Annotated in this window: 51 protein-coding genes, 4 pseudogenes and 1 riboswitch; of the genes and pseudogenes, 30 read left to right on the forward strand and 25 right to left on the reverse strand. The window is 58.3% G+C overall.

Translation table 11 applies throughout. From position 1 onward, the window contains the following. Window positions 1-315: 315 nt before the first annotated feature. The 4 genes from MF268_RS23460 to MF268_RS23475 form a co-directional block, all read right to left on the reverse strand. A complete protein-coding gene (locus MF268_RS23460; protein ID WP_238373154.1) occupies window positions 316-834 on the reverse strand; it encodes a helix-turn-helix domain-containing protein in 519 nt (172 codons plus the stop codon). A gap of 923 nt (window positions 835-1,757) precedes the next feature. Further along, window positions 1,758-2,783: a zinc-dependent alcohol dehydrogenase gene (locus MF268_RS23465; protein ID WP_337926832.1), complete on the reverse strand. Its 1,026-nt coding sequence runs from the start codon at window positions 2,781-2,783 to the stop codon at window positions 1,758-1,760. Continuing rightward, window positions 2,780-3,505, reverse strand: a complete 726-nt coding sequence (locus MF268_RS23470) for an SDR family oxidoreductase (RefSeq protein WP_238373156.1) — start codon at window positions 3,503-3,505, stop codon at window positions 2,780-2,782. The genes MF268_RS23465 and MF268_RS23470 overlap by 4 nt, the downstream gene beginning before the upstream one ends. Next, the gene (locus MF268_RS23475; RefSeq protein WP_238373157.1) at window positions 3,502-4,335 is read right to left on the reverse strand and encodes an IclR family transcriptional regulator; all 834 of its coding nucleotides are present in this window, start codon (window positions 4,333-4,335) and stop codon (window positions 3,502-3,504) included. The genes MF268_RS23470 and MF268_RS23475 overlap by 4 nt, the downstream gene beginning before the upstream one ends. Window positions 4,336-4,442: 107 nt before the next feature. Between MF268_RS23475 and MF268_RS23480 the strand changes: the two genes are divergently transcribed. The 6 genes and pseudogenes from MF268_RS23480 to MF268_RS23505 all read left to right on the forward strand — a co-directional run. Beyond that, entirely contained in the window at window positions 4,443-5,261 is an 819-nt protein-coding gene (locus MF268_RS23480) for a hypothetical protein (RefSeq protein WP_238373158.1), read from the forward strand. 1 nt (window position 5,262) lies between these two features. Continuing rightward, a complete protein-coding gene (locus tag MF268_RS23485) occupies window positions 5,263-7,044 on the forward strand; it encodes a thiamine pyrophosphate-binding protein (protein ID WP_238373159.1) in 1,782 nt (593 codons plus the stop codon). 75 nt (window positions 7,045-7,119) lie between these two features. After that, a complete protein-coding gene (locus MF268_RS23490; protein ID WP_238373160.1) occupies window positions 7,120-7,674 on the forward strand; it encodes a TRAP transporter small permease in 555 nt (184 codons plus the stop codon). Then, entirely contained in the window at window positions 7,667-8,974 is a 1,308-nt protein-coding gene (locus tag MF268_RS23495) for a TRAP transporter large permease (RefSeq protein ID WP_238373161.1), read from the forward strand. The genes MF268_RS23490 and MF268_RS23495 overlap by 8 nt, the downstream gene beginning before the upstream one ends. A gap of 55 nt (window positions 8,975-9,029) precedes the next feature. Continuing rightward, a complete protein-coding gene (gene dctP, locus MF268_RS23500; RefSeq protein WP_238373162.1) occupies window positions 9,030-10,061 on the forward strand; it encodes a TRAP transporter substrate-binding protein DctP in 1,032 nt (343 codons plus the stop codon). Between the two features lie 114 nt (window positions 10,062-10,175). Further along, window positions 10,176-10,569, forward strand: a pseudogene (locus tag MF268_RS23505) (IS6 family transposase); the annotation flags it as partial. Window positions 10,570-10,741: 172 nt separating this feature from the next. Here MF268_RS23505 and MF268_RS23510 read toward each other — a convergent pair. Then, the gene (locus MF268_RS23510; protein WP_088635944.1) at window positions 10,742-11,404 is read right to left on the reverse strand and encodes a TetR/AcrR family transcriptional regulator; all 663 of its coding nucleotides are present in this window, start codon (window positions 11,402-11,404) and stop codon (window positions 10,742-10,744) included. Window positions 11,405-11,522: 118 nt separating this feature from the next. Here MF268_RS23510 and MF268_RS23515 point away from each other — a divergent pair, with 118 nt between their 5' ends. From MF268_RS23515 to MF268_RS23545, 7 genes and pseudogenes are all read left to right on the forward strand, one after another. Continuing rightward, a complete protein-coding gene (locus MF268_RS23515) occupies window positions 11,523-12,389 on the forward strand; it encodes a shikimate dehydrogenase (protein WP_238373163.1) in 867 nt (288 codons plus the stop codon). 7 nt (window positions 12,390-12,396) lie between these two features. Then, window positions 12,397-14,280 (forward strand): bifunctional sugar phosphate isomerase/epimerase/4-hydroxyphenylpyruvate dioxygenase family protein, encoded by a 1,884-nt coding sequence (locus MF268_RS23520; RefSeq protein ID WP_238373164.1) that lies wholly within the window; start codon window positions 12,397-12,399, stop codon window positions 14,278-14,280. An 86-nt stretch (window positions 14,281-14,366) separates the two neighbouring features. Next, a complete protein-coding gene (dctP, locus tag MF268_RS23525) occupies window positions 14,367-15,359 on the forward strand; it encodes a TRAP transporter substrate-binding protein DctP (RefSeq protein WP_238373165.1) in 993 nt (330 codons plus the stop codon). Between the two features lie 64 nt (window positions 15,360-15,423). Next, entirely contained in the window at window positions 15,424-15,948 is a 525-nt protein-coding gene (locus tag MF268_RS23530; RefSeq protein ID WP_238373166.1) for a TRAP transporter small permease, read from the forward strand. Further along, complete coding sequence (locus MF268_RS23535; protein ID WP_238373167.1) at window positions 15,945-17,240, forward strand: TRAP transporter large permease; 1,296 nt, start codon at window positions 15,945-15,947, stop codon at window positions 17,238-17,240. Before MF268_RS23530 ends, MF268_RS23535 begins: the two co-directional genes overlap by 4 nt. Before the next feature lie 15 nt (window positions 17,241-17,255). Beyond that, window positions 17,256-17,696 carry a type II 3-dehydroquinate dehydratase gene (locus MF268_RS23540; protein ID WP_238373168.1) on the forward strand — a complete coding sequence of 147 codons (441 nt, stop codon included), beginning with the start codon at window positions 17,256-17,258 and terminating at the stop codon, window positions 17,694-17,696. Between the two features lie 289 nt (window positions 17,697-17,985). Continuing rightward, window positions 17,986-18,467 (forward strand): annotated as a pseudogene (locus MF268_RS23545) (transposase); the annotation flags it as partial. A 1,393-nt stretch (window positions 18,468-19,860) separates the two neighbouring features. Here the strand turns inward: MF268_RS23545 and MF268_RS23550 are convergent. The 12 genes and pseudogenes from MF268_RS23550 to MF268_RS23600 form a co-directional block, all read right to left on the reverse strand. After that, window positions 19,861-20,592 (reverse strand): ABC transporter permease, encoded by a 732-nt coding sequence (locus MF268_RS23550; protein ID WP_238373169.1) that lies wholly within the window; start codon window positions 20,590-20,592, stop codon window positions 19,861-19,863. Beyond that, entirely contained in the window at window positions 20,589-21,314 is a 726-nt protein-coding gene (locus MF268_RS23555; RefSeq protein WP_238373170.1) for an ABC transporter ATP-binding protein, read from the reverse strand. The genes MF268_RS23550 and MF268_RS23555 overlap by 4 nt, the downstream gene beginning before the upstream one ends. Beyond that, the gene (tenA, locus tag MF268_RS23560) at window positions 21,311-21,982 is read right to left on the reverse strand and encodes a thiaminase II (RefSeq protein ID WP_238373171.1); all 672 of its coding nucleotides are present in this window, start codon (window positions 21,980-21,982) and stop codon (window positions 21,311-21,313) included. Before tenA ends, MF268_RS23555 begins: the two co-directional genes overlap by 4 nt. Next, the gene (locus MF268_RS23565) at window positions 21,979-22,914 is read right to left on the reverse strand and encodes an ABC transporter substrate-binding protein (protein WP_238373172.1); all 936 of its coding nucleotides are present in this window, start codon (window positions 22,912-22,914) and stop codon (window positions 21,979-21,981) included. The genes tenA and MF268_RS23565 overlap by 4 nt, the downstream gene beginning before the upstream one ends. Further along, a complete protein-coding gene (locus MF268_RS23570) occupies window positions 22,911-23,894 on the reverse strand; it encodes a HesA/MoeB/ThiF family protein (RefSeq protein ID WP_238373173.1) in 984 nt (327 codons plus the stop codon). Before MF268_RS23570 ends, MF268_RS23565 begins: the two co-directional genes overlap by 4 nt. Beyond that, complete coding sequence (locus MF268_RS23575; protein WP_238373174.1) at window positions 23,891-24,487, reverse strand: thiamine phosphate synthase; 597 nt, start codon at window positions 24,485-24,487, stop codon at window positions 23,891-23,893. Before MF268_RS23575 ends, MF268_RS23570 begins: the two co-directional genes overlap by 4 nt. Then, entirely contained in the window at window positions 24,484-25,254 is a 771-nt protein-coding gene (locus MF268_RS23580) for a thiazole synthase (protein ID WP_238373175.1), read from the reverse strand. Before MF268_RS23580 ends, MF268_RS23575 begins: the two co-directional genes overlap by 4 nt. A gap of 1 nt (window position 25,255) precedes the next feature. Beyond that, a pseudogene (gene thiS / locus MF268_RS23585) lies at window positions 25,256-25,440 on the reverse strand (sulfur carrier protein ThiS). After that, window positions 25,424-26,398, reverse strand: coding sequence for an FAD-dependent oxidoreductase (locus MF268_RS23590; protein WP_238373176.1), 975 nt, complete (start codon window positions 26,396-26,398; stop codon window positions 25,424-25,426). The pseudogene thiS and the gene MF268_RS23590 overlap by 17 nt, the downstream one beginning before the upstream one ends. Continuing rightward, window positions 26,395-26,811 (reverse strand): bifunctional hydroxymethylpyrimidine kinase/phosphomethylpyrimidine kinase, encoded by a 417-nt coding sequence (locus MF268_RS23595; protein WP_238373177.1) that lies wholly within the window; start codon window positions 26,809-26,811, stop codon window positions 26,395-26,397. The genes MF268_RS23590 and MF268_RS23595 overlap by 4 nt, the downstream gene beginning before the upstream one ends. A gap of 57 nt (window positions 26,812-26,868) precedes the next feature. Next, window positions 26,869-26,969: riboswitch (TPP riboswitch) on the reverse strand. A gap of 439 nt (window positions 26,970-27,408) precedes the next feature. Next, the gene (locus MF268_RS25515) at window positions 27,409-27,504 is read right to left on the reverse strand and encodes an FAD-linked oxidase C-terminal domain-containing protein (RefSeq protein WP_420485459.1); all 96 of its coding nucleotides are present in this window, start codon (window positions 27,502-27,504) and stop codon (window positions 27,409-27,411) included. A 97-nt stretch (window positions 27,505-27,601) separates the two neighbouring features. Beyond that, window positions 27,602-29,038, reverse strand: coding sequence for a sulfatase family protein (locus MF268_RS23600; protein WP_238373178.1), 1,437 nt, complete (start codon window positions 29,036-29,038; stop codon window positions 27,602-27,604). Between the two features lie 15 nt (window positions 29,039-29,053). Between MF268_RS23600 and MF268_RS23605 the strand changes: the two genes are divergently transcribed. The 7 genes from MF268_RS23605 (at window position 29,054) to MF268_RS23625 (ending at window position 33,939) form a co-directional block, all read left to right on the forward strand. Next, a complete protein-coding gene (locus MF268_RS23605) occupies window positions 29,054-29,374 on the forward strand; it encodes a hypothetical protein (protein ID WP_238373179.1) in 321 nt (106 codons plus the stop codon). Between the two features lie 54 nt (window positions 29,375-29,428). Beyond that, window positions 29,429-30,121 (forward strand): tripartite tricarboxylate transporter permease, encoded by a 693-nt coding sequence (locus MF268_RS25325; protein ID WP_273545157.1) that lies wholly within the window; start codon window positions 29,429-29,431, stop codon window positions 30,119-30,121. Further along, window positions 30,105-30,761, forward strand: coding sequence for a tripartite tricarboxylate transporter permease (locus MF268_RS25330; RefSeq protein ID WP_273545158.1), 657 nt, complete (start codon window positions 30,105-30,107; stop codon window positions 30,759-30,761). The genes MF268_RS25325 and MF268_RS25330 overlap by 17 nt, the downstream gene beginning before the upstream one ends. Beyond that, on the forward strand, window positions 30,658-30,939 hold the full coding sequence (locus tag MF268_RS25335) for a hypothetical protein (RefSeq protein ID WP_337926833.1): 282 nt from the start codon (window positions 30,658-30,660) through the stop codon (window positions 30,937-30,939). Before MF268_RS25330 ends, MF268_RS25335 begins: the two co-directional genes overlap by 104 nt. Window positions 30,940-31,490: 551 nt before the next feature. Further along, on the forward strand, window positions 31,491-31,973 hold the full coding sequence (locus MF268_RS23615; RefSeq protein WP_238373180.1) for a fasciclin domain-containing protein: 483 nt from the start codon (window positions 31,491-31,493) through the stop codon (window positions 31,971-31,973). A gap of 288 nt (window positions 31,974-32,261) precedes the next feature. Further along, window positions 32,262-32,798 (forward strand): DUF3833 family protein, encoded by a 537-nt coding sequence (locus MF268_RS23620; RefSeq protein ID WP_238373181.1) that lies wholly within the window; start codon window positions 32,262-32,264, stop codon window positions 32,796-32,798. Window positions 32,799-33,201: 403 nt separating this feature from the next. After that, window positions 33,202-33,939, forward strand: a complete 738-nt coding sequence (locus MF268_RS23625; protein WP_238373182.1) for an SDR family NAD(P)-dependent oxidoreductase — start codon at window positions 33,202-33,204, stop codon at window positions 33,937-33,939. On the opposite strand, the gene MF268_RS23630 is transcribed toward MF268_RS23625, so the two are convergent. The 6 genes from MF268_RS23630 to MF268_RS23655 all read right to left on the reverse strand — a co-directional run bounded on the left by MF268_RS23630 (window position 33,936) and on the right by MF268_RS23655 (window position 40,731). After that, the gene (locus MF268_RS23630; protein WP_238373183.1) at window positions 33,936-34,694 is read right to left on the reverse strand and encodes an N-acyl homoserine lactonase family protein; all 759 of its coding nucleotides are present in this window, start codon (window positions 34,692-34,694) and stop codon (window positions 33,936-33,938) included. The genes MF268_RS23625 and MF268_RS23630 overlap by 4 nt on opposite strands. 1,233 nt (window positions 34,695-35,927) lie before the next feature. Next, entirely contained in the window at window positions 35,928-36,683 is a 756-nt protein-coding gene (locus MF268_RS23635) for an SDR family NAD(P)-dependent oxidoreductase (RefSeq protein WP_238373184.1), read from the reverse strand. A 19-nt stretch (window positions 36,684-36,702) separates the two neighbouring features. After that, complete coding sequence (locus tag MF268_RS23640; protein ID WP_238373185.1) at window positions 36,703-37,509, reverse strand: ABC transporter permease; 807 nt, start codon at window positions 37,507-37,509, stop codon at window positions 36,703-36,705. A gap of 7 nt (window positions 37,510-37,516) precedes the next feature. Next, window positions 37,517-38,374 carry an ABC transporter permease gene (locus MF268_RS23645; RefSeq protein WP_420485460.1) on the reverse strand — a complete coding sequence of 286 codons (858 nt, stop codon included), beginning with the start codon at window positions 38,372-38,374 and terminating at the stop codon, window positions 37,517-37,519. Between the two features lie 40 nt (window positions 38,375-38,414). Continuing rightward, window positions 38,415-39,569 (reverse strand): ABC transporter substrate-binding protein, encoded by a 1,155-nt coding sequence (locus MF268_RS23650; protein WP_238373187.1) that lies wholly within the window; start codon window positions 39,567-39,569, stop codon window positions 38,415-38,417. Window positions 39,570-39,600: 31 nt separating this feature from the next. Then, window positions 39,601-40,731 carry an ABC transporter ATP-binding protein gene (locus tag MF268_RS23655; RefSeq protein WP_238373199.1) on the reverse strand — a complete coding sequence of 377 codons (1,131 nt, stop codon included), beginning with the start codon at window positions 40,729-40,731 and terminating at the stop codon, window positions 39,601-39,603. 147 nt (window positions 40,732-40,878) lie between these two features. Between MF268_RS23655 and MF268_RS23660 the strand changes: the two genes are divergently transcribed. Then, on the forward strand, window positions 40,879-41,676 hold the full coding sequence (locus MF268_RS23660) for a helix-turn-helix transcriptional regulator (protein ID WP_238373188.1): 798 nt from the start codon (window positions 40,879-40,881) through the stop codon (window positions 41,674-41,676). An 801-nt stretch (window positions 41,677-42,477) separates the two neighbouring features. Next, window positions 42,478-43,092 (forward strand): OmpW/AlkL family protein, encoded by a 615-nt coding sequence (locus tag MF268_RS23665; protein WP_238373189.1) that lies wholly within the window; start codon window positions 42,478-42,480, stop codon window positions 43,090-43,092. Window positions 43,093-43,479: 387 nt separating this feature from the next. Here MF268_RS23665 and MF268_RS23670 read toward each other — a convergent pair whose 3' ends face one another. Beyond that, window positions 43,480-44,385 (reverse strand): LysR family transcriptional regulator, encoded by a 906-nt coding sequence (locus MF268_RS23670; RefSeq protein ID WP_238373190.1) that lies wholly within the window; start codon window positions 44,383-44,385, stop codon window positions 43,480-43,482. Between the two features lie 92 nt (window positions 44,386-44,477). On the opposite strand from MF268_RS23670, the gene MF268_RS23675 reads away from it, so the two are divergent. The 8 genes from MF268_RS23675 to MF268_RS23710 all read left to right on the forward strand — a co-directional run bounded on the left by MF268_RS23675 (window position 44,478) and on the right by MF268_RS23710 (window position 54,298). Next, window positions 44,478-45,440: a TAXI family TRAP transporter solute-binding subunit gene (locus MF268_RS23675; protein WP_238373191.1), complete on the forward strand. Its 963-nt coding sequence runs from the start codon at window positions 44,478-44,480 to the stop codon at window positions 45,438-45,440. 10 nt (window positions 45,441-45,450) lie between these two features. Next, window positions 45,451-47,310: a TRAP transporter permease gene (locus MF268_RS23680; RefSeq protein WP_238373192.1), complete on the forward strand. Its 1,860-nt coding sequence runs from the start codon at window positions 45,451-45,453 to the stop codon at window positions 47,308-47,310. Continuing rightward, window positions 47,307-48,650 carry an acyclic terpene utilization AtuA family protein gene (locus MF268_RS23685; protein WP_238373193.1) on the forward strand — a complete coding sequence of 448 codons (1,344 nt, stop codon included), beginning with the start codon at window positions 47,307-47,309 and terminating at the stop codon, window positions 48,648-48,650. Before MF268_RS23680 ends, MF268_RS23685 begins: the two co-directional genes overlap by 4 nt. Then, window positions 48,637-48,948 (forward strand): AtuA-related protein, encoded by a 312-nt coding sequence (locus MF268_RS23690; protein ID WP_238373194.1) that lies wholly within the window; start codon window positions 48,637-48,639, stop codon window positions 48,946-48,948. Before MF268_RS23685 ends, MF268_RS23690 begins: the two co-directional genes overlap by 14 nt. A 573-nt stretch (window positions 48,949-49,521) precedes the next feature. Beyond that, window positions 49,522-49,974, forward strand: coding sequence for a hypothetical protein (locus MF268_RS23695; protein WP_238373195.1), 453 nt, complete (start codon window positions 49,522-49,524; stop codon window positions 49,972-49,974). A 102-nt stretch (window positions 49,975-50,076) separates the two neighbouring features. Beyond that, entirely contained in the window at window positions 50,077-50,331 is a 255-nt protein-coding gene (locus MF268_RS23700; RefSeq protein WP_238373196.1) for a hypothetical protein, read from the forward strand. Window positions 50,332-51,168: 837 nt separating this feature from the next. Beyond that, window positions 51,169-51,738 (forward strand): heme oxygenase-like domain-containing protein, encoded by a 570-nt coding sequence (locus tag MF268_RS23705; protein WP_238373197.1) that lies wholly within the window; start codon window positions 51,169-51,171, stop codon window positions 51,736-51,738. Continuing rightward, on the forward strand, window positions 51,731-54,298 hold the full coding sequence (locus tag MF268_RS23710; RefSeq protein WP_238373198.1) for an HWE histidine kinase domain-containing protein: 2,568 nt from the start codon (window positions 51,731-51,733) through the stop codon (window positions 54,296-54,298). The genes MF268_RS23705 and MF268_RS23710 overlap by 8 nt, the downstream gene beginning before the upstream one ends. Before the next feature lie 555 nt (window positions 54,299-54,853). Here MF268_RS23710 and MF268_RS23720 read toward each other — a convergent pair. Beyond that, window positions 54,854-56,044 (reverse strand): annotated as a pseudogene (locus tag MF268_RS23720) (IS3 family transposase). Between the last annotated feature and the right edge of the window lie 100 nt (window positions 56,045-56,144).

Below are 56,144 nucleotides of genomic sequence, written 5' to 3' on the forward strand. Positions count from 1 at the left end.
TTTCAGTCCCATAGTCAGTCTCCTTTGTTGCAGTAAATGCTATCAAAGGAGCGGCATCAAACCGCGACAGGTCCAGTGCGTTTTCGAAGCATTTGGTGTTCAGCTTCAAATGCTTTCTCAAAGTAGCGCCAGGTTCGAAGCTCTGGAGTTCGTCTGGACTTGTCTACCTTCCGGGCAAGCGTCGGGAGGATAATATGTTCGACGCTGTGTCCAGCGGCTACAAAAGCCAACAAGGTTTCTATGTCGTCCTCCAGAAAACGCTGGTTTTCTTCTGTTGCCCAACCGCCCAGCGCATCGAATGCATCTTCGAGAAGGTCACAAGGGCGCGTCGGAGTAAGTAGTATGTTTTTCAGTTGTTTTACTAATTCGGTCAGGTTCTTCCCGGCCCTGATGTCCGGATTGCCTATGGATCTTCGTATCGAAAGCTAGTTGTAGAGCTGTGTACTTGTCTTCTTTGATGGTGGGGCCGAGCTTCGGATGCCCTTTCTGAGGGAGTATGCGACGGTCTGGCCATGCGCAAAGGTGAACAACGCTTGTCATCCGGCCATCGTGCTTTTTGAACCGGCCGATCCGCCGAATAAGGCCCAGTTGCTCAAGGTCATTGAGATGTTTTGCCACGGTTCGCACGCTACAGCCGGTCTCCATGGCGAGGGTTCTTCGACTGCAGAAACTGCAACCAAAATCGTCGGAGTGAGTGGCAAGCGTCACGAGAAGACTTCGCGACTTACCTTTAACCTCGGCAGACGAACGAGCCCAAGCCGTAGCTTTTATGAGAACAAATGTTTTGGCGTGGTTTCCGGGGCGATGCTTGGCTAACTGATAACCGTCCTTCATGCCTGGTCTCCCCCTACCTGCGCAAGGGACGAGACCAAGCAATTTCGAACGACGATGCTCTGCTGTCGCGGCAACCGGCGAGTTGTGGAAGTAAACTCCGAAGATCTTGGGTCAAAGACGACCGCGTGCGTGACTTGTTGGGAGCGCTCGCTAGAGCGTCCCTGTTGGATTGGTGGTAAAGCTTTTTTCCCTAATCCGCGGATATGTTTCATCGGTGTCTCCTGCGATTTCAAACTCAGAGATCAAATTCGAATCTCTCCGTCCGAAAGCTGCACCGGGAGGCGAACCGGAATTTAGGAACAAACCGGAATTTAACTTTAAGGGTAATTCCGGTCTGCTGCTTATTTGGTATGGTTGGTATATCGATATGTGAAGCAAGAGGAGTCCAATTCGACAGTCTTGTTACTGCTGGTATCCAGAAAGAAACAATTAAAACAAGGCCACGAAACTTAGTCGCTACGTGCGCAGGCGTCGCTCAGTGACCAGTTTTTTAATTGTTAAAACAAATAGGTAAATGGTCTTCGGTACACCTTTAGAATAGAGAATCAGCTCCGATTTACATCACGCGAGAAAGTCAACCGGAAGACCGGAACAAACCGGAATTTAGTGCGTTAGGTAATTCCGGTCGCGCTGGTTGAAACAGAAATATTGGTTCTTAAGCGGTGATATTTTGAGCGCTAAAATCATACCAATTTAGCGCTATGAAGTTCGAGCCGTAATTCGGGAACTGATACGACTGGGCGGTTTCAAGGAATTGGGAGCAAGTTTCGCTGTCGACATAAGAACGTCATCGCAACACTGACGGTTTGACTTGTCTGCGGGGAGGCTTCAGGCCGCAGTGCAAACAGCCGGAACTGCGGTCTAAATGTAACTTTTTGCAGCGCCAGTTTCGCTTCGTGGGGGGCATCCGCCTCGTCGGGAGCTTACATTCGCAGAATTACTTTGCCGGAGGCTGATCGCGCCGCTGTGTCGAGCGCTTCGCGGTAATTTTCGAGCGAATAGCTGTGGGTGATCGCTGGGGCGAGGTCCAATCCTTTAGTGAGCGCCTCTTGCAAGTCTGTCCAGCCTTCGTCCAATAAACGACCGTAGACTCCCTCAAGTCGAATCTCGCGCAGCACGATCTGCCCTGCGACATCCACCGGCACGTCAGCGGCAGGAAGTCCTACTGTTACCACACCGCCTCCCGCACAGGGCATAGCGAGCGCGGAAGCAAGCGCGGCTGGAGCGCCCGATGTTTCTATGACGGCATCCGTCTGTCGGGCGGTGCTCGTGTCGGTTTTGGTATTGGGCGCGATAGCATCGTGCGCTCCGCAGGCGAGAGCAAGCGACCTGCGAATCTCTGAGGGTTCGATTGCTAACACACGCGTGGCACCGAGGTGTCGAAGTGCGAGGATCGTGAGCAGCCCGATCGGACCGCAGCCAGAAACGGTCACATTGTTTCCGTAACGCAAAGCGCGCCGGGCGGCTCGAAGCCCGATTCCGGCGGGTTCCATGGAGGCGACCTGTTCGTCTTGAATTCCCGTCGGCGCTCGCCGCAGTAATGCGACCGGAACGGTGGCGTAATCGCCGAACGCACCCAGCCCGAGACTGGTGAAGGTCTTGAGGACCTCGCATGTATGGCCTCGCCCCTGCAGACATTGGGCGCAGGACGCACAGCCAAGGTGGGTTTCGGCGCTCACCCGGTCGCCTGGTGCAAAGCCGAGGCCCGGTGCGATTTCGACAATTTCGGCGCAGAGTTCGTGGCCGAGTGGCAAGGGCGTACGATAGCGTTTTGCCGCCCAGCTATTCCAGCCGATAATGTGCAGATCCGTACCGCAGATCCCCGCGCAGCTTATTCGCAAGAGTGCTTCGTCTGGACCGGGGGATGCGAGGGGGCGATCAACCAGTTTTACGGCTTGTGCTAAGGGGTGGGCCAAGATCAGACTGCGAGTTGTGAGGGGAACGTTCACTGCGCCACACCGCCGATCGTTAATCCGCCACAAACCGGCAACGATTGCCCGGTAACGAAACCCGACGCTTCGGACAGAAAGAAATCGGCTGTCGCCGCCACATCCTCCGGCAGTCCAAGGCGTCCGACCGGAACGCTCGCCACAACCTTCTTTGTCACTTCGCTCTCAGGCGGGTTGGCCGCGCGGTAAAGTTCTGTCTCAATGGGGCCGGGGGCAATTGCGTTCACAGTTATCCCGAATGGAGCAAGCTCTAGCGCCCAGACTTTGGTCTGCGTCGTTAGCGCGCCCTTTGAGCCGCCATAGGCGGTGCGCAGCGCTCGCCCAAAGGCAGAGCGGCTGGTGATGTTCACTACCCGGCCAAAACCACGTCGCTTCATTGCTGGAAGGGAGGCCTTTACAATCATCGCGGGAGCTAACGCGTTGACAACCATTGTCGTGTGGTAGTCTTCTGGGGTGAGTTCTTCAAGGTCAGCGATCCGTGCAATTCCGGCGCAATTGACCACGCGCGTAATGTCATGGGTCGCGGTAATCTTCTGCATGGTGGCCAGCAACCGGTCGGATTTTGACAAATCGCAGAGTTCGGTGGTCCAGTCCACCGTGCCGCTGGGTTTGGCAATATCGAGGCCGATCACGAGTTCGCCCAGCGAGGAACGCGCAGCCGCGATGGCACGTCCTATCCCGGAGGACGCTCCGCTCACAAGAGTGGTCTCGGGAAACGTCATGTCTGCACCTTTCTGAAGGAATGGCGTTTGACCAGTTCCGCGTCGAGCACATCTGACGCGCGGCCGGCCAGTGTTTGCGCCTCTTCGCGCAACATTTGGGAGAGTTCTGTAAGGCGCTCGCCCTCTAGGCGAGAGGAGATTGCGGCAATGCTGAGGGCGGCCACGGCGGTGCCGTCGCGACGCAGAATTGGCGCCCCGAGGCCTGACATGCCTGAGATGAGCTTGCCATCGTTCAGGGAAAACCCACGATCACGTGTCTCTGCGATCTTTTCCTCGAGGTAGGCGGTGTCAAAGCCATAGGTCGCGCGGCGGACCGCGTCTTCCGCTAGAAGCCTTCTGCGGTCGTCCTCAGGCTGGAACGCGAGCAGGGACAAGCTTCCGGCCCCGATGCCGAGAGGGCGGTGATCGCCGAGCGCAAGTGTAAGGGTTTTGATTGGAAAGTTGCCTTCGCGCCGATCCACGCAGACCGCGTCGTTGCCAGAACGGTAGCTGAGGTAGACCGTGTCGGAAGTTGCTGCGCAAAGACGTTCAAGACTTGCATCAGCGTAGGGCGCCAGCCCGTAGCGCGAGAGCGCCGCTGCGGTCCATGACACCATTTTGAGCCCGACGAGATAACGGTTCGTTTCAGGGTCCTGGTCAATGAGCCCATGTTCGATCAGACCGGCCAATAGCCGGTGAACCGTGGAGCCGCCCAGGCCCGAGCGCTCCGTCACGTCTGTCATCCGCAGCCCGTTCGGCCCAGACGCGGCTATTATGTCAATCACCTGGGCTGCGCGCGCCACGTTCTGGTGGTCGCCTTTGCGCCCCGTCGTTTCTTTCGAGTCTGGCATGTTCTCCTCTCAGCTTCTGCAAGGGGGTTGACGGGATCATACTTAACATGTTGTGTTTGGATAAGGCAAAAAAAATTTCCGTTTATCGGAAAACAAAGGAGGACGCCTTGCTATTTGGATCCGTCACCGAGCTGCAGCGCGAGGCGCACAGTGGCGTCCATGCCGTGGTTGGGTCTCATGGTGGCGTAGCAACCGGGCGCCATGCCCTGTCGGTCGAAGTTGCCTCATTAGTGGTGCATGACGCCGGCTTTGGGCTGGACGACGCCGGCATTGCAGCGCTGAAAATCCTTGAGAGCAAAGGTATTCCCGCTGCGGCGGCCGGCCATGACAGCGCGCGGATTGGTGATGCAGAGGACGTACTGGCCAGAGGAATCGTGTCGGCCTGCAATGCACGGTCCCGCAGAGCTGGGGTGGCACCCGGCATGACAGTGGCCGAAGCTCATACGCGGATGGTCTCAGCAGGTTCAGTGAGTGGACGGGGAGACTCTGCCACCGGACCTTCGTTTCACATGGAGGAGCTTCCGAAGGTTCACGAGTGTCGCCTTTGGCTTCTCGATAGCGCTTCGATGATTACGGCCGAAATGGCTGGCGGTATCGCCATCACCGGCTCTCATGGCGGTCTTCCCGGTGGTAGTGCCAAACGTGCTGCAAAGGCCGACGTTAAGTTCTGCGTCTTCAACGATGCCGGAATCGGCCGGGACGAAGCTGGCATATCAAGGCTGTCACCCCTCGATACGCGGAACATCCCGGCGGCTTGCGTCGAGGCCGCGTCCGCACGGATCGGCGAAGCGGCCTCGACCTATGCCACGGGCCGCATATCTCGCGTGAACAACAGCGCGCACCTCCTTGGTGTGCGCTCCGGCCAAAGCGTACAGGCGGCCATAGAGGCGCTGCTCGCCGCCCACTCAGGCGCGTCATCGCACTGACATGAAACAAAATCAGGACAAACTACAAATGAACTCAGCCGATACACATCAGACCAGCAACTCCAAGGTCACCATGACTGGCGCAGAGGCGATCGTCGAAATCCTCGAGCGTGCCGATGTCGGTCCGATGTTCGGCATGGGCGGGTTCCAGCTTCTGCCGTTTTACGAAGCCGTTCGTGGGAAAGGCCTGCAGCACTCACTTATCAACGACGAGCGGGTCGGTTGTTTTGCTACCGATGCATGGGCGCGGATCAGTGGACGGCCGGGTGTCTGCGATGCCACCTTGGGGCCAGGCGCAACCAATCTGGTGACCCCCCTGGTCGAAAGCCTGAACGCGGGCGTCGCCCAAATCGCCTTTATTGGCGACACCCATCGTGACCACTCGTGGAAGAATATGACGCAGGAGTCGCGACAGGCGGAGATTTTGCGGCCGGCCGTCAAGGATGTGATCCGAATTGAGAAGGCAGAACGTGTGCCGGAATTAGTGCGAAGGGCTTATGCCTTGGCCACCTCCGGCCGCCCCGGTCCGGTGGTCGTCGATGTGCCGGAAGATGTTGCGCATGACATGATCGAATACCGGACCGAGGATTTCTGGATAGACCCGGTCACCACTCGGTTCCCCGCGTACCGATCCCGCCCCGCTTCGGAGGATATTGAGCGCGCGGCCGCGCTGATTGCCAAGGCGGAGCGACCGCTATTATTGGTCGGGGGGGGCGTCCATATCTCACAAGCTTACGAAGCGTTGCGTGATCTGGCGGAAGCACAGTCCATTCCAGTGGCTCATACCCTATCGGGCAAGGGTGCAATCGCCTGTACCCACGGTCTGTCGGCGGGGCTGTTCGGCCGGTATTCTCGGATTGCAAACGACCTAATCGAAAAATCCGACTGTCTAATCGTGGTCGGGTGTAAGCTCGGTGAGATCGCTACCAAGCGCTTCCAACTCTTCAATCGTCGGGTGCCGCTCATCCATCTTGAGGTGATGCCCGAGGAAATTGGCCGCACCACTGCGGCGGATGTGGCTCTGCTGGGCGATGCCCGTCTCGGACTTGAGGACTTGGAAGAGGCGCTTTCGGATTCCAGCGCCAAAGCCAGAGAAGCGCGCGCTTCCTATGTGGCGGAACTGCCCAAGCGCATGGCCAAATGGCGTGAGGAGGCTCGCGAAAAGCTGGAATCGGATGAACGGCCGATCAACATGGGTCGGCTCGTAAACGAGCTGAACCAGGTCATGCCGGAAGAATCGGTTCTGGTGACGGATGGTGGTTTTGCTGCGCATTGGGGCGGGCTGCTCTACGATACCAAGGCTGCCGGGCGCCGCTTCATAGCTGATCGTGGATTTGCCTCGATCGGGTATGGGCTGCCGGGCGCCATGGGCGCGCAGCTTGCAGTGCCGGATCAGCCAGTCGTTGCCATCACCGGGGACGGCGGCTTCAACATGGTCATTGGCGAACTGGAAACCGCGCGAAGGCTCGGAACTCCTTTCACGCTGGTCATCGTGAACAACGCGGCCTCGGGCTACATCAAGGCCCTGCAACACGCCATGTACGGCGAGTACCAATCGTCCGATCTGATTGAAATGGACTACGCACAAATTGCACAGGGCTTCGGTTGCCATGGGATCAGAGTTGAGGACCCCGGCGAACTGGGCGCGGCATTCCGCGAAGCCAACGCGGAACGAAGCTTGCCGTCTGTGATCGACGTGGTTGTCACCCGCGACCCGTCACGCATGTTGCCGGGTGTCGACAACCGCACGCTGAAGGTCACCAAGGGCGACCGGCCTGTCTAACTCAATGCTTTGAGGAGAAATTTTTCCGCTTGACGCGCGAGGTGCCGGGCGGATCTTGGGAGGAGGAATAAGCAGATGAAAGCCGTCACGGGTTTTCTAGACCTTATAGACAAACTCCTGCTCGCCATTGGGGCGCTTGCAGTGGTGCTTGTCATGGGCATCGGCGTGGCTGAGATCCTTGGACGCGGCATCTTCAATGCGCCGATCCGGGGCCAGATCGATGTGATCGAGTCACTGATGCCTTTGGTGGCCCTGCTCGCGCTCGGCTACAATCTTCGTGACGGATCGCATATTCGTATGTCTCTGCTAATCGACCGGCTGCCCGACCGATTGCGCTTTGCGACCGAGGCGGCAGGCCTGACCTTGGGCGCCATCATTGGGACCATCTTGGCCATTGGGGCCGCCGAATTCGGAGCGCGCGCGCTACGGTTCTCCGACAGTACGCCCGATCTGCGTCTGCCCACTTGGCCGGTGAAATACGTCGTGGCTTTTTGCCTCGCTCTCTTTGCTCTGCGGTGTGCGCTTTATGCCGTGTCCTACCTGCGCGCCTGCTTCGGTGCCGATCCGGGTTCGCTGACGCTTCCCGCCCCCAATCATGAATATGACGGTGAGGATGCTCGCGATGTTTGATCCAACGGTTCTGGGTTTTGCGAGCATAGTCTTCCTGCTCGTGCTGGTGGCGCTCGGCGTGCGAATTTTCGTTGCAGCAGCGTTGACTGGTTTCCTCGGCCTCCTGATTATGCGCGGCTGGACTGCCGCGATTGGTCTGGCTGGGCTGACGCCCTATGCAAAGACTGCCGACTATTCCTTCTCCGTCCTGCCAATGTTCATCCTGATCGGCTTTCTAGCCTACCATGCGGGCATCACACGCAGTCTTTTCGAAGCGGCGCGGATCTGGGTTGGTCGGCTGAACGGCGGACTGGCGGTGTCCACTGTTCTTGCAACTGCGGGCTTTGCGGCAGTGTCGGGTGCGTCGACGGCCACTTCGGCAGTCTTCTCGCGCATCGCATTGCCTGAGATGCTTTCTCGTGGATATTCCGTCTCCATCTCGGCGGGCGTCGTGGCCGCAGGCGGCACGCTCGCCTCGTTAATCCCGCCAAGCGGAATCCTCGTGATCTACGGCATCATTGCCGAAACCTCGATTGGTAAGCTGCTGCTCGCAGGCTTCGTGCCGGGTATACTGTCGGCGGCTATTTACGTCGGCACTGTGATCATCATGTTTCGTTTGCGCCCCGATCTCGGCCCGCGCGGCGAAGCGCATCCCATGTTGTCGAAGCTGAAAGCCACCAAGGGTGTCAGCGGCGTTGCCATCGTTGTGGCAATCATACTCGGGGGGCTCTACACAGGTTGGCTTACACCGACCGAAACCGGCGCGGCCGGGGCTTTCGTGATGTTGCTCCTCTGCCTCGCGCGCAAGGAGTTCACTGCTGGAAAGCTGAAGGATGCACTCATCGAGACCGTCAAAGTCACCGCGATGATCTTTGCGATCATCTGGTCTGTGCTCATCTATGTCCGCTTCCTAGGTTTTTCCGGGGTGCCCGGAGAACTGGCCGAATGGGTCCTTTCGCTCGACATGAACCGTTACACAATCCTTATCATGATCCTGCTGTTCTACGTTGTGCTAGGCATGTTCATGGACGCGATCGGAATGCTTCTCCTGACCCTGCCGATTGTGATTCCTACGATACAGGGCCTCGGGTTCAACGAAATCTGGTTCGGCATCATCTTGGTAAAGATGGCTGAGATTTGCCTAATCACTCCGCCCATCGGCCTCAACTGCTTTGTCGTCCATGGTGTTCGCCCAGACATTCCCATGTCCAAGATCTTCAAGGGTGCGTTCCCCTTCTTTATCGCGGATGTCGCCACGGTCGCTGTGCTCATAATGCTGCCGGAGATCGTTCTCTGGTTGCCGGAAGCGATGTCGGGCTGAGGCGCCTGACCGCATAAACCATTAATCGTGAACCAATAGCGGAGGAGAGAAAGCTATGAGGAAATTCGCCAAGGCCACTGTATTCGCGGCCGTCGTGGCTGCAATGGGCAGCAGCGCGCTCGCGCAAGACATTGTGGAAGGTCCGGAGGTGACGTGGAATGTGTCGCTCTGGGGTAACCCGCGCGCATTTACCCAACCTGCAGAAGACTTCAGTGAATTACTTGCTGAACGCACCGGCGGCAAGTTCGAGTTCAAGCTCTTCTACGGTGCCCAACTTTCGGCACCGCGCGAGAATCTCGACGGCCTCCAGATCGGTGCCTTTGAAGCTGCTTACTATTCGTCGTCGTTCTCTCCGGACCGCAATCCTGTTGCAATGGGGCTGGACCTGCCGTTCCTTCCTGTTGCTAATCTCGAAGCGCGTCAAAGGGTTGTGGAAGCCTACCAGAATAGCCCTGAAGCTCAGGCTGAATGGTCGGATTTGGGGGTCAAATGGCTGCATGGCGTACTTGTTCCGCAGTTCGAATTCATGGGCGCGGGCGAAGCGCCGAGAACGCTTGAGGATTGGTCGGGCAAACGCGTGCGCGCGCTAGCGGGGTTGGCAGAAGCAATGAACTCGCTTGGCGCTACCTCTGTGTCGATCTCACCGCCGGAGGTCTATACTTCGCTGGAGCGCGGCGTGATCGATGCGGCTTCGTTTCCGTTCAGCTATGCGCACGGTTCCTACGGGCTCCACGAGGTCTCGTCGTGGTACACCGACAATCTGAATCCTGGTGTTAACCACGCGTTTATCTTCGCCAGCCAAGCAGCATGGGATGACCTACCGGAGCAGTACAAGACGCTCTTCATGGAGGTGAAGGACGAGGTCTACCGTCGCAATATAGAAGCGATGGCTGCGGCTGACGAAAAATGGTTGCCGATCTTCGAGGAAGCCGGTCTCACGGCAATAAGCTATTCGGAGGAAGAACTGGAGCGCTGGCGCGAGGACGTTGCGAAACCTCTCTGGGACGACTGGGTCGTCCAGCAGAACGACGCAGGGCGTGACGGTCAGAAGCTGCTCGATCTGATCCTGGATACTGCTGCACAATAATCTAGCTCTGAGCGGCGGGGAGCAATCTCTGCCGCTCGGCAGGATGAACACTCGGTGGGGTTCTGTCAGGGCGATGGGCTTGAGGAGGGCAGGGTGGCCGCATAGCTTTCGGCCATGACAAATCCGAACCCGTTCCGCTACTTTCGTACGAGCCGCGATATCATCCGGCTGGCCGTCATGATGTATGTCAGATTTTCGCTGTCACTGCGGAACGTCAAGGCCCTGTTGCATGAGCGCGGGATTGACGTGAGCCACGAGTCTGTCCGGTTTTGGTGGTAGCGATTTGGCCCGATGTTCGCCGCCGAAAATCCGCAAGAAGCGGGCTGAGCGTCTTCGGTCCTGGCCTCGATGGCGATGGCATTTGGATGAGATGTTCTTGAAGGTCAACGGTGAGCGGCACTACCTTTGGCGGGCTGTCGACCACGAGGGCGAGGTTCTGGAAAGCTTCGTGACCAAGACGCGGGACAAGGAGGCGGCATTGAAATTCCTGAAGAAATCGATGAAGCGCCAGATCTGTGGCAATTTTGATGTCGCAATCGTCCACCACGAACCGTTTGCGCTGAATTGGCGATCCATGAAACCGTGGCCGCAGCAAGATTGGGAAAGGTAGATCGTTCCGAAACAGTCTTTGATGCCAAATTGAATGAGTAATCCTCTAACGATTTCCTTGATGCCGACCGCTAAGAGGCGGCGATAGGCTGCGAAACCATCGCAAGGATCGCATCGACGATTTGCTGGCGCATTTCCGATTGTGTTTGTTCCTCGAAGAGTTCGGTCCCGAAGATGGCGGAAAATGTTGGACGGTTCGACACGTTGAAGAAACTAAAGGCGCTGATTTGCCAGTGAAGCCTTAACGGATCGATCCCGTCTCGAAAGACGCCTTGCTCTTGTCCGCGCCCGCAAATGCTCGATAGTTTTTCGATGGCCGCCACGTTCATGTCACGAATGACCTGCGAGGCCGACAAATGCTCGGCGTTATGTATGTTCTCGATCATAACCATGCGGATGAAATCGGGGTTCCGTCGGTGATGATCAAAGGTAAAGGCGACGAGACGCGCCAGCCCCTCTCGAGGGGGCAGGTGATCAAGATCAAGAGAGGCCTCGCCTTCGCGTACCTTTAGATAGGCCGCCTCAAGCGCGGAGGTGTAAAGGCCCAGCTTGTCGCCGAAGTAATAGTAGATCATCCGCTTCGACGTACGTGTGCGCGATGCGATCGTATCGACTCGCGTGCCTGACAGGCCATTGGCCGCAAATTCCGAAACGGCAACCGTTAGGATGTCCTGTTTCACGGCATCCGGGTTCTGGGTCCATCCCCGTCGATCTGAGTCTGTCGTAGTCGCCATGCCGTCCCTCTATCCGAGCCATAGCAGAAAACAAATGTTCCAGTCAGTACATTTCTCTTGACAATTGTACCGTGTGGAACATTTTGGGGAAAGGCAGTGGTTGGGGAGGACCGAGCGAATGCGGTCGGCGCAGCAGGATACAGGGACAGACACGGGAATCATGGCGTTCCGGATGGGTCTTGTGGGGCGTGGTATCCGGCTGTCCCGTACTCCGGCCATGCACGAAGCAGAAGCTGATGCGCAGGGCTTGAAATGCCGCTATGACCTGCTCGACACAGAAGCAGGGACCGACGGCTCACTGGCTGAAATTTTAGACCGGGCCGAAAATGCTGGATATGCTGGGCTCAATGTGACCTACCCGTACAAGCAGGATGTGATCGCGCATCTGCACCAACTGTCGGATGCCGCAAAGCGCATTGGGGCCGTCAACACCGTAGTCTTTCGCGATGGACGTCGCTTTGGTCACAACACGGATTTCTGGGGCTTCTCCGAAAGCCTTCGGCGTGGACTGTCCAATGCAAACCTTGATTCTGTTCTGCTGATCGGGGCAGGTGGGGCGGGGGCTGCGCTGGGACACGCGCTGGCCGATTTGGGCGTCACGCGGTTGATGATTGCCGACACCCGGACCGAGGTCGCACAAGCGCTGGCGCTTGGCGTCGGTCCGGTTGCGACCGCCGTAAGCAATCTTGCCGAGGCCGCTTCTGCCTGCGACGGTATCGTCAATGCCACGCCAGTCGGCATGGCGAAACTGCCAGGCACCCCCATCGATGCTAAGCTACTAAGTGAGCGCCACTGGGTGGCGGATATCGTGTATTTCCCGTTGGAAACGGCATTCCTGAAGGCCGCGCGAGCGACAGGATGCCGGACCCTAAGCGGCGAGGGCATGGCGGTGTTTCAGGCTGTTCGCGCGTTCGAACTCTTCACCGGCAGGCCGGCGGATCCGGATCGGATGCGTCAGACCTTCCGCCATCTGGGTGAGGCGTAAGAGCGTCATGAAGACAGGCATCGCAACTGTTTCGATATCCGGCAACCTCGAGGAAAAGATCGAGGCCATAGCCGCCGCCGGATTTACCGGAATCGAGATATTCGAACAGGACTTCATCGCTGATATTCGCAGTCCGCGGGCAGTGGGGCAGCGCATCCGGGACGCAGGGCTGGAGGTCATGTTGTTTCAACCTTTCCGCGATTTCGAAGGGCTGCCTGAAGGGTTGCGCGCCAAGGCCTTTGATCGTGCTGAACGAAAGTTCGATGTGATGCAAGAACTGGGCTGTGACCTCGTTCTGGTCTGTTCCTCAGTCCACCCAGAGGCCCTCGGCGGGATTGATCGGACGGCCGCCGATTTTGCCGAACTGGGCGATCGTGCAGCTGCGCGTGATCTTCGCGTCGGCTACGAGGCGTTGGCTTGGGGTCGGCACGTGAATGACCATCGCGACGCATGGGAAATCGTCCGCCGCGCGGATCATTCGTCGGTCGGGTTGATTCTCGACAGTTTTCATACTCTCGGCCGAGGAATTGATCCGGAAACCATCCGGCGCATCCCCGGGGATCGCATTTTCTTTGTCCAACTGGCCGACGCCCCTGCGATAGAGATGGACTTGCTGTATTGGTCACGTCACTTTCGTAACATGCCTGGCGAAGGCGATCTCGCCGTCACGAACTTTATGCGCGCCGTGATGGCGACGGGCTATGCTGGCCCGGTAAGCCTCGAAATCTTCAATGACCAGTTCCGAGGGGGCAGTCCGGCTACGATCGCTCAGGATGGGCATCGTTCCCTGATCGCGCTGATGGACGATGTGCGCCGTGCTGAACCCACTGCGGCTGCCGACATTCCTGAGTTGCCGGCACCTGTACGGGTTCGCGACACGTCCTTCTTGGAATTCGCGGCGCGGGGCGAAGAGCTGTCCGAGCTGGAAAACCTGCTGCAAAGCATGGGTTTCAGCCGCGTTGGCCGGCATGTCTCGAAGCAAGTTACCCTCTGGCAGCAGGGCGACATCCGCATCGTTCTAAATGCAGAAACCACCGGTCATGCAGCTGCTACGTGGAATGCCCGGGGCACGACGGTTTGCGACATTGGGCTTTCGGTGGATTCCGCCCCGGACACGGTGGAGCGGGCAACGGCTCTTGGGGCGCGGCCCTTTTCGCAGCCTCTCGGCCCCGGCGAACTGCCGATCCCCGCGATCCGTGGTTTGGGTGGAAGCGTGATGCATTTCATTGACCAGGGTGACCTGTCCGAAGTCTGGGATGTGGAATTCCGGCCCGAGGATGGATCCGCTGAATGGGCGGGACTCATCCGGATCGATCACGTCGCGCAGACCATGACCTATGACGAGATGTTATCGTGGTCACTGTTCTATACGTCGCTCTTCGACATGCAAAAGGCTCCGATGGTCGATGTGGTCGACCCTGACGGCCTTGTGCGCAGCCGTGCCATCGCCAGCCCGTCGGGTGATTTTCGTATTACGTTGAACGGGGCCGAAACTCACAGGACGCTTGCCGGCGCTTTCCTGGCAGAAGGATTTGGCGGAACGGTCCAGCACGTCGCGCTGGCCACCGATGATATTTTCGCGACCGCCAGTGCGCTTGCAGATAGCGGTTTCGAGCCTCTCGACCTGTCGCCTAACTACTTCGACGATCTGGAGGCACGCTTTGACCTCGACCCGGCGATGCTGAGGCGCATGCGTAAGGCAAGCATTTTGTATGACGCCGACGATAAGGGAGAGTTCTTCCAGATGTATTCGCGCCCATTCGCGGGGCAAATGTTCTTTGAAATAGTCGAACGACGGGGTGCGTATGCCGGATACGGGGCGCCGAACGCTCCCTTCCGGATCGCCGCGCAGAAGCGGTTCCAGCGGACAAAAGGTATACCCGCTAACTGAGATGTCTAGGTCGAATTATTTTTTGGCCCGCAAAGCTTACTAAATCTCACCGGGTAACCGGTGGTAATGTCAAAGGGAGGAAATCAATGACATACTTTACTCGCCGGACCGCGCTCGCGGCCGCAATCGCCGCAACCACGGCGTTGACCCTACCAGGGCTGGCTCTGGCACAGGACAAGCCTACGCTGCGCCTGTCTTCGGTGGTGTCCGACAACGACATCCGCGCAGAAGCATTTGCCGAAATTGCCGAGGCGGTATCGGGCAGTTTCGACATGCAGGTTTTCAACGGCGCGACTCTCGTGTCCCAAGGGTCTGAGATGACGTCGATTCAGCGGGGCAATCTCGAAATGGGTCTGATCGCACCCCAGACCATCGCCGAACAGATTCCGGCGTGGTCTATCGTGACCTCTGCCTACTTGTTCAGCGATTCCGATCACCTGAAAGCAACCTTCGATAGCGACGTCGGTGAAGAGTTGAACGCCATGGCCGCCGAGGCTGGTATCCACGTTCTGGCTCCCGTCTACTTTGGCACCCGCCAGGTGAACCTCGCTCCCGAAATGGAAGTCATGACACCCGAAGATCTAAGCGGCGTGACCATGCGGATGCCCGGGGGTGATGCGTGGCAGTTCCTGGGCGAAGCTATTGGCGCTAATCCGACCCCGCTGGCCTATGCAGAGGTCTACACGGCTCTGCAAACCGGTGCGATCGACGGTCAGGATAACCCGCTGCCAAATGACTACAACATGAAGTTCTACGAAGTGACGAGCCAGATCGTCCTCACCGGACACCTAATCGGTTTCGACGTGCTCGCGATCTCCAAAGAACTCTGGGATGGGTTCACGCCCGAACAGCAGGAAACCCTGCAATCCGCAGTGGACGAGGCGATAGAGAAGTCCACTCAAAGACACCTCGACCGCGAATCCGAGCTGGTGCAGTTCTTCAAGGACGAAGGTCTGAAGGTCTACGAACCCGACCGGATCGCTTTCCGCGACTTCGCCCAGCAGAAATATCTGGAATCCGAGTTCGCAGCCAGCTGGCCGGAAGGTATGGTTGATCGTATCAACGCGCTGGCAGAATAAGTCACGCTACACCTGACGCCGCCGGACCCGCTGTATGCGGGGCCGGTGCATGCGGATTTCGAAAATGAGCACCCCATCCCAACCAATTCGAACGCTGCGCGGTTTGGCCGAAGCAGTTCCGGCAATCCTCTTGGCCACAATGTTCGTCTGTTTCATCATCCAGGTCTTCATGCGCTATGTCATGAATAGCCCCGTTGGCTGGACGGTAGAGGTCTGCGTGATCGCCTGGTTGTGGATCCTCCTCTGGGGGCAGTCGGTCTCGGCCGAAGAGGTCGACGAGATCCGCTTTGACATTGTCTACGGCAGCGTCCGCACGGAGGTACGCCGCTGGTTCCGTATCATCTTCTCGATCCTGTTGGTTGGCATCTATGCTTGGTCGCTGCCTGCCCTGTGGGACTTTGTGACTTTCATGAAGATCCAAAAGACCTCTTACCTCGATATACGCTTTAATTGGGTCTATTCCATCGCGCTCATCTTCTCTGTTGTGTCCGTTTTGCGATACGCGTGGATATTTTGGGGCGCGGCGAGCGGTCGAAACACGGGCCTTTCCACGATTGAGGATATCGACCGCAAGGATTTCTCCGAATGAGCTGGGAATTCGGGGTCGCTGTCGCCCTTATCGTCTCCTCCGCGGTCATCGGCCTGCCTATTGGTCATGCCATGCTTGCTTCCTCGGTCTTCTATCTGCTGCTGCAGGGACAGGACATGTCCATCGCTTTCGAGCAGATGCTGACGGGTCTCTATGGGTCGTATGTGCTTCTGGCGATCCCGCTCTTTATTTTCGCGGCCGACTTGATGAACGTGGGTACGCTGTCGGACAAGCTACTGGACTTTTGCCGCGCCCTCGTTGGTCGGTTCCGTGGCGGCTTGGGCCACGTAAATGTCGTGTCTTCTCTAATCTTCTCGGGCATGTCCGGCTCTGCCATCGCCGATGCGGTCGGCATGGGGCGGATCATTATTAACCTTATGACCAAGGACGGCAAATACCCCGGCTCTTACGCCGGGGCGATCACCGCAGCCTCGGCCATCATCGGACCCATTATTCCCCCTTCCATTCCGATGGTGCTCTATGCGCTGGTTTCGGACACTTCCATTGGCTTCTTGTTCTTGGGCGGTGTGGTCCCAGGCTTAATCTTGGGCGTTCTTTTGATGGCGATGAATGCCTGGCAGGCGCGCATCCACAATTATCCGGTCGAGGACCCGGTTCCGTTGCGGGACCTACCGCGTATCACCCTGCGCGCCGTTCCGGCGCTGCTGATGCCCGTTATCCTTCTGGTCGGCATATATGGCGGCATCACCACCCCAACCGAGGCCGCAGCCCTCGCGGCGCTCTATGCCTTCCTCGTTTCGACGGTTTTCTATCGGTCAGTCACGTTGCGTATGGCCTATGACACGGTCCGCCAGAGCGCCAAGTCTACTGCGGCTGTCGGTTTCCTGATCGCTGGTGCGCTGGCTTTCAATTATGTTGTTACCATTGAGCAGGTGCCGAATGTCATTCGCGGCGCACTGGGCGAAACCGAGCTTAACCGCGTGACATTCCTACTGATGGTCAATGCTATGCTGTTGCTTCTGGGCTGTCTGCTTGAGGCGAACGCCATTCTGCTAGTGATCGTGCCGATTTTCCTGCCTACGGCGGTAGCTCTCGGCGTGGACCCGGTGCACTTCGGTGTCATCGTTGTTGTGAACACGATGATCGGCCTCGCGACGCCCCCTTACGGGCTGCTCCTCTTCGTGGTCACGTCGATCACCCGTTCTCCCATCCGCGAAACGATCCGGCACCTGCTGCCTTTCCTCGCCATCATGATCGCCGGCCTCGCGATCATCACATTCCTGCCCGAGCTCGTTCTCTGGCTCCCACGTCTTTACGGCTACACCGGCTGATCCAAGGAGTTTCCGATGTCCGACACGCTGCTCATCATCAATGGTCCCAATCTCGACATGCTTGGGACACGACAGCCTGAGGTCTACGGTCACGATACGCTCAAAGATGTCGAGGCGCTGTGCCAGCGAACTGCCAAAGAGGAAGGTTTAGACATTGATTTCCGGCAGAGCGACAGTGAGGCCGAGATAATGAAATGGATCAAACAGGGGCGTGGTAGCACGGCAGGGTTGCTCATCAATCCCGCCGGTTTCACTTCCACTTCGATCGCGATCCTGGACAGTCTGCTGATCTATGATCGCCCGATCATCGAGGTGCACATCTCACCGCTCTTCAAGCGTGACGAATTCCGCCACCCTAGCCATGTGTCGCGCGCCGCAGCCGCAAAGATCGAAGGCTTTGGTATTCGCGGTTACGAATTCGCGCTGCGCAAACTTGCTGAATGGGCTCGTTCCTGACCCGCGCCTGCTCGAAAGAGCGCAGATCGTGACAAATGAGATAATGGCACTGTTTTACTCCATACGCATGTTGCCGGTGAATACCTTATTCCGCCCAATACAGCGGTCTATGGCCCATTCCTTAAGTCTGGACACGCCCGTTCAACAGGCTTCTTAGAACGATCAGCGTTGGTTTGTGGCCGCATCTGGCCACAAGCTGTTCTACAGAGCGAATTGCTGTTTATGAACGCGTATTGCGCTGACACCGAATGTCTCAACGCAACCTTTTTGTGAGCGGCAATTGTTGGTCGAAAACAGATTTTTCCTGTCGCTATTTTTGGTTTGCAACCCACGGCGTGTGATTGCCTGAGCGGTCAGCAATCGGATGAAACGAGATCGCGCAATCCGTGCGCTGAAGATGGCTGTGGCGATCCGCCAGCCTTCCAAGCGCTGCCTCCACCACACGGACCGTGGCAGCCAGTACTGTTCTCACGATTCTCAGAAGCTTGTGCGGGAGAACGGCCTCCATGTATCGATGAGCGGCAAGGGTAACTGCTATTTCAACACCGCTGTTTTACGTCGGCGACGACAGTCCGCCGGACTGTCGATAGTTTCCCTTCTCACCTTCTTCAAGACGATTAAGGTTGAGCTAATCTGGCAAAGATCGTGGCAGGCGCGCAGAGACTCCGAGCTAGCAATCTTCTAGTCGTCTACGACTTCTGAAATCCGCGGGGGCGGCCCTTAGCATTGGGTTCGAATAGCCCGGTCGCCTTCGAAAGGAAAGTGGCCTAAATGAGTAATTGGAACGGCACAGCACCGCGATACGTCTGCCTATCCGTTAATGTCATAGCGTCCTCCGTAGTCTTGAAGTATCTGAGCGCACGCCCATGGTTCTCGGCTTTGTGGTCCATGCAGGCCGTTGGTGGCGGTCGCCCATAAACCTTCGTCGATTTACAAAATTTCTGTGCGCACTCACCGTGAGCCGATGGAGAACTTCCCGAACGGTATTGTCCGGACCTGTGGCCCGACGTTCCGCTCCCCGAGGAAACTCATCTCTGAATTTGCTGGATTGTATACTTGCCTCAATTTTGCAGGCAACAGGTCAAGAAGCTTTCAGGCGCATCAGAGAGCGTTCGACTTAAGTCCCTTCCCCTCCGCCACTTGCCTCGCTGCAAACTTTCTCCAACGCTCAGCGCTTTCGGATTTTACCCTTCTATTAGAGGGTTATAGAATTGTGGCTGTTGCGTGCCCTGACTAGGAAGTCGGGCAAAAGCGTTCTCCGATGCCGGAATTCTCCGAAGCTGTTGACTACGGCGTTTTAGGACGCTTTTCGTAAACCATTGGTAACAAGTGCCGTTTCTTTAGTCGGAACGATGTTTTCGATGCCAGAGGTGCTCGGTCGAAATGACGCTGGAATCTAAATCTTTGGCAAGGGTTTTGGGGGTAAAAGGGCGGACAGCCATCATTCGCTGCGGTCCGCTCGAATGTCCGCTTCAACGTAAATGATGCTAGCCCAATGTCGCGTTCGTCTTTTTCTTGAATCGACAAAAACTTGAAGCTTCTCGTTTGTGCGAAGGCGCTCTTCGAGAGTTCGCCCAGCAATAAGATCGACGCGTGTGATCTGAGGCTAACGACCACGCTGCCGTTCCGGGTTAAGAACCGGAGCCCTCTGCCACCAATCCGGTCACGTCTGCGAAGTCGCCGATGCCAGCGTTGAGCATTCAATCAGAGAAGGCGCTGCGTGGGGTAGATTGCATCGTCGACACCGGTGAAAAAGACTTGGTCGGGAAAATTCTGGGTCGCGGATAGCGACGGGGTTGACGCCTTCGCTGCCTGTTGCGACCAAGACGCGATCGCCACCGTTGCCGCCGGTCATTGAGACTAAGTCGTTGGCCGATCCGCCGTCCATCACGTTGTTCTAAGAGCTAATATTTCAGGTGCAACATGTGTGATCTTGACCGCGCCGGTTAGTCGCGGAAAAAACCACATTAAGCAATAGTTGGAATCGTTGGGTTAGTGTTTTCCGTAAAATGTTCTGCCGGATACAATCGATTCAAATCAGCGCCCCATGCAACACGCAGCGTATGTCGATCAAAATCCAATTTAACCGTGTCGTCAGCCAAGTCTCTCAACTGGTGCAGCGAAAAGGGGCAGTTATCACGGCCGCGAAAATGACGATTTACGCTCAGCTCTGCCATAGCCTTCGGCAGGCGGCGTCGACTGCGGCATGGAGAATGAGCGTCAGAATGGCGAGGACGATCAGCGCGGCGAACATTAGGTCGATCTTGGCGCGTCCGTTTGCCAGCAGCATAAGGTAGCCAAGTCCGCGGGAGGCGCCGACCCATTCCCCGATGATTGCGCCAATGGGGGCGTAGACGGCAGCGAGGCGCAGGCCCGAGGCAAAGCCGGGCAGGGCGGCCGGCACGCGGATGTGCCATAAAGTGCGGGCGGGACTAGCGTTCATCATACGGGAAAGTTCCAGCCAGCCGGTCGGGGTGCGCATCAGAGCGTCGAAGAATGCAGAGGTGATCGGAAAGTAGATGATCAGCAGCGCCATAGCGATCTTGGACCACAGCCCGTAGCCCAGCCACAGAGTCAGGATCGGTGCCAGCGCGAAAACCGGAACGGCCTGGCTGAAGACCAGTATCGGGCGCAGGACAGAGCGCGCCGGCGGCGAGGCGGCCAGCAGGATTGCGGAGGCGAAGCCCAGAATGCCACCCAAAACCAGCCCGAGCAGCACCTCGACCGTCGTGACCAGCGCATGTTCGGCAAGCAATGCCCGGCTGGTCCAGAGCATTTCAAGGACGAGGCCGGGTCCCGGCAGGATGAACCTCGGCAGTGCGAAGCCCGTGACCAAGGCTTGCCACGCCAAAAGGGTCATGAGGGTGATGCCGGAGATGCGGGCGGCTCGTGTCATTTCGATTCCATGAGCAGCCGAAGCAGTTGCCCCTGAAAGGCCAGCGACTCGGGCGCGTCGAAGCGCCGGGGTGTGTGCGTCTTCGGTACTTCGATCCGGGTAATACCTGCGCGCGTCATCAAAAGCACGTTTCGCCCCAACCGGGCAGCCTCGGCGGCGTCATGCGTTACATGAAGGACGGTGCGCCCGGTGAGCAGCTCTGCTGCCAGGTCCTGGACACGGGCGCGCGACCGCGCGTCGAGGGCCGAGAAGGGCTCGTCCAGCAGTACGACTGGTCGGTCCTCCATCAGCGTTCGGGCCAGCGCGACCCGCTGCCGCTGTCCGCCCGACAAAGCGTCCGGACGCTTTGCGGCGTGATCGGCCAGCCCCACCCGCTCAAGCAGTGCTATGGCGCGGTCTCGTTCGGCTGCCTCGCCCCGTAGCCGGGCGCCTAGGGTCACGTTCGCGACCGCGTCAAGCCAGGGCATCAGCAGGTCGTTCTGCGCCATCAGGGCGATCCGCCCGGCCAGCGGCGCGCTATCACTCGGCGTCGCGGTGCCTTCGAAGGCCACCTCGTCCGCGATCCCGCCTAGCAGGCGTAGAAGTGTGGACTTGCCGACGCCAGAGGGACCCAGCAAGCAGGTCCATTCCCCGGCGGGCACATCCAGCGACAGCGGACCGAAGATCACCGCGCCGTTGATCGTCGCCCGTCCGCACAGGCGTAGCGCTGGCGCCGCGCTCATGCCGACAAGCCCATGCCCCAGAAATCGATCTCAAGCCGCGTCGCCATTTCGAAACGGGCGCAGAGGCGGGGCCAGCGGGGGCTGTCTTGGGGGGCAGGGCCAAGGCGGCGCGCCATTGCCGCGTCGATAAGAGTGCCGACCTCGTGGCAGGTGCGCTGATACTCCGGTCCGGCATAGGTGCCGATCCAGTCAGCATAGGGCGTTTCCTCCGCGTCGGCGGCCAGCCGCGTGCCGATCTCGCCATAGCCCAGCACGCATGGCGCGAGCGCTGCCATCAGGTCGAGGAAATCGCCCGAATGCCCGGCGTCGAGCACGTAGCGGGTATAGGCGATATTCGGCGGCGCCTCGGAGGCCGAGAATAATTCGGCCTCGGAGATGCCTTCGGTGGCGCAGGTTTCGACATGCAGGCGCATCTCTTCGTCCAGCAGGGAGTGGACGGTGGCGGCGCAGGCGCGCATCTCGTCCAGCGTCTCGGCCTTGGTCACGGCCAGCGCCCAGGCGCGCGAGAAATGGACGAGGAAAAGATAGTCCTGAACGAGGTAGCGCAGGTAAGCCGCGCGCGGGAGGGTGCCATCGCGCATCCCCTCGACGAATTTGTGGCGGGTGTACCCGCGCCACGCGTCCGCCGCCGCAGACCGCCATAGCGGGAATGTTTTGCCGTAACTCATCGTGCCCCCAGATCAATGCCGAGGTCGGAGACCGGCCGCGTGCCTTCGATCAGCCCCGCCTTGGCGAGAAAGGTCTCGAACCGGGCATAGCGGGACTGATCAAGCGCCTCGGGGCGCAGGGCGAACCTTGGGATCGTGTCAGCCCAAGCCCGTTCGTTCAGCTCGTCCTGCAGCTCCGCCGACGTGCCGGCGAAAATTTCCCAGCTTTCCTGCGGATGGTTCACGATGAACTGCACGGCTTTCTCCGTCGCGGCCAGGAACCGGCGGATCATGTCGATATCCATCGTCTCGGGGTTGGCGACGTAGATCAGCTCGTCATAGGTCGGCACGCCGTGCTCTTCGGGATAGAAGCAACGGCCCGCCACGCCCTCGATCTCCATCTGGTTTAGTTCAAAGTTGCGGAATGCGCCGATCACTGCGTCTACCTGGCCCGACATCAGCGCGGGAGAGAGTGACCAGTTGACGTTCACCAGCTCGATGTCCTTTGTGCCTAAACCTGCCTGACCAAGCATGGCGGAGAGCAGCGCCTCTTCGAAGCCGGAGACGGAGAAGCCGATCTTGCGATCCCTGAGGTCCGCGATCTTTTCAATGGGGCCGTCTTCCAGAACCAGTAGGCAGTTGAGCGGCGAGGCGATCAATGTGCCGACCCTGATCAGGGGCATCCCCTCGGCCACCTGAAGGTGCAGCTGCGGTTGGTAAGAGACGGCCAGATCCGCGCGTCCGGCGGCGGCCATCTTGGGCGGATCGGTGGGGTCTGCGGGGGCGATCACCTCGACCTCCAGACCCGCGTCGGCGAAATAGCCCTGTTCCTGCGCGACGATGATCGGCCCGTGGTCCGGGTTTACGAACCAGTCGAGCATGACAGTCATCTTGTCCTGTGCGGCGGCGGGCGTCGCGGTGAGAAGGGCAAGGGCAGTGAGGTGGGCTTTCATCGGGTTTCTCCGGTTGGGTCGCCGAGCGCGACGAGGAAAATCTCACCGTTCCAGACGGCGGCGAGGCGCTCCGCTGCGGTCCAGGACCGCCGGCCAGAGCGGCAGCAGAGCACGGCGCGTTGGTCGTCTTCGGGTATAGGGCCTCCGGGTCCGAAGGCCGTGACAGGGAGGCGGCGTGCTGAGGGGCGCACCAGTGGCGCCTCCGTCTCGGCTCGCAGGTCGACGAGGAAGTCGGTGTCGGCGATTGACGACGCGGCAAGGAAACGGGGGTACGAAGCGGGCTCGGCCGCGCCGTCGAACCGGAAGCCGCCAAAGCGAAAACCGGTCGCGTCGAAAGTGACCAGCCGTCCAAGCGGGCAGGGTGCTAGACCGGCCAGAAACGTTACCGCCATCTGCGCCTGAACCGCGCCGATGATCCCCACGACAGGGCCCAGAACGCCATCCTCAGCGCAGGAACCGAGGCGTTGCGGCAGATCTGGAAACACGGCTCTAAGGCTGGGTGCGCTGCCGCAGAAGCCGCCCGCGTAGCCCTCCAGCCCGACGACCGAGGCGCTTACAAGCGGGCGGCCGCGGGTCAGGCAGGTGTCCGACAGGATGTAGCTGGCTGCGAAGCTGTCGGCGCAGTCGAGCACCAGGTCGACCTCTGCGCAGAGCGCATCGGCATTGGCGGGGTCGAGTGTGTCGATGATAGGCTCAACGATGACGTCCGCGTTAAGTTCGGTCACCGCGTCCGCTGCGGCTCGGACCTTGGGCCGCCCGATATCGGCCTCTCGGAACAGCGTTTGGCGATACAGGTTCGTGGCGTCGACTCGATCGGGATCGACGAGCGTGATACGCCCGATGCCCGCCCCTCCGAGATACTGAAGCACCGGCGCCGCAAGACCGCCCGCGCCAACGACCAGCACATGCGCCTGCCGCAGCCGGTCCTGCCCATCCGGCCCGAATTCGGGCACAGCGATCTGGCGAGCGTAGCGGCTCATCGCGTCGTCTTTAGCCAGTGGCGGACCCGATCCTCGGGATGGTCGCTCAGGGTGATGTCGGTGACCGCCGAGACGATGTCGGCACCCGCCGCGAAAGCCCCCTCCGCACGCTCGGGGGTCATGCCGCCGATTGCGACGAGGGGCAGGTCGCCGATCAGCCGTTTCCACTCGGCCACACGGTCCAGCCCCTGTTGCGTCCATTTCATCTTTTTCAGGATGGTCGGATAGACTGGGCCGAGCGCCACATAATCGGCTTCCAGCGCCAGAGCGCGATCCAGCTCTGCGTGATCATGGGTGCTGATGCCCAGTCTGATTCCGGCGCGCCGGATCGCGGCTAGATCGGCGTCGTCCAGATCTTCCTGCCCCAGGTGCACCCAGTCGCAGCCTGCGTCTATGGCGATCCTCCAGTGATCGTTCACCACCAGCACCGCGTCGTGCGACCGGCACAGTGCCTGCGCGTTTGCCACCAGCGGCCGCAACGCGGGCTCCGGCATTTCCTTGATCCGCAGTTGTACCAGTTTGACGCCCAGCGGCAGTGTGCGTTCCAGCCAGGCGAGGCTGTCGAAGATCGGATAAAATCGGTCCAGTATCATTCCAGGAAAGCCCGTCCGATTACCGGGGTCGACGGCGCGGCCATGTCGCGAGGTTCCATGGGATCGGCCTCGAAGGCCAGCCGCCCGGCCTCGACCGCGCGGGCAAAGCCCTCGGCCATCGCCGCCGGATTGCCGGCTTTTGCGACGGCGGTGTTCAGCAGCACGGCGTCAAAGCCGATCTCCATCGCCATCGCGGCTTGGCTGGGCAGGCCGAGGCCTGCATCGACGACCATTGGCACGTCCGGGAACTGTGCGCGCAAGGTGCGCAGCCCATAGATGTTGGTCAGCCCCAGCCCGGTGCCGATCGGCGCGCCCCAAGGCATCAGGACCTCGCAGCCCGCCTCGAGCAGGCGGCCCGCCAGCACCACGTCCTCGGTCGTGTAGGGAAAGACTTTGAAGCCGTCGTCCGAAAGGATACGGGCCGCCTCGACCAAGCCGAACGGGTCAGGCTGGAGCGTGTCGGCGTGGCCGATGACCTCGAGCTTGATCCACGGCGTGTCGAACAATTCGCGCGCCATTTGCGCCGTGGTCACCGCCTCGCGCACCGAATGGCACCCGGCGGTGTTCGGGAGCACCGTGACACCCAGCTCGCGCACGAGATCCCAGAATGCGGCGCCAGCGCGCTCTCCCCCGGCTTCCCGCCGGACGGAGACGGTGCCGATGCCCGCGCCAGAGCGGCGGAACGCCTCGGCCAACACGGCGGGCGAGTGGTATTGCGCGGTGCCCAGCATCAGGCGCGAGGCGATTTCGGTTCCGTAAAACTGCATCTCAGCCTCCCTGCCTTGGCGCGACGACCTCGACCCGGTCGCCGGGTTCAAGCGTCGCTTGCTCGCGCATGGTGGCCGGAACGAAGCTTTCGTTGACGGCGGTGGCGACCTTGGCGTCGCCGTAGCCCAGTTCGCCGAGAACTCGGCCTGCACCTCGGTCGAGGTACCGTTAAGAGTGATCTTCATGACAGAACTCCGGTGTTGTGCCGTCGAGTGCCGCCTCCGCCGCCATCCGCGCCAGTGCGGGAGCGAGCAGAAAACCGTGGCGGAAGAGGCCGTTGACGTAAAAAGTGCCGTCCCGCCGGATGACGCGGGGCAGGTTGTCGGGAAAGGCGGGGCGGACATCGGCGCCGATCTCTACCAGCTCGGCTTCGCCGAAGGCGGGGTGTAGGGCATAGGCGGCCGACAGCAGTTCGAGAACCGAACGGACGCTGCGCCGCCGGTCGTCGCTTTCGATCTGGGTCGCACCGAGCATGAACAGCCCGTCCGCGCGCGGCACGATATAAAGCGGATTGCGCGGGTGAAGCAGCCGGATGGGGCGCGATAGGTGTATGTCCGCGCTGCGCAGCACGGCCATCTCGCCCTTCACGCCGCGCAGATCCAGCAGCACGTCGCGCGCGGCCAGTCCGCGACAATCGAAGGTCAGACCTTCGGGGTGGCCCGGTTCGCCGATGAAGGTCGCGCCGTCCCGTTCCAGACGGTCTCGCAGATGTAAAAGGGCCGCGCGGGGATCGAGATGCGCTTCGGAGGGGACGTGTAGCGCGCGGTCGAAGCGCCCGGCAAGGTCGGGCTCCAGCGCGGCGAGGCCATCTGCGTCGAGCCAGTCGTGCCCCCGCGTCCTTCGCGCGAAACGATCGAGTTCCCGGCGGTCGCGTCCTAATGCCACCACGGTTGTGCCGCGCCGCTCGACCGTCACCCCCTGCCGATCCCACCAGTCGGCGGCCTCACGGCCGAGCCGGAGCACAGGCTCCTCCGCCGTTTCACTCTCGCACACAGGGGCCAGCATGCCACCCGCCCACCACGAGCAGCCGTGTGGCCCCGGCCGGGGCGCGGGATCGAAGACTGTAACTTCGCCGCCCCGGGCGACAAGCTCTGCCGCCACGCAGAGACCGGCGACACCGGCGCCGAGGACGCGCGCCTTCATGTCCTGACCTCTCGGAAATGATGTACAGGGATGCGATCGTCGCCGATGTAAAGTTCGTCTGCCGCACGAATCTCGTCATGAAGCCAGGGCCTTGCACGCCGCACCGCCGCCTCCACCCCGGCGCCGTTCCCCACTTGTTCGGCGATCCCCTCGGCGATCTCGGGCGAGAACAACATACCAATTTTAATCGACCTCAGATGGATGTCATCCAACATCGCAGGGATCCGCGCGGATACGACGGCGGACGTGACGGCCTCCACCGCGAAGACGCCTCGGGTGTTCTGCGCGGAGTCCGGCGTGCTCGCGCTCGGGCCGTCGACGCCGAGGGCAGAGGAAGTATTGAGTTCGGCTTGAATGCCCGCGCCACCGCGACTGTCGGAGCACGAAATGGTCGATACGAATGAATTCGTCATTATCGCTACCTCCACCGGCGACAGGCGGAGGTAGAAAAGACGGCCGTCAAGCGACTCGTCAGATCATGCTCCGTTCCCTACGCCGGTATTGTCCGGATCAGGTTCGATGGGTTGGCTATCGCCTCTCAGCCCCAGACAGGGCACCCCAACGGATTTAGAAAAGCGTAGCAGCCTGCGGACCTATCTTCAAGTGACCTGAATTCAGAAAGCATGGCTCCCTCGGGAAGCGTGTTCGAGACAGTGTTGAATTCATCTATCCCGTGTGCTTCGTCCCCCGAAGAGATCCTATTGAGCGTGCAACGACGGCAGTTTCTCTTGATCGCTGGCCCCGGTGCGCGCCGCAGCGAAGTTCCGATTTCCACCCTCTCTTCGCCTATGGTGCTACCGGCCCATGCCTGCCGTTCCGATCTCGCGTGGCGAATATCCGGTCGGTAACGGCTGAACGCCTAGACGATCAATGGATTGCGTCCCGCGCGAACCGTTCAATACGGAAATAACCCGACCAGACATGACGCTACCAGGTAGGCGTTCCTACTTTCGTTTGAGGCACCAGCAACAATCGCAACGGCGATGGAGAAAATGAAGCGTCATGTCAAATCACACGATCTTACCGGGGTTCATGAGGTTCTGCGGGTCGACCGCCTCCTTGAGGCGCCGCATCAGCTCATAAGCCCTGCCATGTCTCGCTTGCATGTAATTTTTTTAACTACGCCGATCCCCGAAGAGCGGTTGCAGTTCGGTCAGCGCGACAGTTGGCTTGGGCCGCATGGGCCTGTCCTCGGGCCAGGTGTTACGTTTCCGGCGGCGGGGTTGCTGCCGGCGCGCCCATGTTCATCGCGACCTCGCGCCAGCCATATCTCTCGATCATTGCGTCCTGATCGGCAAAGGCGAGATCGTTCATCTCCGCCGGATCACAGATGTTGCGAAGTTCCCTTTCCATCTCAGCCAGCACCTGGGCGCAGACGGGGTCATCGGCTCGGTTGATAGCTTCCTCCGGATCTTCTGCCAGATTGAATAGCTCGGGTCGGAAGTTGTGATAATGGATCAGCTTCCAGTCGCCCTTGCGAACCATGTAGGCTGCGGATACGGCGCCGACGGCATGGTACTCGCTGAAGATCACCCGGGCGGGCTCTTCCGGGGCGGCGCTGATCTCATAGTGCGACCGGCCGGGCCGTTCGCCCTCTAGCGTGGCGCTGAAATGGTCGATAATGGTCTGCGATACATCGAGCAGGCTAACCGGAGTCGCGCAGTTCGACGCGGATGCGCCCAGCTCGGCAACCATCAGTGGCACGGCCACCGATTCCTCATACATGTTCGATTTGCCCCATAGCCCCCGTGCGCAAACGTTGTCGCCATGATCCGAGGTGTAGATAATGGTGGTTTCGTCGAGCTGCCCGTTCTCTTCCAGCGCCGCGACCAGCTTGCCGATGTTATCATCGAGAAAGGTACAGAGCGCAAAATAGCAGGCGGCAGCGAGGCGCCGCTCGTCGGCATCCTTGAACCCCTCGTCGCCGGTCAGAGCAAAATTCTGCTTGGTGACCCATGGATGGTTCTCGAACCCGTAAAGTGTGTGCATCTTGAACGGGGGTAGGCTGTCGAGAGGATAAAGGTCCAGATACTCCTGCGGCACGATCAGGGGAAAGTGCGGTGCCACCAGACCCACATAGAGGCACCAAGGGTCTTCAGGTCGCTTTGCAGCATCGGCAAACCAATCAGTCGCGCGTGAGACGACAGCAATTTCGTAGCGAGTGTAGTTGCTTTCACCCGGTGCTATGTAGGGTCCGAGCATCCTACCGTCCTTGCGCACCCGCTCGTCCTCACGGCGGATCGAGCCCCAGACCATGCCATGGCCGCCGGCAACCTGCATAGGGATGTGTTCGACGTCGAAACCTGCCGGATCTTCCGCGTCGCGGTAGTGCAGCTTGCCGATGGACTCGACACGAATGCCCTTGTCCTGCAGCGCATGGCCCCAGCCGCGCGGCACGCCGGTATAGGGCGTTGCATTGTCCCAAAGCCGCGTATCGTGGACGTAGCGGCCCGACGCGAACGCGGCGCGCGCCGGAACACAGATTGGCGACGGCGTGTAAACATTGGTGAATCGGATGCCACGCGCCGCGAGCTTGTCGAGGTTGGGTGTCTTGACCAGCGGATGGCTGCCCTTGCAGTTGCGGCACTGGCAGGCCTCCTGATCATTTTCGACAAGCGAGGCGTAAAGCTCGCCTCGCACCTCACGGCGGCCAACTTGCGGTTCATCTTGGTGTTTACCGGTGTGTTCCTGCTGGCCGTCGTTTTCATGAGGTGGTCGGGGCCGCTGATTGTCGGGCTCGGTCGCGCGCTGGGTCTTATCGAAGCGATTTACAGGGATCTGCGTGACACGGTGCCATGGAAGTACGCGGGCTTTGTGATCGGCGGAACCAGCATGGTAAGTATCCTGATCTGCGCGATGGAGCACCGGTTTAGCTGGCACGCCGTTCTCATCGGGCTACTGACGGTTTTCGGTCTGATTGCAATCTTCGACCTGCCTTTCCCCGATCTGCTTCTGCCGCCGAACGGTGACGTATGACCAACGTTCTGAACTACATCTGGCTCGGTTCTGGCTATTTTCCAAGGGCCTGAATTGTTTTCGACCTTCGGCTTCGGCATACCCGCCGCACCCGTGATGGTTCTCGCGGGCCTGCTGACAGGGATCGCGGTCGGCGCGACACCCGGGCTTGCTGGCCCAATGGCCATGGCAATCTCGCTGCCCATCCTGATCTCGGTTTTCGGCTTCACCCCCGACGCGCTGCTGCCGGTATTTGGTTTCCTGATCGGTATCATGAAGGGGGCGACGGTAGGGGGCGCCGTTCCTGCCATCCTGTTCAACATGCCGAGCTCGCCGGATGCGTTGATGACAACGCTGGACGGCCACCCGATGGCAAAAAACGGTCAGCCCAAACGCGCGCTTAGGATCGCGCAATTCTCCTCGGTTACTGGCGACACTTTTTCGGACATGGTCCTGTTCATCTGCGCGCCTTTCCTGGCGGTGGTGGTCGAAGCATATCTCGACCTGCGGGAAAAAACCGCGCTTCTGATCCTCTCGATCTCGTTTGTCGCCGCGGTAATGGGTGCTTCCGTAGGCAAGGGTCTACTGGCGGTCGCCCTCGGTCTGGTCGCGGCGTTCGTGGGCAGTGGCCAGGCGCTCACCCCAAGGCTCACCGTCGGCGTCCAGGCGCTTGCCGACGGGTTTCCGTTGGTCTCGGCCATTCTGGGGGTGTTGATCCTTGGCGAGGTCTTCAAGGGTATTGGAATACCTCATGTCGACAGGAGGTGAAACCGAGAAAGCCGAGACTGCCAGCGCCCGAGGCGTCACGGATGGCCTGCAGACGGGCGACATACGTCGTATCGCACCGCATCTGGGGCGGGGCGCGATCATCGGAACCATAATCGGTGCGCTGCCCGACGTCGGTTCGACCCTCGCGGCGACGCTCAGTTACACCCTTGGCAACAAACGGTACGAGAAGGCGCGTAAAAAGGGCGATCCGCATTTTGGTCAAGGTACGCCCGAGGGCATCGCCGCGATCGAGGCGGCGAACTCGGCCGTTTCCGGTGCCAACCTTATCCCGGTCCTGTCGTTTGGCATTCCCTGCAACGCGGCGGCCGTATTCCTCATCCTCGCGGCGGACAGCATCGGTGGCTTCAACCCCGGACCTGCCGTGTTCAAGTTCACCGCCCCCGGTATCAACCCGGAACTCGTAACTGCCTTCGGGATCTTCACCCTGATGTCCATCGGCATGGACAATAGGTGGCAAGTTTATGCGCTCCATGGGCATTCTTGCTCAGGTCCCGGGGCAGATCCTTTTGCCGGTCGTGCTGCTACTGACCCTTACGGCGATCTACGTGCAGGAGGCGAACATGTTCGCCCTGTGGATCACCTTCGGTTTCGGCATCCTCGGCTACCTTTTCCGCCGTAGCGACATCCAGGTGCTCCCATTCGTCATTGCCTGCATCCTGGCACGGCCATTGGAACAGACAGCGCGCGAAGCTTTCGCGGCCACCGGCGGTGACCCTTGGTTTCTGTTCAGTAGCGCAACCTCGATCCTGTTCATGATCGCTGCGGTGGCGTCCGTGATGTTCCTGAGCCGCAAGTAGCCGCGTGGCATTCATTTAATTCGCCGATTGCAGACCAAGCATTCTTTATAAAGGTGCAGTTCCTTGTGGGGGCTCAGTGAAACTTAATTTCAACATTGAGTTGCTCATCATGCCCTCTGTGGCGAAGACGCTAAGGATAATTCTCCGCACGGGAGCTTAGAACCTCAGCAGGCTGAAATCTGAGTGACCGAGTGCTGGCCCGAATATCCTTTTTAAGGAACCTCTGTTTTGACGAGGCGGTGGCTTTTGTTTTTGTTTCAATAGTCGGCTTTATTTAAATCCTGAATTTCAAGAATTTGAAGTTCCTCGGGCTCGAGAGCCATAAACACGGTCCCGGCCTTTAAATGCTTCCCCGCTGCGTCGGATTGCTATGAAACCGACCCCCGCACCAAAACTCATCGTGATTTGAAAGTGAACGGACATCTGGCTTAGCGCGAAGTGCGATATCGGCAACACGTTTCAAGGAAATTTGAGAATGATCCAGCATGTGAGGTCTCTCCGTATCGTTTCCGATGTCACTCAAGGCATTAACAAGCTGATAGGAGACTTTCATGTTTCGTCGCACTTTTCTGAGCTTTGGCGCGGCTGTAGCGTTCACGACAACATCCGCCTTCGCAGATGCTCATTCCAAGGATATCGTAGACACCGCTGTCGAGGCCGGTTCTTTTGAAACGCTTGTCGCCGCCGTTCAGGCTGCCGGATTGGTCGAGACGCTAAAGGGACCGGGTCCCTATACGGTGTTTGCGCCCACCGACGAAGCGTTTGCCGCTCTTCCCGAAGGGACGGTTGAAGGGCTGCTGGAGCCCGAAAACAAGGACCAGCTCGTTTCCATTCTGACCTACCATGTCGTACCGGGTAAAGTCATGTCCACGGATCTAAGCGATGGAATGACGGCGACCACTGTGCAAGGCGGCGATCTGACCGTCGATCTGAGCGATGGCGTTAAGATCAACGATGCAACGGTTACGTCAGCCGACATTGAAGCGTCGAACGGTGTCATTCATGTAGTGGATACCGTCATTCTTCCCGAATAACTAAACGCTTCGGACCCGGTATGAAAAATGCCGGGTCCGGTTTGATGCGCTGAACAAGATTTCGATCAGAATGCAGATATTCGAGGCATTGATGAATCTGTTACTCACAGGGAAGTTCTTTACGCATGGGGCCCGGCAATATTTAGAGCGTTAGAAAATGAACAAAGCGTGTCATTCCGGTGAATAGAACGATTTCGAGTCGCTTTAGTGCATGAACCTGAGATGGAATCGCAAAAGGCCATCGGGCGATCAGCTTTTTAGCGGAAAATACACGAGCAGGAGTTTGCAATGCTGACCACTAGACGTCTTTTCATTATGGGCGGCTTCTCAATGGGTCTTTCGGCGTGTGCTTCCAGCCCAACCGCGCCCACTGTTCCGACACGACCCGTCACACTTGTTTCCGCATTTCAAGGTCGACGAACTGGTACGGGCCAATTTCGCGTATGGCTTTCCGGCGACGAACGTCGGTTTATTGCAGAACTGAATGGCAGCGTTACCGAAGCAGCAGGGCAACGCGAGCTGACGGTGGTAGAGGATTTCGTGTACGACGACGGTCAAGAGGACCGGCTGACCTGGGTCTTTCGGGAGAACGGGCCCGGGCGATGGTCTGGCAAGAGGGAAGATACCGTGGGCGAGGCGAAGGTGATCGAGGAGGATGGCCAGATCCGACTTACCTACACGGCCGATTTCAAATCGCTCAACGATACAACGCGGCTTGGCTTTTCGGACCTCATCTACCAGATGCCGGACGGAACATTGGTCAATGAAGGCATCGTCAGCCGTGCGGGCATTCCTGTCGCGGCCGTCCGCTTTGTGATCCAATAGCGTTTTTGGCGAGGCCGCAATCTCTTTGCTTTGCCGGCGACCGTGCAGCCAGGGGCAGTTTCGGCCAGATTGAATCTGCAAAACATCTTCACGTTTGCCATTCATCATTGAGCCTCTTGGTATACAGGACCGCGTTGAGGGAGCGGTGCGCTCTAAATGCCAAGGCAGGCAAATGGCGTTGCGACCATTTCTCTTTCCGGCAGCATGTTGTTCTGATCCGCCACTTGTTTTTTCTTCGAATTGTGAAACGCCGCCGAGAAGTCAGCAGTTTTTCGCACGTCGGCGGAACACGATACGCGCATTTCACTGAAGGTTGCTTGTCCTCACCGGGAACTCAATGCAGGTATACTGTTGGACTTAGCGTGGCGTGGCGCCAATGGTCGTGCTGCGGGGGAGAAAACTAATGACGGAAATGAAAGTGGCCGTGGTAACTGGTGCCGCTGGAGGTCTGGGACGTGCGATCGTTGATCGCCTGATCGCGGATGGTTTGAAGGTAGCAGGTCTCGACGTCGATGCCGCGGGTCTTGAAAGCTTGAGTTCACATCATGGTCAGGCATTTCTCCCTTGCCATTGCGACTTGCTGGATACCATTAAAATTTCAGACGCCTTTGTTCATATAGCGGATGAATTCGGCGGTATTGACGCGCTTGTCAACAACGCAGGTACTTGCTTTATGTCCGAGTTCCCGAACATCCCTGAGGACGAGTTGGAGCGGCAGATGAAGCTGAACTTCTCCTCTGCTTTCCATTGTTGCCAAGAAGTTATCCCGCGGATGTTGGAGAGAGATGGCGTTAAGAAGGTCGTCAACATCTCCTCCAATGGGGCCTACAATTTTGACGTCTTTGACCCGCCTCATTACCGCGCCTCGAAGGCAGCGGTCGATACCCTGACAAAAGACCTTGCCCGCCGCTATGCCCGCGACAGGATCTCTGTAAATTCCATTGCGCCTGCGATGACCGAAACGCCTCTTTTCGACGTCCTGAGTGAGGATGTGCTGGCCAAGGCCGTCGCACAGATGCCGCATGGAAGACCAATGCAGCCTGCGGAGGTGGCGGCTTGGGTCAGTTTCCTGATTTCACCCGCCGGAGATGTGTCGAGCGGGAACGTCATTATCCTCAATCAGGGGCGCGATGTGCGCTAGTCATAGAATTCAGGTGACTTTCGAAGCTTTGGCCATTGCTCGGGCTCATGTCCGAAAATGACGAAGGCATTACGCTCTTCGGCCAGCTTCATCAGCCTGTGCGCATTTTCGAGCGCGGTTTCCGGATCGGGCGCGGTGTTGAACCGCTCATCGATCTCCGAGCGGCGGGATATTGCGTCACTTGTCAGCATCACGCATCCGGTGTTGGGCAATTCAATCACCATCGCAATCTGTCCGGGCGCATGACCTGGTGCCTGCAGGACCTCGAAACTGGGGCCAATGCGGGTGTCGTTAGACAGGGTGATGTAGTCTCGGTCAGGCCAATCCCAGGGCTGGCTTCCCGTCCAATAAAGCGGCTTTGGCAATGCGCGCTCGCGCTCTGAAACAAGCAGGGGGGCCTGAAGGAAATCGAAAATCCCGCCGAGGTGGTCTATGTGCGTGTGGGTCAGAATAAACAGATCGATTTGATCCGGTTGCAAGTCGGCCTTTGCCAGTTGCGCCTCTGGCCGGTTGTCGTGCGACAAGGACAAGACCTGACCAAAATCGCCGAGCCCATCTTCGGCGGTCGCGCGGGTCGCATTCGTGGCATATTTGGCGGGGAAACCGCTGTCGACCAGGATATGCTCACCAAGATCGGTGGTGATCAGGAAGCCGCATATGCCAATGTCGCGGGGCCCGGAATGAACACGGAACAGGCCGAAGTCGAGCACGTATAGCCGTGCAGGCTTTCCCCGGAGCAGTTTCAAATCGTCCATGGAGCTTTGTTCCTTAGTTGCTCAACAGGAACAAGGTGACCGTGAAAGGCGAAATTCACAAGCTTTACAACTATCGTCCGGCGTCTGCTGTCAAGGATCCAGAAGACTTTTGTCGGCTTGTCGCTCTCCGAAGGCCCGCGACTGAGCGATATTTGAGACGAACTTGACACCTCGACACGATCAACCGAGAAGCGAGTTTTGGCGGTGCGCGGAACGCGGGGACGCGGACGGGAATTATTTGGTTTCAGGATGGGAAGATCAATCTAGTCTGGCCCGAAGCGTTGAAGAGTGGAGACTTCGCCCCGAAACAGGGCTAATCAACCGGGGATCCTGTCCCCGGTGGGGGATCCTCTTATAGCCATCAATCCCGCGCAAACTTGGTCGCGCGCCATGCCCTCGGAGCAGAGCAACGAGAAAAGGACCGTCGTGGATACGTTACATTCAGTGCAAATACTATTTGCCTCGCTCGTCCCAGGATGGCTCTACGCGCTTGACGCGCTCGGGCTGAACTAGATCTAGGGAACGCTGCGATTGCTCAACATCGCTCATGGCGATCTGATAATGATCGGGTCGTACACGGCCTTCTGAATGATCTCCATATTCGCCATCCCGCCCTTCATTCATCGTCTTTCCGCGAGATTCTGCGCTCTTTTGGTATGGGCGGTTTATGCGGAATTCTTTCGCCGGATGCTAGCTAAGCACGAGCTTGCGAAATAGGTCGAAAAGGAATTCTTTGATCCTGTTCTGCGGCATCTCGGTGGTCCTGTACGGTCATCACTTGGCAGAGTGTTTGCATGACTAGCACCCGCCTACTTTGACTGGGCATTGCCGCCGCCATTTGTTTTGGCATCCTACTCTTTCTGCGGTGCCACCTGTTGAGCTGGGCTTGCGCGCGTTGATCCAGCGCCGCGAGGGCGTACAGGTCGTAGGCGTGGACCTTGACCTGGTGTAGTTCCTGACGATCTGCCGCGGCGGCAGCAGGTTGGCTCGTCAGTGCCACCGAACAGATTACGCCGTTCATGGGGGTTCCTTACATCAACCTAGCCTTTGTGGCGATCATCATGGACGGACTTGGCAATATGGGGCCGGTGCTTTGCCGGCTTCTGCTTCGGTCTAGTCGAAACCTATGGAGTCGCTCTTACCTCGCTCGGGTAACATCGTCGCTTGGCTTTTGCGTGCTGCCACGACATCAAATCGTGTGTCGTAAGGGGGTCGCGCATACTGCTCTCAAACCTAAAGCACTTCTCCACCGTCAATGACGAGGGCTAGCCCGGTGACAAAGGCCGAGCGGTCCGAGGCGAGGTACAGGATACCTTCGGCGATTTCCTCGACCGAGGCCCAGCGGCCCATCGGGATCGAGTCAGCGATGTAGCTTTCCAGTTTTGCCCGCCCGCCCATTTGGGTTTCGAAGCCAGCGTTAAAGGGTGTGTCAACGAAGCCGGGGCAGAGCGCGTTGAAGCGAATGTTTTCACGCGCGTAGTCGGCAGCCATCTGTTTTACCATGGCGACGGCCGCGTGTTTCGTCGTGGCGTAGGAGACCATGCCGCGATCATACTGGCAACCGGAATTGGAGGCGGTGACGATCACCGATCCGCCGCCTTGCGCCCGCATCACCGGGATGGTGGCGCGGGCGGCGACGAAATGGGCGCGCACGTTCAGTGCCCAAGCGTCATCCATCTGCTGTGGAGAGACGTCCTCGGCCGTGCCTTCAATCTGAATGCCGGCATGAGAGTGGAGAATGTCAAGGCGTCTCTGGTCCCGGGCGATGCGGTTGATCATTCCTTCGACTGCCGCATCGTCGCGCATATCGAGCGCCAGCCCTATCGCCTGGCCTCCTGCGGCGCGGATCTGTTCGGCGGTTTCCTCGGCCAGGCCGACGTGCAGGTCGGTGACGATAACGTTAGCACCTTCGCGCGCCATGGTCAGCGCACCGGCGCGGCCGATCCCGGATCCGGCGGCCGTGACCAGGGCGACTCGGTTCTTCAGCATGGGGGACTCCTGCAAGTACTTAGCGGCGCGGTTGCGCCTGGGTCCGGCGCAGGAGAACCTGCGCAAAGATGAGGATGGTGAGCGAGGCGACCATCACCATGGTGCCGATCGCGTTGATCTCCGGAGTTACGCCGCGGCGGATGGAGGAAAAGACGTAGATCGGCAGGGTGGTTTCGGCCCCGGCGACAAAGAAGGCAATGATGAAATCATCAAAGCTGAAGGTGAAGGCCAGCAGGAAGCCTGCCAGAACCGCCGGCAGAATCTGGGGCAGCGTCACCTGGCGGAAGGTGCCGAAGGGCGTGGCGCCAAGATCGCTGGATGCCTCGATCAAGGCGTGATCAAGCGTCTCCATCCGGCCGCGCACCAGCAACACGACCAGAGACATGGTGAACATCCCATGCGCCCCGATCAGTGAGCCGGTGCCAAGCGACAGTTTCCAGCCTGTGGCCGGTTCAAACCAAGGATTCACGAGGTCGAAGACCGTAACAAGCGCGATCAGGGTCGCGATACCGATAACAATGCCGGGGATCATAACGGCGATCTGTACAAGTAAGTCGAACATTTTGCGCACCCGACCGTGCATTCCCGTCAGCGCGAGGGCTGCCATGGTGCCAACCACCGTCGCCATGAAGGCGGACAGAAAGGCAACGCGCACGGAAGTCCAGAGCGCCTCCATCACGAAAGGATTTTTAAGGGCGCGCAGGTACCAGTCGAAAGTGAAACCCTGCATGGAGGCGGCAGATCGTCCCTCTGAAAAGGAGAACAGGGCGATGATGCAAATGGGAAGGTACAGGAAGGCGTAGACCGCCAAGGCATAGAGTCTCATGTCACCCTCACATCAGGCCAGTGTCGTCGCGGGTGGCGCCAAATCGTTTCACCGCGCGCGAATAGAGCGCCACAACCACCAGCATGACCACCACCAGTGCCACCGCAACGGCAGAGCCGAACGCCCAGTTGCGCGATTGCAGAAACAGGTCGACCAGCGCGTTGCCGACGAAGAAGACTTTGCCGCCGCCCAAGATTGCCGGGATTAGGAATTCCCCCATCAGCAGGATAAAAACCAACATGCAGCCTGTCAGAACGCCGGGCATGGACAGTGGCAGTGTAATCTGCAGGAAGCTGCGCCATGGCGGCGTACCCAAGTCGGCAGAGGCTTCCAGCAGGCGCTTGTCCAGTTTCTCCAGCGCCACATAGATCGGGAAGACCATCAGCGGCAGATAGCCGTAGACGATGCCGACCAAGACGGCGAATGGGGTGTTGAGCAGCCGGATATCCTCTAAGCCGAGATGGGCAAGGAGGGCCGGGATACCTTTGCCGCCAAGCAGGAAGATCCAGGCGTAGGAACGGATCAGGATCGAGGTCCAGAAAGGCACGATCACCAATACCAGCAGCAGAGTCTTCCACTTTGGGGTCACCTTCACGGCAAGGAAGTAGGCTAGCGGATAGGCGATCAGCAGCGCGGCAAGGGTTCCTATAGGGGCCAGTGTCAGTGTGTTTCGGAAGGCGGCGAACCGGGCGGGCAAGTTGGCGTATTGAGCAAAGGTAAAGCCGGGAGCGTAGCCGCCGATAGGGCTGCGCTCTCCGAAAGAAAAGATCAGGACGACGGCCAGTGGCAGCAGCAAAAGTGCGGCGTACCACAGTCCCGCGGGCGTCAGCAGAAGCCCCCGTGCCCTGGATGGGGTCATGGCCATCGTCCTTACTTCCTTTCTTGTCGCCTGTCTGCGCTAGACGTCAGGCTGATTTAAACCGTGCCATCAGCTCGGCCCGGTTGGGATCCGTCAGGGTGACGGCAGCACCAAACTCCAGCGCATCCAGCTCTTCCGCTGCCGGGTAGAGGATCGGATCGTTCAGCAACTCTTCGGGCAGCATTGCATTGGTCCGGCTGTCGGCAACGGGGTAGCCGTGTGCCAGCGCCTCTGCCTTGTTCACTTCCGGATCAAGCAGGAAGTTGATAAGCGCATAGGCGGCCTCCTTGTGGGGGGCGTCCTTGGGAATAGCGTAGTAATCGGACCAGATCTCTCCGCCTTCCTTGCCAAGCGCAAAGCCGATCTCCGGGATGTCAGTGTGCATCTGCTTGCCGTCGCCGGTCCAGCACATGGTCAGCCAAGCATCGCCGTTACGCATGGCGGGCTGGTAATCCGAGGAGATGGCGTAGAGGTGCGGCTTGACGTCGATCAGCAGCTTCTCTGCCTGTGCAAGCTCGGCCGGATCGACCGAATTGAAGCTGAAGCCGTGGTAGACCAGCGCGTTACCGATGGTGGTGAGCTGATAGTCATGCACCATGACGCGGCCGTCGAACTGGTCACGCGCGCCGTCAAAGAAGGTCTTCCAGCTATCGACCACACCGCCGGTCTTGTCGCTGTTGAAGGCGATACCGGTGGTGCCCCAGTTCTTGGGCACGGCGTAGACGGTGCCATTGATGGTGCCGGCTTCGGCAAAGCGCGGATCAAAGGCCGCAGCATCGTAGTTGGGGATCTTGGACAGATCCAGCGGTTCGATCAGGTCGGCATCCACATAGGTGGGGATCGCATAGTTCGTCGGCACGAAGACATCCCAACCAGAGCCGCCGGCCTGAATCTTGGCCAGCATTTCCTCGTTCGACCCGAATACATTGACCTGCGAATAGGCCCCGGTCATTTCGGCGAACTTGTCGAAATTGGCTGGATCGTGATAGTTTGGCCAAGTGGCAAGGACGACGCGATCGCCTATTTCTTGTGCCCGAGCGCGGGACGGCAAGAACGCGGGCATGGTGCCGCCCATAACTGCCATGGCGGTGCCCAGACCGGTGACGCCCATAAAATGCCGCCGCGTGATAGAGCCATTCCGGTAGCTGCGCAGTTCTTGCATGAAGGCCTTTCGCGAAATCGGCTTGTTATCGTCTTTCATTGTCTTAATCCCTTGTTGAACCGTGAAAACTTCAGTCGTCAGCGGCGAGAACGAGACCCGTTCCCTCCGGCCAAAGAACATGGACGCGTGCGCCCACGTCATGCCCGCCCGAGACTCTTTCGGCTTGTTGCGGGACATTCACCTGCAGGGTGCCGAGGTCATCGGCTTCCAGCAGGTATTCGGTGTGATCGCCCAGAAAGGTACGATGGGTGACGCGGGCTGGCAGCGTTGCGGTGGCTACCGGAAGAGGTGCGTCCGGCGCAGCGAGCGAAAGCGCCTCTGGTCGGATGGCGATATCGGCCTGTGCACGGCTGTCATCGGGGTTTTGCTGTACTGCGACGAGTGCGCCAGAGCGCAGCCGCACAGTCACCAACTTGTCGCGCGTTTCAATAATCTCTGCAGTGAGGATATTCGCCTTGCCGACGAAATCGGCCACATAGCGGGAGCGGGGACGATCATAAAGATCTCCGGGCGTGCCGACCTGCGCAATCCGCCCGTTGCCCATGATGCAGATGCGGTCCGACATGGCGAGTGCCTCTTCCTGGTCGTGGGTGACCAGAACGAAGGTGATGCCGAGGCTACGTTGCAGGGCCAGCAGTTCGCGCTGCATCTCGCCACGCAGCTTCGCGTCGAGCGCGGCCATGGGTTCATCAAGCAGAAGGATCTTGGGTTCGTTAACGATTGCCCGGGCAAGGGCGACGCGCTGCTGTTGACCGCCCGACAGCTCCCAAATGCGGCGATCTGAAAAATCCGACAGGCGCACGGTCCCCAGCGCCTTCGCAACTTTCTGCGCGATCTCCGCCTTTGGCATACGGGGGCGGCGCTGGCGGAGTCCGTAGCCTACATTCTGGGCGACATTCATATGCGGAAAGAGCGCGTAATGCTGGAACACCATGTTCACCGGGCGGCGGTGGGCTGGCAAACCCGAGACATTCGAGCCGTCGATCAAAACGTCGCCTTCGGTGGGGCGTTCGAAGCCCGCAAGCATCCGCAGCGCCGTGGTCTTGCCGCAGCCTGACGGGCCAAGGAAAGAAAGAAATTCACCCCGCCGGATTCGAAGTGAGAGGCCATCCGCCGCCGTGATGCTACCGAACCGCTTTGTCGTGCCGATGAATTCCGCGACGGAATCGGACGCGATGGTTTTATCGGGCGAATTGCTCATCTGCTGGTCCTGTTGCATCGTTTTTCCTGTCGCAGCTAACGCGTCCAGCATGGCCACCTCTTTTATGTTGCGCTATGCAGCATATGCCGTACTTAGTGAAATTGGTAAAAAGATTGCCATTTGTTGTATATACCACAAAGAGCATAGATGGCCGAAAAATTACAACTTCAGGATTGGGTTGCCGTGAGCGCCAAGGTTGTTTCGGACTTGGGGACGCCAGCCTTCTGTCCCAGTCTTATCGACGCGATCCGCAGAACTGTTCCCTTCGAGTTCTCAGTGATATTCGCCTATAACAAGGATCTGCGACCCCTTGATATATTTGATAATTTTCCTTCACAAAAGCGCCGCGTGATGGTTGATGATTACCAGGAGGGACCCTATCTTTTGGATCCCTTCTATCTGCATTCCCAAGCGCCGACGCGGTCACGGCTGGTGCGATTGAAAGACCTTGCACCGGACCGCTTTTACCAAGCTGAATATTTCCGCAATTACTATGTTCAGACCGGACTTGCTGAAGAAATAGGCTTTATCGTCGACGTAGGAGAGGGCGTCAGCGTGGTGATCTCTGTTATGCGCGAGCTCAAGGCCTTCTCCGCGCGGGAATTCCGGGATCTTCAAGCGATCTTTCCCTTCGTGGAGGCTGTCTCCAAACGGCACTGGGCGGGCCTTCTCAAAGAGTTTTCAGCCGCTGCGAGCGCAGGTCCGCGGCTGCCGCAACTGATCGACGATGCTTTTCAGCGCTTTGGGCGCAATGTGCTGACCCCCCGCGAGGCGGAGGTTGTGGAATACGTTCTCAAAGGCCATTCGGCAGAGGCGACGGGCAAAGCCCTTGGAATTGCTTCGGGGACTGTGCGGATTCATCGACGCAACATCTACGGTAAACTGGGCGTCAGTTCGCAGGGGGAGCTCTTCTCAAGTTTTATTGCCTCTTTGGAAGATCTTTGAACGCGGAGACGGGTACTTTTCCATCGAATACATGTCTTTCCAACGCTTCCGAGCCGGTTGGCTTGAGGAGGGATGAACCGATGATGCCATTTCGAGCCGAGGGTTTTGCCTTGAAATTCGTCCCGCCGACCCGGCATCATCCGATTGCGCGAGCGTTATTCCAAGGTATGGGTGACCTATTGACTTTGACCCGCGCAAAACGGGCAATGGAAAAAGTTGCCTGCGGCCGAGACATTCTGCTCCTTCGTGTTGTGTGCCAGGATGATGTTTTCTGGCGACGATTGAATGGGACGAGAGCGCAAGCACGTTTAATTATCGCGTTTTATCTGAACGGTCGTGTTGGAGTGGTTTGGACCTCTCGCAGTCCTGCGACTTGACTACTTTCATAGTGGTCTTTCCTGATGACCGCGGAGGCATTGACGTAGCCAGGCCGAGATTCAAGGCAGCGTCAATTGCAGGGTGGCGGCTCGCTGCCGAACAACTCACGCATTTAGACTTCAGTTCAACTGTCGACGCGGCCAAGAACGCTGCCAAGCGGTCAGGGATTTTGTGGTCGAACATCTCTCTTTGCGGGACCTGTCTCGTCTTTCTCAAGATGGCGGAGTTGCAAACGGATCAGCCCAACGCAAGAATGTGGCAAAGTTATCTACCATTTTAGCACAGCGTAATTTGCATAGCGGATATGAAATTTTATTGTTTACTTTCATATAGAAAGCGCATGGTTAATTGATCTGGATCAGTTCTTGCCCCGCGCTTTTGTGACACCTTCTCTTCAGAATGAAGAAGGAAGGGAATGACCCCATGAAAAACTTGTCCCACAGCCTCGGTTCCGTGCTCGCACTGGGCGCGCTCTCAACGGTTCTAGCAATGCCTGCCTTGGCGCAATCTCAAGGCGACTGGACCTTCGGCGTCGGGATCATCAACGTGAACCCGAAATCTGACAACGGATCGCTCGCAGGTGCGGCAGCCACCGTGGGTGATGACACTCAACTTTCGTTGACCGGTGAGTATTTCATCCTCGATAACCTCGGTATCGAGCTTTTGGCCGCGACACCGTTTGAGCACAGCATTTCTCTCGGCGGCGCCGAGATCGGCTCTACCAAACACCTGCCGCCCACCGTCTCGCTGGTTTACCACGTACCGACGCGCGGCAAGGTCACGCCCTTCTTCGGCGTCGGTTTGAATTATACCACTTTCTTTGAAGAGACGACGGCACTTGGCGATCTTGAACTGGACGACAGCTTTGGGCTTGCAGCCACCATCGGTGCGGACTGGCAGATCTCTGAACATGGCTCACTGCGCTTGAATGTGCGATATATGGACATCGAAACCGACGCTACCCTGAACGGCGCTCCAATCGGTACGGCAGAAATCGATCCCGTCTCTGTTGGTGTCTCTTACGTGCATCGTTTCTGATCCTGCTTCGGAGTTTGTCGGGGCGACACAACCCGGCACTCACAATGTTCACTGGTGCCGCCCTCAGGGCGGCATCATTCGATATTGCAGAGACAAAACCGGCATCCCGGCTTGGCTATTTTGCCGTTTTTCTGATCTTGGGTGAGGCGCTTCGCGCGTTCATGATTGTAAAGTCGGTTTGGTCCCGCGACCCTCACCTTGGTCAGGGTCGCTGGGAAGGGTCGTTCGCGCCAGATAGTAAAATGGCTGTCTGAACGAATACTTCTTGGAATTATCAAATGTCTAAAGCTTATGGGCGTCTAGATGTATTCCTGCGAGCAATTAACGCGGAAATGCGGTCCTGGAATTTGGGTGCAGGATTCCGTTGACGTGGCGCTGTCAGGCTTGTCACAAGCTAGGGACATGTCGCCTTACATGGGCAAGAAAGGCGGACGCAGTAGGGGACAGCGACCTGCCGGGCTGGTGGACTATTCCGATCCGCCGTTTTGCTCCGAAATCTGCGATAGTCCGTCGGATCAGCCGTTCCATCGGGAGGACAGGCAGGGTCAATGTCGGTAGCAACGTGATGCCGAGATTAACCGCGACAAGCGCTCCGGCCGTCGCGAGATGGGCGACTTCGAACCGGGGAGAAATTTCCTTTTCGAGGCGCTGGCATGCGCCGCTCAGTAGTTCCCGGACGCTCGTGCCAGGTTCCATCGCAATCAGCGGCATGTCGATCAGTTCTGCCATTTCGTAAACCCGGTCCTCGGCCAGCGGCCCCTGCGGAGCACCGACTGCAACAAAAGGATCGTCCATCAGTGGGTGAAAGGTCAGCCGCATCCGCGCCGACACGGTGCCCGCCATGAAGCCGATGTCGGCCCGCCCGGTCTTGATCGCCTCCATCACGCTACCGGAAAGCGCGTCGATGATGCGGAGGTCAATGTCTGGGTGGGCAACGGTGAAGCTTGCCAGCAGATCGGGCAGAAGACCGGCAGTTACCGACGGCAGGCCAGCGATCGTGAGGCGGCCGTTGCTGGCGGAGAGATGCGCATCGAATTCCGCCATGACATCCGTTGACGTGTTGATCATGCGTTCGGCCAGTCGGGCGAAGGCCAGTCCAGAGGTCGTGGGCGTAACATTGCGCGTATCGCGGTCAAAAAGCCGCGTCCCCAACCGCGCCTCAAGTGCTGCGATCTGTCGCGAGAGCGCCGAGGCCGACATGCCCAGGGTCTCGGATGCGGCTCGGAATGTACCGGTTTCACTGACGATCAGCGCTGCCTGAAAATCGGCGAGGGTTGGAGTATTGCGTTTCATGCATCAATTATTACCAATATCGCACTTTTCACAATAGATGATCTGGCGCACTCTCACCACGCCCGCAATGCGGTGCAAAATGGGAGGATACCATGAAACACTTCGTAACCGCGCTTTGGGGCGCGACACTTCTTGCGAGCCCCTTGGCCGCGCAGAATACCGACCTGTTGATCGGATCGACATCGGCCTCGTCAAGCCATTACGGGTATTTTGTCGCCGTGGGCCAGCTAATCAACGAAAACGCCGAAGGTCTGCGCGCCTCGGTAGTTGAAACCGGGGCCACGATGGACAACATCCGGCGGATGGAGCGGGGACAGGTCGACCTTGGGCTGGTCACCACGAACGTTGCGCAGCACGCTGTCGCAGGTACCAATGAATTCGAAGGCAAACAACAGGATCTCACGCTGCTCTGGGTTTATACCGGCGCGCCACAGAACGTGGTCATGCGCGCGGATGCGGGTGTTTCGGACCTGTCCGGTCTCTCAGGCGTTCGTTTCAATCCGGGTATCAAGGGATCGGCGACGGAGTCTACAACCGAAGCTGTTTTCAACACGCTGGGTCTTGCGGCGGATTACGTGCGCGGGTCGACAACCGATGTCGTGGACATGATTAAGGACAATCGGGTCGCGGGATATGTAAAGTCAGGATCGGGCAACAAGCTTGACGGCTCGACCATGGACATCGCCACCTCGACCGAAATAGCCATTCTAGGTTTGACGCCAGAGCAGTCGGACAAGCTGAAGGCCGAGATGCCGGACATCTCTGTTGTCGATATTCCCGAAGGCGCAGCGGATGGCGTCCCCGCCTATACCACGTGGAGTTTTGGTGTCGGTGTCGGCGCGCCTTCGTCGATGGAAGAAGAAACCGCCTATCAGATCGTCAAGGCCGTGATGGAGGACAAGGAAGCGCAGGCCAACGCGATGGCAAGCCTTCAGGGTGCGAACCTTGCCGACATCACCGTGCAGTTCGGTACGATCCCGCTGCACCCCGGTGCTGCGCGCTGGTTTGAGGAGCAGGGCATCCAGTTGCCCGCCAAGCTAAAGTCCACAGAGTAAGGCCGGACCTATGACACACGAGCGCGTACAACGAGGCTTGGCGATCATTGTCGGGCTATTCGTTCTCTATACCGCAGCGACCGGTCCCTTTGAGGGGTTGATCCAAAGGGCGTTGTTCCTCGCGCTGGTGACCTGTCTGGGCTTTGCGCTTTTTCCATTGGGCGCCGGGAAAACCTGGCGCCCGGTGGGCATCACTGTCGATCTCGCCCTGTCTGCGGTGACCGTGGCGGCATGTGCCTATGTCGTCGTCAACTACGACAAGATCATGACGAGCCTCCCTTGGGCCACCTCTCTGGACAAGGTGCTCACCGTCGGTCTGGTGCTCGCCGTGCTGGAGTTAGGGCGGCGGACCGTCGGGCTGATCTTTCCAATCCTTGTTCTGCTGGGATTGGGCTATGCGCTGTTCGGAAATTATCTGCCCGGGCCGCTACGTCATCGGGGATTTGACACGGCATTTGTGACCGAAACAATCTTTCTGGGTGATCTCGGCATCTGGGGGATGCTGACGGGTGTAGCCGCAACCGTTATCGCGGCCTTCGTCCTCTTTGGTGCGCTGTTGCTGCACACGGGCGGAGGGCAGGCATTTATGGATCTCGCCATGCGGCTTGGCGGTCGGCAGCCCGGTGGCGCGGCCAAGATCGCCACGATCGCCAGCGGGTTGTTCGGGATGATCTCGGGTTCGGCGGTTGCCAATGTGGCGACCACCGGCAACTTCACCATTCCGATGATGATCCGCCTTGGCTACCCCCGGCCATTTGCCGCGGCGGTCGAAGCCGTCGCCTCTACCGGCGGACAGATCGCGCCGCCGATCATGGGGGCCGCAGCCTTTGTCATGGCCGAGATTCTCGGGGTGCCGTATCTAACCATCATTGTGGCCGCGATCCTGCCTGCGGTTCTCTTCTATCTCTCGGTCTTTATGACTGTGCATTTCGTAGCGTTGCAGCGCGGTTTGGCCGTCGTGCCGGAAGATGAAATGCCGGCATGGGCTCGCATCCTCGCCCCCCGGCGTGTTTTGCCGATCCTCTGTGCGCTCGGAGGCCTTGGCGTCGGAATCTGGATGGGGCGCTCGATCTCGACCTCGGCGTTTTATGGCATCATCGGGTTATTGATCGCCTTTTTCGCAACAGAAACCGGGCGATTGAGCCTGCGCGAAATGGCGTCCAAACTGCTTGACGGGTTGGAGGACGCAGGCAAGGGACTTGTCATCATCGGTGTCTTGCTGGCGGGGGCACAGGTGCTGGTGTCGATGATTAACCTTACCGGGATCGGCGTCACCCTGTCGTCGCTGATCGTCAATATCGCCGGAGATTCCGTGGTGCTTGTCGCGCTGATCGTGGGGTTGGTCTGTCTCATCATGGGGATGGGCCTGCCGACCACTGCCGCATATGTCCTCGTCGCTGCCGTACTGGCCCCCGCGATGACTGCTGTGGGGGTTGACCCGCTAGCGGCACATCTCTTTGTGTTCTATTTCGCGACCATATCGGTCATCACGCCACCTGTCTGCGTCGCCGTCTTTGTCGGGGCAGGGATCGCCGGAACCAACTGGCTGCCTGCCGCGGGTGAGGCCGTTCGGCTTGGTGCCGTCACCTACATCGTTCCCTTCCTGCTGCTGCTCTATCCGGGCATGCTTTTGGGCGGCGGCCCGCTCGAAATCCTCGAAGCAGTCGCCGCCGGGCTTGTGCTGGTGCTCGCGGTACCGGCGCTGTTGTCAGGGGCGCACCTTTTCGGACGCAAAGCTGTCGATGTTGCAATCTACGCGATTGTCATTACGCTTGCGATCTATCCTCAGCCGGTGACGCCATTTCTCGCCCTTGCGATCCTCGTCGCGGCACATTTTCTCGGGCGGGTCCAACGGAGGTCTTTGGCATGAGCATTTTGCGCATAGGGGCAGGGGCCGGCTTTCAGGGCGACCGCATTGCACCTGCGGTGGACTTGGCCGAACGTGGGAAGTTGGACTACCTGATTTTTGAATGCCTCGGGGAGCGAACAATCGCTCTCGCCCAGCAGGCGCGCAGTGCCGATCCGTCAACCGGCTATGATCCGTTGCTGGAACGGCGCATGCGCGCGGTACTACCCGCCTGCGTCCGCAATGGCACGCGCATCGTGACAAACATGGGGGCCGCGAACCCGCTTGCGGCCGCCGACTGCACACGAGCCGTGGCGCGAGATCTTGGATTAACAGAATTGAAAGTCGCGGCCGTAACAGGCGACGATGTGCTCGACCGGATCGGGAAGTTTACCTTAGACGAAACCGGTGAGCCAGCTGCGGCTTTGGCCGACCGGCTGGTCTCGGCGAACGCCTATATTGGGATCGAGGGGCTCGTCGCAGCGCTTGAAGCCGGAGCGGACGTGGTCATCTGCGGACGCGCCTCGGACCCCTCTCTTTTCCTTGCACCGCTGGTGCATGAATTCGGCTGGGCGCGTGACGACTGGCACCGTTTGGGCCGCGGTATCCTGGTCGGCCATCTTCTGGAATGCGCGGCACAGATTACCGGCGGCTATTTTGCCGACCCCGGCGTAAAGGACGTGCCTGACTTGGCGAATATTGGGCATCCACTGGCTGAAGTGGACAGCGACGGTAATGCAGTCATCACCAAGCTGGAGGGCACCGGAGGCTGTGTCACGCGGGCAACCTGTATCGAGCAGATGCTCTATGAGATCCATGATCCTGTCCGGTATTTGCAGCCTGACGTGGTCGCGGATTTCTCGAACGTAAATTTCGAAGAAATTGGACCCGATCGTGTTGAGGTGTCCGGCGCGACGGGGGCCAAAGCGACCGGGTTGCTGAAAGTTTCCGTAGGTTATCGCGATGGCTGGTTCGGGGAGGGACAGATCAGCTATGCTGGGGCGAATTGTGTCGCACGCGGCACGCTCGCGATCTCTCTCGTGCGTGAACGGCTCTCGCAGAGAGCCGTCGGGATCATCGAAGAACGCGGCGAGCTCATTGGCGTAAATTCCGTCTGGCCGTCCGCGAATCCTAGCGATCAAATCGCCGAGGTCCGCATGCGTTATGCCGCGCGCTGTTGCGATGAGGAGTCTGCCCAGGCCATTGGGGAAGAGGTCGAGGCCCTTTATCTTTCCGGTCCGGCCGGCGGCGGCGGCGCAACGAAAAGCACACGCGAGGTCGTCGCTATCGCCTCGAGTCTGATGCCGGCCGCCGAGGTTGCCACAACATTCGAGATGAAAGAGGTGAAGCATGAAGCTGCATGACATCGCCCACGGCCGTACCGGTGATAAAGGCGACACGTCCAACATATCGGTCATCGCTTATGACCCGGCGCATTGGCCCCTGATCCGGGACTGGATGACGGCTAATCGGGTGGCCGCGCATTTCGAAACATTCGATGTGCGGAATATCGAGCGGTTTGAACTTCCGCAGCTACAAGCGCTGAACTTTGTGATCCGAGGCGCATTGTCGGGAGGTGTGACCCGGTCGCTCGCTCAGGATGCACACGGCAAATGCCTGGCGTCTGCCTTGTTGGAGATGCAGGTCGGTTACGAAGACTGAGACCTCAAATTCGTTTATTTGCCAGACCTTCCACGTGCTAACCTGCCTCAATTTAGTAGATGGGACGCGACGCGGTTGCGGATGCGATTTTGTGGGTAAGCAACGGGTTGAACTTGATCGAAGAGACCGGTTCTTTGCTGCGGTGGATTGATCCGATCCTGTTGCAACGTCTTCGACGGTCCGCAATTTAGCTCCATTGCACCCAGATCAATAAGCCGGCTAGCGAACAAAACTTTCAGGCATTGATTTGGGACAGAGCAGTTCAGTTACTCAGTCCCGCTCCGCAGTAGTCAAACCATGCGAGAGTTGAAGACGCGGTGGGAGAGATTTTCAACCGTGGTCGATGAATGACTGCGTGACAATTCATACCTGCGATGCTGCCACAGGTTGGATTTTGAGAAGCCAGATGTTTAGGGTCCAGCTTCCGTATTAATTTCTAAGGGGGATATGCATTGCATGAGAAAAGTAACGACTGTGAAAGACCGCGGTCCCCCCTATATTGCGCATTGAGCAATTTCAGCAACGCGACGGCATCTTATAAGATTTATATCCCAGACCGCGCGCCGCCTCTGGTTGATCAACTTTGGAGGCGATTGGGATTGTTCCGATGAAGTTGGTCTTGAAGCAAAACCTGTGGTCAAATGTGTGGTCGAGGGTCACACTCCGATTGATGGCTTCGCAGCGCTTATGTGCAGAGTGATCTTGTTGACCGATCTGCTCGGCGGCATCGCACTTGCCGAGATGTCCGAGCGATCCGGCGTGACCCGCAAACTAGGCCATCTGGACCTTGATCCTTTGCTGACCGCCCTCAACCCTGCGAAACATGACATCTATGCGGAGCGCAGAAACGGCGAGGTTCGTAAGGTTTTTGCCGGTGGGGACGCAGCAAACGGAAATATTGAAGTTGTCATGGCGGACGCGGGCCGCGTGTCCGGCATTTCAATCGTCGATGAGAGCCATATGGTGATATTCCGTCAATGTTGCTATTTCCAAAAGATGGATATACGGACGGCGCTCCCGCCGTAGGCAGCCCGTCGGGGCGATCCGTTTATCCTTTTATGCTTCACGTTGCGGGACCTGCTGAAACGATGCGGGTGTGATTGACAGTGCGAGGGTGATCCGGGCGGTATGGATCCGACTGGTCCGGGCGACCACGGACAACTCCAAGATGACGAACCCTGCGAGGTCCGCCACAAGGCCAAGCTGAATTTCACCGCCCACCGCATTTTTCGCGTAGGGCAGAAACTTGTGGCTTTAGATATCTCTGCAACCCGCACGGCAATACTCGATAAGTGTTTGAATTTCGACGTTGAACGCAGTGTCGACCGTGCGGGCGCCGATGTCACGGCGGGCGAAACCCACACTCAAAATCTGCCGGTGTAAGGGCCGCGCAAGCAGCAGATCGAAGCATGGGTAATTGCCGATTTCGTTGCTGATTTGAAACCGCGAGTACCGTATGACTTCGGTATGGTGAAGATATCGGCGGCTCACGGCGCCCACTTTTGTTGCCGCGTGCACAGTCTTCTTATTTCTGTGACAGCTATCGCCTCTATGGTCTCATTATGGCCATACAGGCCGATTTTTCAAATCCCGTCCGGTTGGACGGAACCGGGAGTTTCTAGATCAAGGTTAATCCCTCGTCAGGCGCGAGCAAAACCTACGAGCTGCCATTCGCAGGATGGTGGTCCAGCGCAGATGGGTGCTTTACCTGTCATGAATTTTGACGGTACCGAAAAATTGGACCTGAGTGAAGAACCCCAGAACGGCGATAGCCACGTCCTGACGCTTAACTCAACAGCTGGAAGGTCGACCAAAACAAAATTGGGCCTCATCCATCGCGGGGCAACTTGGCTCCGAGCCGCTTTATGGACCACTGGAAGAAAGCCTAAACGTCGCATAACGCCTGGATTAAATACCCTCGAAAGTGAAGACATGGCCGCGTAACCAAAGACAATCAGGCTTCGGCAGGTCCGGGGCAGATCAACTCGCCGTTACTGGTCGGACAAGTCCGTCCTACAGAGGATAGAGTAAGACTTTTACCTCATGAAAACGCCCTGAGGGTTAGATACATAAGACAACGAGTTTTTGAGTTGACGACCATAAAATTCTGACCTTAAAAACGCTGTCTAATGTGTGCCGATGTCGAGGTTTGGGCACTGAGAAACCGGCAGCGCGACGCAAGTGAAGCAACTGAAAATGTTGTACAACCTTGGAGGTTTAATGAGTGGACGTGAGTGGACAAGTCTTCGCGAGCGGCTTCGATACGACACGCACATCATGCACAATCAGGTTGACGCCATGGTTTCTGAGTTTGACCTGACGACAGTCGACGGATTGTCGTGCCTCCTTCGTATGCAAAGCGCGGCTCTCGGTTTGATTATACCGCACGCGACAGAAGCACAGTCTTCATACGCAATTAGAGACCTCCATGAATGTGCGGTGTCCGATCTGCGGCAGTTAAAAGAAGAAGTTGTTCTCCCGTATGATCAGTCGGTTGAGGCTCTTCACCCATACGCCATCGATTACGTCATCGCGGGTTCAAGGCTTGGCAGCCAGATATTGAAGAAACGGTGGCTCTTGGCGACTGATGATAGAGTTCGTCAAGCCGACGCATACTTTTCCGCGCCAAGCTATATAGAAGTGTGGAAGTCATTCTGCGTGTCTGCCGAAGAGATGCAGCCGGATGGCGAGGTCGCGGATCAGATTGTTCGCGACGCAGATCGTATTTTCCAATTGTACCAAGCGAGCGCTCGAGCCGCTCCCTTATCTCAGCGAGTAATCCATGTCTGAAGCCCATCCTAACCAGTACCGAGAGAAGTATGATCTCAACAATTGCGACCGCGAGCCCATACACATTCTTGGTCAAGTTCAGAGTTACGGATGCTTGATTGCGGTTTCTTCAGACTGGATGGTTACACATGCTTCTGAGAACTGCGCCGACCTTCTCAACTTGGATACCGATCGTCTCGTCGGATCAAGGTTCATAGAAATTCTGCCTTCGGAGACAGTGCACCATCTTCGCACCAGAATGCAGGTATTGAGCTATCAGACAGCGGCGGTGCGTGTATTTGCATATCCTGCGTTCGAAGATGACCGCCTCTTCGACATCTCTATCAGCCAGAGCGACCAAAACATCATCTTTGAATTCGAACCACGCGTGGACTCGGTTCAAAAGGTAAGGGATGGCTCAGAGGTTCGCGCGCTGATCGGGCGTGTGAAACGTCATGAGACTATTGATATGATGGCGCGCGAGGCCGCCCGTTCGATAAAGATACTGTCTGGGTTCGACAGGGTTATGGCTTACAGGTTCAACGAAGACGGGAGTGGCACCGTCATCGCGGAAGCTGCGGAGCCGAACCAAGAAACTTTACTGGGCCTGCGGTTCCCGGCAAGCGATGTTCCCAAACAGGCAAGAAAGCTGTACGTGCGTAGCCCGCTCAGGATTATTGCCGACGTCGATGCCAAAACATACGCAATTCGCCCAGAGACAGATCCGAATGGTAAGCCTCTGGACCTGTCGCTTGCGATAACACGGGCAGTATCCCCCATCCACCTCGAATATCTTCGCAACATGGGTGTTGCGGCATCAATGTCCGTTTCAATCGTTCGTAATGGTAAACTTTGGGGGCTTTTCGCATGCCACCACCGCACGCCACGATACATCAGCTATCAGACACGCAGCGAGATCGAGTTATTTTCGGAGCTTTTCAACTATCAGCTCGCCCAACATGAACTGACTTCGGAGCTGGCGGAGGTTGATCGCGGTCGGACGCTGCACGATGATCTTATGAGGCAACTGTCCGGCGGTATGGACATGATCGAGGCGTTCAACATTCTCTCGGAGGCGATTAGAGAGGTAATACCCTTTGATGGTGCAGCGGTTTATACAAACGGTGACTATGAAGCAACCGGCTCCGCGCTGACCAAGGAAGAGTTCCTTGGGCTAGCGCGTTTTTTGAACACGGTACCTCCGGGACAGGTTTATCACACCAACATGGTTTCAGCACGATATCCTGCGGCAGAGGGATATGTGGACCGAGTTGCTGGCATCCTTGCACTTCCTATTTCGCGCACGCCTCGGGACTATCTTGTTTTGTTCCGGAGGGAGATCGCAACATCAATCCGATGGGCAGGTAATCCGGAGAAGCCTGTGGAACTTGGCCCGAACGGCGCACGACTTACGCCCCGCAAAAGCTTTGAAGCCTGGCAGGAAGTGGTACGCGGCCAATCCGCGCCGTGGCGCGGTTCAGAGATTCGCGCAGCGAATGCTCTTCGCGTGACATTATTGGAAGTTGTTCTGAAATTGGCTGACGAGCGCAATATGATGCGCAAGAAAGCTCAGGACCAACAGGAACTCTTGGTTGCGGAACTGAACCACCGGGTAAAAAACATCTTGAACCTCATTCGCGGGCTCGTTTCACAAGGTCAGGATGGCGCAAAATCGACTCAGGAATACCGATCTGTTCTCGACAATCGTATTTTTGCTTTGGCGCGCGCACATGATCAGCTTACCAAAGCGGAATGGGACTGGGTCCCGCTGCAGTCTCTTGTAAATACGGAAGTAGAAGCATTTCTGACCGAGAAATCTTCCCGCGTAATGATCAAGGGCGAAAACATCGATCTTTCGCCTACAGCCTTCTCTACGATGGCCTTGGTTATCCACGAGTTGGTTACGAACTCTGCAAAATACGGCGCACTCAGCGAATCCTCCGGATCAATTGAGCTTGATGTCGCTTTGCAGCCGGATGGCGCAGCCAAACTTTTTTGGAGAGAAATAAACGGCCCGCCTGTCCAGCCGCCAACGCGGCGGGGCTTCGGAACCACAATCATTGAGCGATCAGTACCCTATGAACTGAGAGGTCAGACAGACACTCGCTACCGTATCACGGGCTTTGAAGCTGACCTTGTTTTACCTTCTGCACATGTCCGACCATCAGAAGCGAGCATGGTGTCTTCGCAGCAAACAGCCGTCATAGAAGAGGCTGAAATCCGGTTGGATGGACATTGCCTTGTCTTAGAAGACAACATGATAATTGCGTTGGATGCATCAGACATGTTGACCGAACTGGGCGCAGAAAATGTTCATATAGCAAGTTCGGTCGCGGATGGCCTAAGCATAATATCCAAGCATGATATCAGTATCGCTCTGCTGGATGTAAATCTTGGCGATGAGCTGTCTCTTCCGGTAGTCGAGAAATGCCGCGAACTGGGAATACCGACGATCCTGGCAACAGGATATGGGGCGAATATCGATCTCGTCGCAAGGTTTGCCGATGTGCCCGTTCTTACAAAACCGTACAACTGGGACGGTCTGAAGAAAGTGATTTCTAAAGTGATACTGGACAATTGATTTAACCGGCTCGGAGACATTATTGACCGATCTGAATAGCTACCGAAAGATCGAGATCCGGTTGGCCCAAGTCCTAGTCGTTTTAAACTAAAGTTTGCTGGGCGGCTCTTGTTCTTGGCACAGGCAATGATCGTCTTCCTAAATAGGATGTTTACCGGTACTTCAGATTGCCCAAAGATTTCCTTGAAGCTGGTAAGACTCTCTTGGCGGGCGACGCGGCCCGTGCAGCGACGTCGACCGAATTAAAAGACCTGCGGCTGCACCGCGTTTTGCAAGAGGTCGTGGTAGAAGAGGCTCTGGAGCTACGTCTGCTAAATAGCGTGGTCGGGCACTCTCGGCAGAATACTCTGCATTCGCCTGCCGCGTAATGGATGGGGTCGGCCATGAACGAGATATCCTGCTGCATCCAAAAAGGTCGAAATCATTCGGCTGATGGCGCGTCGCATCTTCCGTTCGGGCGCCCATTGAGCAAGCTCTGCATTCCCAAAAAGAACTGCTACTGTGGGAGTCACCGAAATCTGGTCGGTGGCCCCGCACCGACCTGCCACTGAACTTTCATCCAGCCGCGACTGGAGCCCGGTTGGTGTTTTACGCCGATAGGCGCAGGTTGAGCAATCGCCCGACGCGCGGAGCTTTCATCTCGCGCAGCGGGGCGGGCGATTGCGGCGGTCAGGGCCGGCGCGTAGTCAGCCGGGGTTTGGTAATTCAAGGCCGAATGGGGGCGCTCGGTGTTGTAGTCCGTGACCCAAGCCGCGATCACGACGCGCGCTTGGGCTAGGTTGCGGAACATGGTCTCGTTGAGCAGCTCGTCGCGCATCCGCCCGTTGAAACTCTCGACGAAACCGTTCTGCATGGGTTTGCCCGGCGCGATGTAGTGCCATTCGATCCGATGCTCCGAACACCACCGCAGGATCGCGTTACTGGTTAGTTCCGTCCAATTATCGCTGACAATCGTGCCTGGCTTCCCGCGGCGCTCGATCAGGGCCGTGAGCTCACGCGCGACACGGCGCCCCGAGATTGAGGTGTCCGGGATCGCTGCCAAGCATTCTCGGGTCACATCATCGACTACGTTCAGAAAACGGAACCGGCGGCCGCAAGCGAGCTGGTCGTGCACAAAATCCAGTGACCAGCGTGCATTAGGCCGTGCCTCAACCAGGATCGGCGCCCATGTCCCGACGGCCTTGCGGCGAGCCTTTCGCTTGCGCACCGCCAGCCCTTCATCCCGGTAAAGCCGATAGATCCGGTTAATCACCGACGAGTCGCCCTCGCTGCGCAGCAGGACGAACAGGCGCCGGTAACCGAACCACCGGCGCAAGTTGGCCAGATCTCGCAACCGACCGCGCAGAACCGTGTCCGAAGCACGCCGAGATCGATAGCGGATCATCGTTCGATCAGCGCCGACGATATGGCAGGCCCGCCGCTCCGACAGGCCATGCTCGACCCGAAGATATGCGACAACTTCACGCTTCACGGCGGGCCCTACCACTTTTATGAAACCAGATCCTTCATCGCAGCCAGATCCAGCACTTGTTCGGCCAGAAGATTCTTCAACTTGGCATTCTCATCTTCGAGCGCCTTCAGCCGTTTGGCCTTTGATACCGTCATGCCCCCGAACTTGGCCTTCCCGTTGTAGAAGGTGCCCTCCGACATACCGTGCTTGCGGCACAGGTCTGCGCACTTCGCGCCTGACTCGTGCTCGGCCAGGATGCCGATGATCTGCTCGTCCGTGAATCTCGGTCGCTTCATAGTCCGTCCTCAGGTTGGGTCGGACTGGACCTGTCGCGGTTTGATGCCGCTCCTTTGATAGCATTTACTGCAACAAAGGAGACTGACTATGGGACTGAAA

Origin of the sequence: Heliomarina baculiformis (assembly GCF_019966545.1) — a bacterium.
Classification (GTDB): Bacteria; Pseudomonadota; Alphaproteobacteria; order Rhodobacterales; family Rhodobacteraceae; genus Heliomarina; species Heliomarina baculiformis.

Excerpts from the sequence above, each read along its gene's own strand:
- MF268_RS23565 (WP_238373172.1), bottom strand. The coding sequence starts at position 22,914 with ATGAAAGCCCACCTCACTGCCCTTGCCCTTCTCACCGCGACGCCCGCC.
- MF268_RS23625 (WP_238373182.1), top strand. The coding sequence starts at position 33,202 with ATGACGGAAATGAAAGTGGCCGTGGTAACTGGTGCCGCTGGAGGTCTG.
- MF268_RS23475 (WP_238373157.1), bottom strand. The coding sequence starts at position 4,335 with ATGCCAGACTCGAAAGAAACGACGGGGCGCAAAGGCGACCACCAGAAC.
- MF268_RS23575 (WP_238373174.1), bottom strand. The coding sequence starts at position 24,487 with ATGATACTGGACCGATTTTATCCGATCTTCGACAGCCTCGCCTGGCTG.
- MF268_RS23700 (WP_238373196.1), top strand. The coding sequence starts at position 50,077 with ATGGATCCGACTGGTCCGGGCGACCACGGACAACTCCAAGATGACGAA.
- MF268_RS23540 (WP_238373168.1), top strand. The coding sequence starts at position 17,256 with ATGTCCGACACGCTGCTCATCATCAATGGTCCCAATCTCGACATGCTT.
- MF268_RS23570 (WP_238373173.1), bottom strand. The coding sequence starts at position 23,894 with ATGAGCCGCTACGCTCGCCAGATCGCTGTGCCCGAATTCGGGCCGGAT.
- MF268_RS23555 (WP_238373170.1), bottom strand. The coding sequence starts at position 21,314 with ATGAGCGCGGCGCCAGCGCTACGCCTGTGCGGACGGGCGACGATCAAC.
- MF268_RS23650 (WP_238373187.1), bottom strand. The coding sequence starts at position 39,569 with ATGAAAGACGATAACAAGCCGATTTCGCGAAAGGCCTTCATGCAAGAA.
- MF268_RS23485 (WP_238373159.1), top strand. The coding sequence starts at position 5,263 with ATGAAACAAAATCAGGACAAACTACAAATGAACTCAGCCGATACACAT.
- MF268_RS23515 (WP_238373163.1), top strand. The coding sequence starts at position 11,523 with ATGCGGTCGGCGCAGCAGGATACAGGGACAGACACGGGAATCATGGCG.
- MF268_RS23675 (WP_238373191.1), top strand. The coding sequence starts at position 44,478 with ATGAAACACTTCGTAACCGCGCTTTGGGGCGCGACACTTCTTGCGAGC.
- MF268_RS23630 (WP_238373183.1), bottom strand. The coding sequence starts at position 34,694 with ATGGACGATTTGAAACTGCTCCGGGGAAAGCCTGCACGGCTATACGTG.
- MF268_RS23640 (WP_238373185.1), bottom strand. The coding sequence starts at position 37,509 with ATGAGACTCTATGCCTTGGCGGTCTACGCCTTCCTGTACCTTCCCATT.
- MF268_RS23595 (WP_238373177.1), bottom strand. The coding sequence starts at position 26,811 with ATGACGAATTCATTCGTATCGACCATTTCGTGCTCCGACAGTCGCGGT.
- MF268_RS23665 (WP_238373189.1), top strand. The coding sequence starts at position 42,478 with ATGAAAAACTTGTCCCACAGCCTCGGTTCCGTGCTCGCACTGGGCGCG.
- MF268_RS25515 (WP_420485459.1), bottom strand. The coding sequence starts at position 27,504 with ATGCAAGCGAGACATGGCAGGGCTTATGAGCTGATGCGGCGCCTCAAG.
- MF268_RS23535 (WP_238373167.1), top strand. The coding sequence starts at position 15,945 with ATGAGCTGGGAATTCGGGGTCGCTGTCGCCCTTATCGTCTCCTCCGCG.
- MF268_RS23635 (WP_238373184.1), bottom strand. The coding sequence starts at position 36,683 with ATGCTGAAGAACCGAGTCGCCCTGGTCACGGCCGCCGGATCCGGGATC.
- MF268_RS23645 (WP_420485460.1), bottom strand. The coding sequence starts at position 38,374 with ATGGCCATGACCCCATCCAGGGCACGGGGGCTTCTGCTGACGCCCGCG.
- MF268_RS23690 (WP_238373194.1), top strand. The coding sequence starts at position 48,637 with ATGAAGCTGCATGACATCGCCCACGGCCGTACCGGTGATAAAGGCGAC.
- MF268_RS23680 (WP_238373192.1), top strand. The coding sequence starts at position 45,451 with ATGACACACGAGCGCGTACAACGAGGCTTGGCGATCATTGTCGGGCTA.
- MF268_RS23580 (WP_238373175.1), bottom strand. The coding sequence starts at position 25,254 with ATGCAGTTTTACGGAACCGAAATCGCCTCGCGCCTGATGCTGGGCACC.
- MF268_RS23530 (WP_238373166.1), top strand. The coding sequence starts at position 15,424 with ATGAGCACCCCATCCCAACCAATTCGAACGCTGCGCGGTTTGGCCGAA.
- MF268_RS23655 (WP_238373199.1), bottom strand. The coding sequence starts at position 40,731 with ATGAGCAATTCGCCCGATAAAACCATCGCGTCCGATTCCGTCGCGGAA.
- MF268_RS23460 (WP_238373154.1), bottom strand. The coding sequence starts at position 834 with ATGAAGGACGGTTATCAGTTAGCCAAGCATCGCCCCGGAAACCACGCC.
- MF268_RS23495 (WP_238373161.1), top strand. The coding sequence starts at position 7,667 with ATGTTTGATCCAACGGTTCTGGGTTTTGCGAGCATAGTCTTCCTGCTC.
- MF268_RS25330 (WP_273545158.1), top strand. The coding sequence starts at position 30,105 with ATGTCGACAGGAGGTGAAACCGAGAAAGCCGAGACTGCCAGCGCCCGA.
- MF268_RS23510 (WP_088635944.1), bottom strand. The coding sequence starts at position 11,404 with ATGGCGACTACGACAGACTCAGATCGACGGGGATGGACCCAGAACCCG.
- MF268_RS23590 (WP_238373176.1), bottom strand. The coding sequence starts at position 26,398 with ATGAAGGCGCGCGTCCTCGGCGCCGGTGTCGCCGGTCTCTGCGTGGCG.
- MF268_RS23550 (WP_238373169.1), bottom strand. The coding sequence starts at position 20,592 with ATGACACGAGCCGCCCGCATCTCCGGCATCACCCTCATGACCCTTTTG.
- MF268_RS23670 (WP_238373190.1), bottom strand. The coding sequence starts at position 44,385 with ATGAAACGCAATACTCCAACCCTCGCCGATTTTCAGGCAGCGCTGATC.
- dctP (WP_238373162.1), top strand. The coding sequence starts at position 9,030 with ATGAGGAAATTCGCCAAGGCCACTGTATTCGCGGCCGTCGTGGCTGCA.
- MF268_RS23710 (WP_238373198.1), top strand. The coding sequence starts at position 51,731 with ATGTCTGAAGCCCATCCTAACCAGTACCGAGAGAAGTATGATCTCAAC.
- tenA (WP_238373171.1), bottom strand. The coding sequence starts at position 21,982 with ATGAGTTACGGCAAAACATTCCCGCTATGGCGGTCTGCGGCGGCGGAC.
- dctP (WP_238373165.1), top strand. The coding sequence starts at position 14,367 with ATGACATACTTTACTCGCCGGACCGCGCTCGCGGCCGCAATCGCCGCA.
- MF268_RS23520 (WP_238373164.1), top strand. The coding sequence starts at position 12,397 with ATGAAGACAGGCATCGCAACTGTTTCGATATCCGGCAACCTCGAGGAA.
- MF268_RS23685 (WP_238373193.1), top strand. The coding sequence starts at position 47,307 with ATGAGCATTTTGCGCATAGGGGCAGGGGCCGGCTTTCAGGGCGACCGC.
- MF268_RS23615 (WP_238373180.1), top strand. The coding sequence starts at position 31,491 with ATGTTTCGTCGCACTTTTCTGAGCTTTGGCGCGGCTGTAGCGTTCACG.
- MF268_RS23490 (WP_238373160.1), top strand. The coding sequence starts at position 7,120 with ATGAAAGCCGTCACGGGTTTTCTAGACCTTATAGACAAACTCCTGCTC.
- MF268_RS23620 (WP_238373181.1), top strand. The coding sequence starts at position 32,262 with ATGCTGACCACTAGACGTCTTTTCATTATGGGCGGCTTCTCAATGGGT.
- MF268_RS23470 (WP_238373156.1), bottom strand. The coding sequence starts at position 3,505 with ATGACGTTTCCCGAGACCACTCTTGTGAGCGGAGCGTCCTCCGGGATA.
- MF268_RS23660 (WP_238373188.1), top strand. The coding sequence starts at position 40,879 with ATGGCCGAAAAATTACAACTTCAGGATTGGGTTGCCGTGAGCGCCAAG.
- MF268_RS23705 (WP_238373197.1), top strand. The coding sequence starts at position 51,169 with ATGAGTGGACGTGAGTGGACAAGTCTTCGCGAGCGGCTTCGATACGAC.